Raw genomic sequence first — 56,744 nt, 5'->3', positions numbered from 1 at the left:
ATGCTTTGAAGGTGTGGAAAAAGTGCTGCACACGTTTGCAGCGCGTAAACATAAAGAGAGCCCGGAGGCGCGCCAGCAGCGTCTGGAAGCGCTGGCAGCGCAAGATCCGCAGCAGTTCGAGAAAGATAAAATTAAAGGCGCGGTGCGCACTGATTTTATTCTCTCTGCCGAGATTGTCGCCATCACGCTCGGTATCGTTGCCGATGCGCCTTTGCTGAACCAGGTGCTGATCCTGTCGGGCATCGCGGTGCTGGTGACTATTGGTGTTTACGGGTTGGTGGGAATCATCGTGAAGCTCGATGATATGGGTTACTGGCTGGTAGGGAAACCGGGCGTTCTGGCGCAGGGGCTGGGGAAAGGGTTGTTATTCACCGCGCCCTGGCTGATGAAGCTCCTGTCTGTGGTCGGTACGCTGGCCATGTTCCTGGTCGGCGGCGGGATTGTGGTACATGGCATTGCGCCGTTACATCATGCTATCGAGCATTTTGCCGCGAGCCAGCCTGCACTGCTGCAGGCGCTGGTTCCCATGCTGGCCAACCTGGTGCTGGGCTTTGTGATTGGTGCCGTGGTGGTCGCGGTAATGAAAGGAGTGGAACGTTTACGTGGCGGTGAAAAATAAAATCTCGCGACAGGGATTACGCAAATTTAAGCAACTTCGTCTAAGGTGAAAAAGTTTCGCCCTGATACCGGAGGCAAGAATGGTCTTTTTGGTCAGCGATGAAGTGCAGAGTAAAAAGGGTGGTCCGCTCATGATTGTTACCGGTTATGCCAGCGGCATGGTTGAGTGCCGCTGGTATGATGGCTACGGCGTCAAACGGGAAGCCTTTCGTGAAGATGAGCTGATGCCTGGCGACAGGCGGCGCATCCACGAAGAAGCGTAACCACTAAAACGCCCGGCATTGCTGGGCGTTTTTATTGCCGGATTAAACACGAGCGGGGCGAAAGCGCACTCACAGATATCTCAGGGAGCCCGTGTGCGGCAGAATCGTGTCGTGAAACAGCCCAGGCCGTTCAAACATCTACAGCGCTATTTCGTCCCGGCTCGGGTGGTTAACCTTTGCTTTGTGATCGTCATGGTCTGTTCGACGATTTTGACCTGGCGCGAAGTGATTGTGCTACAAGGCGCGTATGTCGCCAGCCAGCGTAGCGCGCTGGAAAACGTCAGCAATGCGCTGGATATGCAGATTCAGGTCGGCGTAGACCGGTTGCTCTTTTTCCGAAATGGTATGCAGGCGGCACTGCAAAAGCCGTTGGGATTTGAAGTATTAAATTCCGTGCAGGGCGAGTTTGATCGTAAACGCGCCTTACCCTACTGGCAGATCGGGCTGGATAACAGCCGGACGCTGCCCATTTACGGCGTTTCTGACGCTTTAGTTGAGCAGAGCGGGCTGCTGCGTCGCGACGAGGAGCGGTTGCACAACGAACTCACGGCGGCAATGGAGCTTGGCTACCTGTTTCGCCTCTCCTCGGAGGCTGCCATGTTGCCGCGTCAGGCCTATTATTTCTCGCGCGCCGGTTTTTTCCTCTCCACGCGCCCCATCGAGCGTGAGCAGGACATTATTTCCACCTATTACCGCTTATTAACGCGCCCCTGGTTTAGCGGCCAGCAGCTACGGGAAAATCGTGGGCGTGGCGTTCGCTGGTTCACGCTTTTTAACAGCACGGAAAGCGACAATATCGTCGCCGCCAGTGTGCCGCTTGATTACCAGCATTACTGGTACGGCGTGCTGGTCATGAGCTTTCCGCTGAGTGCGATTAAGCCGCTACTGGTAGGTGAACAGCTCCAGCAGGATGGCGGGGAATATCAGCTTTACGATAACCATTTCCGGCTGCTGACCAGCACCCAATCGCCACAGGATGCCAGCGCCGAGTTTGACGAGGCTGACGTGGCGAAGCTGCAAGCGGAACTGACTCGCGATACCGTTGGCGGCCTGAACCTGGGCACCCGCTATGTGAGCTGGCAAAAGCTTAAACATTTTGGTGGCGTCCTGCTGCGTATTCACTCTTTGCGTGAAGGCATCTCCGGGGATTTCGGGCGTATCAGCATCGCGCTCTCGCTGCTGTGGGTGTTGTTTACCGGCATGCTGCTCTTTTCCTGGGTGGTGATCCGCAGAATGGTGACCAACTTGTATAGTATGCAACGCACGCTGCAATGGCAGGCGTGGTTCGACCCGCTGACGCGCCTTTATAATCGCGGATCGTTCTTTGAGCAGGCGAAACTGTTATCTGAAGAGGCGCGGGCGCAGGGGCGACCCTTCTCGGTCATTCAGCTGGATATTGACCATTTTAAGGGCGTCAACGATCAGTTCGGTCATCAGGCCGGCGATTTGGTGTTATCCCACGCCGCCGGGCTTATCAGCAGCTCCATCAGAGAACAGGATGTTGCCGGGCGCGTCGGCGGCGAAGAGTTCTGTATTTTATTACCAGGCAGCACGCTTGAGCAGGCGGTGCAGGTTGCCGAACACATCCGTTCGCGCATTGAAAGTAAAGAGATCCTGATCCATAAGCGCACGACATTGCGCATCACGGTTTCCCTCGGGGTCAGCGATGCGCAGGAAAGCGGCAATTACGATTTTGAATACCTGCAATCCATTGCCGATAGCCGCTTATACCTGGCAAAAAACAATGGTCGCAATCAAGTCTGTTCAGTGGATGAGATTCCAAACAGATGATCCAGGCCTTCGCGCCAGCCCGCCGCCCCCTCATGTTGCGTGTGATAAACCCTGGGCGGGCTATCCTGGCGCAGCGTTACCCCCTGGCGATTAAGGCCTTTCACCACCACGGCGTAGTCGACATTATCGAGTAACGGTGCATCGTTTGGTCCATCGCCCAGCCCAACCGTAACCGCGCGTTTGCCCTGGTAATGGCGATATTGCCGGGTCAGCCAGCTTACGGCCTGATCTTTTCCGCCGCGCTCATCGAGCACATGCCAGAATCGTGCTCCCTGCACAACACGTAACCCCAGCTGCGCCAGCGCATCATCAAAAGCAGCCATGCGTTCGTCGCTATCGCGCCAAATCAGCGTTTCAGAGGCTTCCTGCAGCTTTGCGAGGTTAGACTGCGCAGGCGTAAGGCCAGTTAACTCGGCCAGCACATGTTCATCCAGCTCTGTAAACGTCGTGAATTTCCAGCCATTGCTCTGGCGTAATTGGGTCAGCACGCGGGCGATTTCCGCATGGGGGGAACCGGTAATAATACGTGGATAGTCGTCGTGATCCTGCCAGTGTTCATCTAACTGAATCACCGCGCCGTTTTCGGCAATAAAAGGCAGGCCTTGCAGTTGCAAAAGGTTTTGTATGGCGATCATCTCTGCCGCCGTTTTGCTACTACAGAGGATCACCGGTATCTTCCGCTGGCGCAGACGCGCAAGCCACTCCGCAGCGGGTTGCCATTCGCCGGTATGGCTATCCAGCAGTGTCCCTTCTATGTCAGTAAAGATCAGTAATGGGTCGTCCAGGCTCGGCATAGTGAGCTCCTTTGGCAGTGTGAGTCGGGAGACTTTTGTCGCGCATTGTATGCAGTAGAATACAGATGTATGTGCTAATTCATTGATTTATAGATATTTCTTGTCTTGATGGTGTTTTGTCTATAAAGTTGTCCCCACATCAGATTCCCTGGTGTACGAATTTTAAGTGCTTCTTGCGAGAGCAAGTTTGTCCCGGCCGTTTCGGCGGCCGGGATGTTTTCTTCAGCGATTCGCCTCCGTAATACTGAAGTCATGCACGTCCAGTTCAAATGCTTCCGCCAGTTCCCGCCAGGTATGATATTCCCGACCATCCACGCTCACGCGCTGGCCATCTTCGTCGTCGACACGATGCACTTCGCTTTCGCTGATTTCGTTAATCGCAGCCAGCAGGGCATCGACATCGATATGCACATCCCGCTTTGCGGTCTCGCTATACTCTTTGACTGTTTTCACGCCGTCACCTCCTTCATAAATGCAGTGTTAAGTATAGTCGGTAGAAAAAATCGCCAGCTAAACGCAGGCACGCTGTCAGGGCAGCGGTTTTGTTCTACACTGGCGTAAATGCGAGAGGAGGGTACTTATGAAGGTTAACGATCGGGTTACGGTCAAAACGGACGGGGGTCCACGCCGTCCGGGAGTGGTATTGGCTGTCGAAGCGTTTAATGAAGGTACGATGTACCTGGTCTCACTGGAAGATTACCCGCTCGGGATTTGGTTCTTTAATGAAAAAGACCACCCGGACGGCGTATTTGTAGAACTTGCAGATTAATATTTCGCCCTCCAGCTGGAGGGTGAATTGATAAAAATTGCCTCAACGCATATTAACAAATATACCCGTGGTAACATTATCTGTTAGCCGCACTACATGATATATAACCTGTTTATTATGCGTTTTAATTTTCCTTTTAATATTACCCTTATGTGATGATACTGTTTTCGCTTTAATATTCATCTGATCGGAGATTTGAATCGTATCCTGCCCGGACATCCACATTTTCAACATGCTGGACTCGGTACGACTTAGTGAAAGTGTTGGTAAGTTAATGGTCCCAACGCTTTTTTTCTCTTTGTTGAGACAATCTCCCAGAATATTATCCAGCGACTCAGGCTTGATTGATTTAGAACTAATCAATAAGTTTTTGCGAACCAAAAGATATTCGTCAAAGTGGATATTGGCGATAGCCATAAACACGATAAAAAGTGTACGGGGATGCTGATTAATGACTTGCTTTATATGTTGACTGCTGCTTGGGTCATGAATAAAGCAGTCCTCATTAATAAACACCACGGTTGGCTGAAGTGTGGCGCAAGCTGATTCGAGTTCATCAACTGTCTGGATGTCGTTGATATCTCGTTTTTTAACCCCCCGGCTTGTCAGATACCCTGTTAATCCCAACCGGGTATAACTGCATAAATCCATAATAATCGTTGACATGGCATACCCTCACTCAATGCGTAACGATAATTCACCACCCGCCAGAAGCTTCAGAAGCCATACAGGAAAAACTTATATTACTGAAGTACGACGCGAAACTTCAGGCGAACCCACTATCCCGTAAAGTTAGGTATAATTTGCCAGGAATCATCTTAAAGTAAAGTAAATGTTGCGTTCTGTGAGAAGGCTAAAAACAAATAAGCCGCGCCAGATATATGGTGGGGGATGTTTTTTAAATTTAACTTTAGGAATATCCTCAGAAAGGCATTACTAAAGGTCAGGGATTACTATTCTGTGGAAGTTCGCTAACAATATCAGCTAACAGATTGAAAATCTCACTGAATAATCGCTCACAATAAGGAGCGATTAACGGCATCATTGCCGCCATCAGTAAAATCCCAACGCTTAACGTAACGGGAAAACCAATCACGAACACCGACAATTGCGGTGCCATGCGGTTCAGTAAACCAAGGGAAAGGTTAATGGTCAGCAGCAATGTGATAACCGGTAATGCCAGCATCAACCCATTGAGGAAGATCATGCCTGCTGCCCGCGTCAGCGCCAGGTAGGCATTGCTGTTTACCGGGTTACCGCCAATCGGCAACGTGTGGAAGGTATCGACCAGCATCGAAATTAACCACAAATGCCCATTGAAGGTGAGGAACAAAAGCAGCGCCAGCATATCGAGGATGCGCGCCAGCACCGGCATGTTTAAGTGGCTGGTGGGGTCGACAAAGGTGGCGAAAGAGAGGCCCATTTGCAGGCCAATCAGCTCACCGGCGGTACGAATCGTCGCAAAGGCGAACTGCATCGTAAAACCGAGCGCAACGCCAATCAGGATCTGCTGTAGCGCCAGCCACAGTGCCGCCGGGGCGAATACCGGAACATCCGGCGTTGGCGGCAGGGTGGGGGCGATGACGATGGTAATCACAATCCCCAGCCCCACTTTTATCCGCCGCGGAATACGCGATTCGCTAAGGATCGGCGCGGTCATAATTAACGCCATCACGCGCAGCAGCGGCCAGAAATACATACTGATCCAATGCAGCCACTGATCGCTGGTGACGTTCAACATAAGTCGGCTTACCCGATGATATAAGGAATGTTGTTGAACAGGGTGCGCATGTAATCAAGCAGTAAATTCAGCATCCACGGCCCGGCAACCACAATCGTGACAAACACGGCGATGATTTTCGGGATAAAGGAGAGCGTCATTTCGTTGATCTGCGTCGCCGCCTGCAAAATACTGATAACCAGGCCTGTAACCAGCGCAACCAGCAGCAGTGGGGCAGCGAGCGCGAGTGCGACTTTCATCGCCTCGGTGCCCATCATCATGACCGATTCTGGTGTCATCGCTTACTCCTAACTGTAAAAGCTCTGGGCGAGCGAGCTGACCAGTAACTGCCAGCCATCCACCAGCACAAACAGCATCAGTTTGAACGGCAGGGCAATGGTTGCGGGCGGTACCATCATCATCCCGAGCGCCATCAGGACGCTGGCGATCACCAGATCGATAATCAGGAACGGAATAAATATCGTAAAGCCAATCTGAAAGGCGGTTTTCAGCTCGCTGGTCACATAAGCGGGCAACAGAATACGCATTGATACGGCTTCCGGACCCTGAATCGGCGGGCTATTAGAGAGACGGGCAAACAGCGCCAAATCGGCTTCGCGCGTCTGGCGCAGCATAAATTCGCGCAGCGGCTGCGCGCCGCGTTCCAGCGCCACATCGACGGAGATTTTATTCTCGCTAAACGGCTGATAGGCGTCGGTATAAATCTTGTCGATCACCGGCGACATAATAAAAAAGGTCAAAAACAGCGCCAGCCCAAGCAGCACCTGGTTCGGCGGCGCAGACGGTGTTCCCAGCGCGTTTCGCAGCAGGCCGAACACAATGATGATGCGGGTGAAGCTGGTCATCATCAGCAAAATGGCGGGCAGGAAGGTAAGCGAGGTAATAAATACCAGCGTCTGCACCGGCAGCGACCAGCTCTGGCCACCACCGGCTATCGGCTGGCTAATCAAACCCGGAAGTTGTGCAAATGCCGCAGGGGCAACTAGCCATAATCCGGCCAGCGCAAAAGAGAACAAACGGCGCATCAGGATCTCCCGGAACGCTTAAGCAAATTCTTCATCACGGTCTGGAAATCCACATTTTTCACGTTCACGTCTTCACTTTCTGCGGGTGCGGGAGGAAGTTTGTGCAACAGATTGATGTTGGTGGGCGTAACGCCCAGCACCAGGCGTGCATCCTCAACATCCACAATCACCACGCGTTCACGCGGGCCAACCGTGGTGCTGGCGGTCACTTTTAAACCCCGGCCGCTGGCGGTTTTGCCGCCGAGGCCAAGGCGTTTGGCAAGCCACGCGATAATCAAAATTAACGCGATCATGCCAAACAGCGCGCCACTGACCTGCAACAGTGGCGAACCGGAAAGGGCAGACGGTTGGGAAACCGTGGCCTGTGTTTTCATGCTCGACTCAGCGGCTCAAGCGACGCATACGCTCGGAAGGGGTGATGATATCGGTGATACGTACACCGTATTTATCCGCAACGACCACCACTTCACCCTGAGCAATCAGATAACCGTTGATCAGGATATCCAGCGGTTCGCCCGCCAGCCCGTCAAGTGCCACCACGGAACCCTGCGTCAAACGCAGCAGCTCTTTAATTGTCATACGCGTACGACCCAGTTCCACGGTCAGTTTGACCGGGATATCCATAATCAGGTCGATATCCTGGAGAGTGCCGCCAACATCACCACCGCCGAGCTGCTGGAACACGGCATCGGCCGCGCTTTTCGTAGCGGGAGTGGTTTTTTGTTCGTTCAACGCGTCAGCCCACAGATCGTCCAGTGCTCCGCTGTTCTCATCGGACGGATTGTTCATATCACTCATTTGGGCTGTTCCTCATTCAGCGAATTCAAAATCGGGTTTATCAAGTGCTCTACACGTAACGCATATTGTCCGTTGACCGTACCATACTGGCTCGTTAACACCGGTACGCCGTCCACATGAGCGATAATGCGATCGGGTTTATCAATCGGCAGCACATCGCCGGGTTGGAGCTTAAGTATCTGCGACAGGCGCAGGGGAATATCCGCGAAATTGGCAATCAAATTCAGTTCAGAGTGCTGAACCTGACGCACCAGGTTGTCACGCCAGTTCTGGTCTTCACTGCGTGAGTTTTCCAGCGGCGGGTTGACCAGCATTTCGCGCAGCGGTTCTATCATGCTGAACGGCAGACAGATATTGAACTCACCCGTCAGGTTACCGATCTCAACATGGAACGGGGTATTGACGACGATATCGTTCGGCGATGTCGTAATGTTGGTAAATTTGACCTGCATTTCCGAACGCACATACTCCACGTCCAGCGGGTTAATCGCCTTCCACGCGTCGCTATAGGCTTCGAGCGCCAGCTTCAGCATGCGGTTGATGACGCGCTGTTCAGTGTGCGTAAATTCACGGCCTTCCACTTTCGTTGGAAAACGCCCGTCGCCACCGAACAAGTTATCCACGGCGATAAACACCAGGCTTGGTGAGAAAACAAACAAGCCGGTGCCACGCAGGGGTTTCAGGTGAATCAAGTTCAGGTTGGTCGGAACGGGTAAGTTACGCGCAAACTCGTGATAGGGCTGGATGCGGATCGCGCCGACGGTGATATCCGGGCTACGACGCAGCAGGTTAAACAACCCCATACGGAACTGACGCGCAAAACGCTCGTTGATGATCTCCAGCGCTTGCAGACGCTCACGCACCACGCGGCGCTGGGTATTGGGATCATAGGGGCGAATATCACTATCGCCACCCATACCCGGTTGCGGATCATCACTCTTATCGCTGTCTCCGTTGAGCAGCGCATCGATTTCGGCCTGAGAAAGAATGCTATCGCCCATGTCTTTACCGCAAAATGAAAGCTGTATAAAGAACGTCAGTGACTTCCTGCTTCGGCTGTCCTGGCACTAATGGCGTTGCGATCGTCTCTTTAATCGCGGTAGCAAGGTTCTGCTTGCCTTCGTTGGTTGCAAGCTGTGCTGCGTCCTGACGTGAGAACAACATCAACAAGCGGCTACGCACTTCTGGCAGGTATTCGCTCAGTCTGGCGCGCGTCGCGTCATCTTTCAGACGCAGTGTGATACCGACATACAACACGCGGTCAGCATCGCCCAGATTCACGGTAAAGGTGTCAAGAGCGAAGAAAACCGGCGCTGGCGGAGGAGGCGCTTCAACTTTTGCGTTAGCCGCAGGTTTCTGTTGCATACGCCAGTAACTATAGCCAGCGGTGGCGCAAGCTGCGAGTGTGATTAACACCAGCAGCGGGATCCAGATAGAGCGCTTACGTTTTTTGTTAATAGCGGAGTCAGTCATCTGTTACGGGCTTCCTGTTAGTACTGCTTATGAGCTGATTATCCCGTGTCCTGCTCCCGTCAAAGGGTGGAAAAGACGGGGATAATCATGCTACCTCTGGCGTTTAGGCAAAGATGTCGACTGCGCCGTTACCACGAGCCGCAGATTGCAGGCTCGCCGGGGCGACTAACGCGTCGCCATCATCCGTGCCAAACAGATCGCCTGAGCCCGAACGTGAAGCCTGTTGCTGCTGTTGCGAGGCCTGCTGTTGCTGCTGCTGACCGGCAAAAGACTCACTGCTGATATTGCTCTGACCCAACTGAATACCGCTTTCTGCAAGCGACGTACGCAGCATCGGCAGCGCCGCTTCCAGTGCCTGGCGAACATGGCTGTGCGCCGACACCATCTGCAACTGCGCCTGGTTATCTTCGAGCTTAATGGAGATCTGCACCTGGCCCAGATCTTCCGGATGCAGACGCAGCTCCGCGCTCTGCTGACCCTGACGGGTAAAGAGCGTGACATGCTGGCTGATATTCTGCTGCCACTCATGGCTACCCAGCGGAGCGCTGACAACCGGTGCGGCGACAGGCGTGCTGGCCTGCGCGGCGCTGGCGGTGGTGGTCACCGGCGCGATGCTGGCGGTGGTATTGGTGGTTTGCAGCGCATTGTCATTATCTTTCTTCACCGCCGCAGACGAGGAGGCGAGCACCGCCGTCTGCTGGGCATCATCCGCTACATGGAACGGTGTGGTGCCGGCAGCGCTGTCGTTTTTCGTACTGCCGCGCGGTAAATCGGTATCTGCCGTCAGTGAACTGGTGTTCAGTGCGCGGTTCGCTGCTTTGGCGACATCAACGCCGCTGCTGGCGCTTACCGGTTGTGCGCTGGCGGTGTTCAACTGCGCGGCTTGTTGATGCGGCAGCATCGCCATCAGCGCGCTTAACCCAGCCAGCTCTTCATCACTTAAATCGGTTTTGTTTTCGCTGTCACCAGCTTTGGCCGTTTTGCTTAACGCGGCCAGCACATCGGTTTTCGCCGCAGGTGTGAGGCCAGAAAACAGTTTTTGCACGTCAGCGTCGCTTGCTGCCGATGTCATCACATCGCTTTTCGCGCTCTGGCGCGCCAGCAGTTCCGCCAGTTTTTGCGCCGGCGTTTGTGCCTGCGTCTCTTCGCCGGTTGCTGCGGTTGCCACCAGGTTGCCTTTTGCCAGCTTGCCGCTCAGGGCTGCGGCTTGCAGATCGGCAAGCGTGATGGGCGCATCGCTCTCCTGTCCCTGGCCGCCGGTCATTGCACCCGTCAGCAGAGCGAGGAAATCTTGTGCAGAATCGCCGCCGCTTTTGCCGGCTTGCACACCGGTGGTGGCATCGGATTCTGTCATTAACAGTTTTGACAAGTTGATCATTCTATTTTCCTCAGGGACGCGCGCTGTGCAAATTCATCCATTTTTTTCTGATCGAGACGGTTTTCCGCCAGTAACGCCGCGGCGCTTTGTCGGTCCTGCAAAGTTTGCCAGGCTTGTAAACGTTGTTTCTTTTCACGCCAGCTACCCAGGGCACTATCGACTTTTTCATTCCACTGCGCTAACTGCTGACGGTGCTGCTCAATCGCTTTTTCCAGCGTCTGAATAAACTGCTGATAATTCTGCCAGCGTTGGTTATCAATCCCCTGGCTCATATTGTTATTCAGACTGCTGCGATACTCATGCTGATATTCAATCAGCATTTTTAATTGCTCTTCCGCTTGCTGGCAGCCGCGACGCATTTCGCCCAGTTTCAGGGCGGCGTCGTCAACTTCTTTCTCTGCCAAATCCTTTAGCGTCGTTAATGCGCTGTTTTGCGTCATAAGTCAGCTCTCCACTACCTTAGACTGTCGGGAAGATCAGCTCTAATGCCTGCATTGAATCTTCCCACCCGGCACGTTCAAAAATGCCCTGCTGCAGGAAGGCTTCCAGGTGTGGCCACAATGCGATGGCTTTATCCAGCATTGGGTCGCTACCGCGCGCATATGCGCCAACGCTCACCAGATCGCGGTTACGTTGGAAGCTCGACAGCAACTGTTTAAAGTTCCGGACTCTGGCGTAATGTTGTTCCGTAATTAACGCTGTCATCGCACGGCTGATAGAGGCTTCAATGTCAATCGCCGGGTAGTGACCAGCTTCCGCCAGGCGGCGAGACAAGACAATGTGCCCATCAAGAATGGCTCGTGCGGAGTCAGCGATCGGATCTTGCTGGTCATCCCCTTCGGTCAGAACGGTATAAAACGCGGTGATCGAGCCGCCGCCGTGAATACCGTTCCCCGCGCGTTCCACCAGCGCCGGTAATTTGGCGAAGACAGAAGGGGGATAACCTTTCGTCGCTGGCGGTTCGCCAATTGCCAGCGCGATTTCACGCTGCGCCATGGCATAACGCGTCAGGGAGTCCATGATCAGAAGCACATGCTGACCGCGGTCGCGGAAATCTTCAGCAATGCGCGTCGCGTACGCAGCGCCCTGCATACGCAATAAAGGAGAAACGTCTGCCGGGGCGGCAATCACCACCGAGCGTGCGCGGCCTTCAGCGCCAAGGATGTTCTCGATAAAATCTTTTACTTCGCGGCCACGTTCACCAATCAGCCCCACGACGATAACGTCGGCCTGGGTATAACGGGCCATCATGCCTAACAACACGCTTTTACCGACGCCGGAACCGGCGAACAGGCCCATACGCTGACCACGTCCGACGGTCAGCAGCGCGTTAATGGCGCGAACGCCGGTATCGAGCACATGCTCAATCGGCGTACGTTGTAAAGGGTTAAACGGCTGGGTGACCAGCGCGCCGGTCTCACCGGTTTCCGGTGCCGGCAGGCCGTCGAGCGGCTTGCCGCCGCCATCCAGCACGCGGCCAAGCAGGGCAGGGCCGAGCGGCAGTTGTTTACCGCTTTGCAAACCATCACCTAACACGCTGCGGGCATAGACGCGCGCGCCAGGCAAAATACCTTCGACTTCTTCCAGCGGCATTAAAAACAGGCGCTGGCCGTTGAAGCCAACCACTTCACATTCGACTTCGCGCGTTTCGACACCGTCCTGACGCTCAATAATGCAGGTCGCGCCCAGCGGCAGTTGCAGGCCGGTTGCTTCCAGCACCAGACCTGTCGCGCGGGTCAGCCGACCATAACGGCGTACAGCGGGCAGCTGCGCCATTTTGACTTCAAAGTTATCCAGCGTCGTGAGCCAGCGGGTCAAACGTGCGGTCATTAAACTACTCCCGGCGCCGCCAGACGGCACAGTTCCTGCCAGCGTGTTGCTACGCTGGCGTCAAGATCGCCTTCATCGGCGGAAACCTTGCACCCGCCCGGATGCAGGGTCGGGTCACCACGCAAACGCCAGCCGTGCAGGCTGAGGGTTGCGCCAAGCATCTCTTCCACGCGTTGCAAGTCGTCCGGATGCACGCGTAACTGCGGTTTCCCGCTGAACAGCGGCTCCTGCTGAATTAAATGCTGGATCTGCTTAATCAGCGCGCTGTTATCAACAACCGGCACCTGGCCTAACACCTGGCGCGCGGCTTCCAGCGCCATCTGCATCAGACGCGAGGCGATAACGCTGTCCAGCGCATCCAGCGTGTACTGGAATTCGCTGACCAGCTGCTGCATACGCGCATGGATCGGCGCCTGTTGCTGGCGTGCCTGATTGAGACCATCTTCGCGCCCCTGCGCCAGCCCTTCCTGATAGCCGACGTCGTGACCGGCTTTGCGGCCTTCCGCCAGACCGGCGTTATACCCGGCGTCGTGCGCCTGCATCTGGATCTGCGCCAGCTGCTGTTGCAGCTTCTGCTCCTGGGATATCTCGTCTTCTTCGCCGTCCGCTTCATCGGCTGACGAAGACTCTTTCGTCAGCAGGGGAGCGAACTCGGCAGCCAGCGGCAGTGCCAAATCGTCCGGCTTCCAGACTTTCCACGGCAATTCATTAGACATAGGTATCCTCGCCGCTGCCAATTACCATCTCGCCGGTCTCCGCCAGACGGCGAACGATGAGCAGGATGGCTTTCTGTTCGTTTTCCACCTGAGACAGACGCACCGGCCCACGGTTGGCCAGGTCGTCGCGCAGGATATCTGCCGCACGCTGCGACATGTTGCGCAGGAATTTCTCGCGCAGTGGCTGCTCGGCGCCTTTGAGGGCAACCAGCAGGGATTCGGAATCCACTTCCTGCAGCAGGCGCTGGATGCTGCGGTCGTCCACATCCACCAGGTTTTCGAACAGGAACATCTCGTCGATAATTTTCTGCGCCAGTTCGCCGTCGAACTCGCGAACGGCGGTAATAACGGCTTCTTCCTGCTGCGTTTTCATCAGGTTGATGATTTCCGCCGCGGTTCTCACGCCGCCCATTTTGCTGCGTTTGAGGTTCTGGCCGTCGAGCAGGTTGTTCAGCACTTCGGTCAGTTCCGCCAGCGCGGCAGGCTGTACGCCGCCGAATGTGGCAATACGCAGCATCACATCGTGGCGCATACGCTCGTCAAACAGCGCAAGGATATCCGCCGCCTGAGAACGTTTGAGGTGCACAAGGATAGTGGCGATGATCTGCGGGTGTTCGTCGCGGATAAGGTCGGCGGCGCTCTGCGGCTCCATAAAGTTGAGCGTTTCGATGCCGCTGGTGGTATCGCGCGTTTCGAGAATATCTTCCAGCAGGCTGGAAGCACGCTCTTCGCCGAGGGCTTTCACCAGCACCGAACGCAGGTAATCGTTGGCGTTGATGTTCAGCGCCGCGAATTGTTCCGCTTCGTTCTCGAACTCCTGCAACACGTCCATCAGTTGTTTGTTGGAGATCTGACGTACGCTGGCCATCGCGGTACTCAAGTGCTGGACTTCGCGGGCGGAGAGGTGTTTGAACACCTCAGCCGCGCGATCTTCGCCAATGGTCATCAGCAGGATGACGCTTTTGTCCGTTCCGGAAAGATTATTGCTCATGTTCGTTACTCATCCACTGGCGAATGACCAGCGCCACGACGCGCGGATCGTTATCTGACATTTCGCGAATACGCTGGCTCATTACCTCGGCGCTCAGGCGCTGGTTAGAGCGACGTTGCTGGTTCTGCTCGTCTTTGCTGAGGCGCACTTCCACCGATTCTTCGATTTCTGCTTTGGCCTGTTGCGCTTCCTGCAGGGCTTTCGCCTCTTCCTGGCGGCGTACCAGCTGCGGACGAACCGCTTTACGCCACAGCAGCCACGCCACGATGAGAACCAGCAACCAGCGACCTGCGGACATCAGCTGTTCGATAAACGACTGCTGCTGCCAGAACGGGAGCTGACCACCGAGATCGTCCGTTGCGTTGAACGGCGAGTTGACGACGTTCAGGGTGTCACCGCGTTTCTCGGTGTAACCCATCGCTTCGCGAGTCAAATCTTCAATCTGTTTAATCTGGTCGGCTGTCAGCGCGGCGGTTTTGCCACCCGGCAGCGAACGATAGTTGACCACCACCGCCACAGAGAGGCGCTCGATATCGCCAACATTCATTTTGGTGTGGCGGATCGTACGGTCGACTTCGTAGTTATTGGTTTCGTTATGCGTGGTGTTACGCGGCCCGGTGGTGGTGCTTGCCGTGCTCGTGCCTTGCTGACCCTGCGCATTTTGATTCTGCTGGCCGTTCTGCTGATTGGCAGGCGGCGTGGTGATCGGCGCGCTATTCGCCGGGGCAGGCTGGTTCGACAACGCACCCGGAACGCCGCCAGGATACTGGCCGCCAATCTGCTCGCTGCTGTTTACCTGACGTGAACGCAGCACAGCCTGTGACGGATCGCCGCCGTTTGGCGTGTATTGCTCTTCCGTCTGCTCTTTATTCGAAAAGTCGAGTTTCGCCGTTACCTGCGCGTGAACGTTGCCGTTACCCACGATAGGCCCAAGGATCGCTTCGATACGACGCTGGATACGGCCTTCAACGTCGGCGGTGTATTTCAGTTGTGCATCATTCAGGTCACGACCGGCAACGCCGGATTGGGTCAGCAGACGACCGCTCTGATCAACAACGGTAACGTTGCCCGGCGGCAAACCTGCCACCGCGCTGGAAACGAGGTGTACGACGGCGCTGATCTGGCCGTCATCCAGCGCGCGTCCCGGCTGTAAATTCACCGTGACGGACGCGGAAGGAGCTTTCTGCTCGCGCACGAACAGCGACGGTTTTGGCATCGCGAGGTGAACGCGCGCGCCTTTTACCGGACCGAGTGCTTCGATGGTGCGCGCCAGTTCGCCTTCCAGCGCACGCTGGTAGTTCACTTGTTCGCTGAACTGGCTGATACCAAATTTTTCCTGATCCAGCAGTTCAAAACCGACAGCGCCGCCTTTCGGCAGACCCTGTTGAGCCAGTTTCAGGCGCAGTTCCTGGACTTTATCGGCGGGAACTTCAATAGCACCGCTACCGTCAGCAAAGCGGTAGGGGACGTTCATCTGCGTCAATTGGGTGACGATAGCGCCGCCGTCCTGATCGGACAGGTTGCTATAAAGCGTGCGGTAGTCCGGGCTTTTCGCCCACAGTACCATAGCAACAACAATGGCAACCGCTGCTGCAGCGGCCACCATTAAAGGAATTTTGGGGTTCGCGCGTAAGCGGTTAAGCCACTCAAGAGATTTATTCTGCGGTGCAGTTGTTGCAGTCGCACTCATTGCGCACCTCGTAACTCTGGGTGGATGTTGTTATTTGAGTTGAGAAACAAAACAGACTCCCGGGTCGGCAAACTCGACAAATGTCCATTAACTGGCAGTGTCATTATTTGATGAATCCGAATTTTCTATGCCTCAAATAACCTGGTTTTTTATCGCTATTTACCGCCATTATCCCATTGACAAGCTGTTAACCTTGTCAGGTATCAAACCATCCGGGGATTTACCATGGCTATACAGGGCATTGAAAGCGTCGTCAGTCAGCTGCAGGCAACTGCCGGGATTGCGCGTAATCAGAGCGTGGAGAGTGAACCGTCTATCAGCTTCGCCGGGCAACTGCATGCTGCGCTGGATCGCATTAGCGACACGCAAAACGCAGCGCGTACCCAGGCGGAAAAATTTACACTCGGTGAGCCGGGCGTAGCGCTGAACGACGTGATGACCGATTTGCAGAAATCATCGATCTCGTTGCAAATGGGTATTCAGGTACGTAACAAACTGGTTTCTGCATACCAGGACATTATGAATATGCAGGTGTAGTGAGCCTGACTCACGCATAACCACGAATAACGGGAAGATAACCACCTCGCTGGCGGTTATTTTCCCCTTCTTTTGTGTGTCGCGCGCTTTTTCAACCACTCCTTTTCCACTTCGTTACCACCTTGCATGGGCACAGACGATCACATCGACCATTGCCGTTGCGGGTAAAGTCATTTTTACCGTTTTCCACTGACGATACCCGAAGGACAGATTGCGAATGTTTGCTCATATGAGAATCGCCCGGCCCGTAACCGACCTTGAACTGAGCTGCCGCATGTATTGCGATGCGCTTGAACTGCGCAAAATTGCCGATTTCACCGATCACGAGGGATTCAGCGGCGTGATGCTGGGGCATCGCGCTGTGCCCTGGCATCTTGAATTTACCCTTTGTCACCACCATCCGGTTACACCTGCCGCGACGGCTGAGGATTTGCTGGTGCTCTATTACCCGGATGCTGATGAATGGGCTGTGCGCTGTGAAGCCATGCGCAAAGCCGGTTTTACAGAAGTCGTTTCGTTTAACCCTTACTGGGATATTTCAGGCAAGAGCTGGCAGGATCATGACGGCTACCGCGTGGTGCTGCAAAACAGTGCATGGGTAACAGACTGAATGCGATGAGTTTTATGCTGGGGCATTTTCCGCGCTTAAAATTAGTGCGCGCGCGGGCCCCGCTTCGTAAATATTCCTTGTGACGAAATATCTGATTATTGCGTGCTCTTTATTATATTGACATAAATATACACTTTTTTTTTACACTGTAGCGCCTGTAACGCAGCGGTGAGGAATATCATGTATCGGAGTACGGAACAAATTGATAATATTCTTTTTGATCTTAATAAGGCAGTTGACGCGCATTATGATTGGTTAATCAATATGTTTGCCTGTGTGGTCAATAATAATATTGAGCAGTCGGAAAGTATTAATGTGAACTCGCACCACCTGTGCCATTTCGGTCGCTGGCTGGACGGGCATCAATCCATGGATCAGGAGGAGTCCAACTGCCTGCAGGCAATTGAGGCAACACATACAAAAATGCATCACTGCGGTCGTGAATTGATGTGGGTGATTAGGGATAAAAAAACAAATACGGATAAGTTTTCAGAATTTAAGCATCGTCTTACGTTATTTTCTGCAGCGGTAACTGCTTATAAAATATATTTATTAAAGATGCGCAGTAGCGTTGATATATTAACAGGCTTGCCAGGCCGCAGAATGCTGGATGAAAGATTTGAACAGCAATTGAAAGACGTATCCGATCAGAATATGTATATGCTGCTGCTTGATATCGATCGTTTTAAAAATGTGAATGATACCTACGGGCATCTTGTCGGCGATGCTGTTTTACGTGAACTGGCGCAGCAACTGCGCGATCGGATCCGTGAGGGGGACACCGCCTACCGCTACGGCGGTGAAGAGTTCATTATTATTTTATACGCGCCTTCGGATAGAGAGGCGTGCCAGGCCGCGCTGCGCCTGTGTAAATCGGTTGCAGCGACAACCATTCACTGTGACGATAAAGCGCTTAACATTACGGTGACCATCGGTGTGACGCAGGCGTGGGCGGGCGAGTCTATTGGCGTCGTCGTGAAAAGAGCCGATGCGGCGATGTACCGGGGAAAACAGACCGGGCGCAATCGCTGTATGTTGATGGATGAAGGCGGTGAGATTCACCTTATTACCAGCTAATACTCCGTTATCGCAGGTTGATTTGTTTTATGTCGCGCTCATTGTTATCAAGGGTTCTGTTATCAACAGACGGGTGACGTTATTTTTAGGCATAATAAAAAAGCCCTTCAAAGGGCTTTTTTAACGCAGGAAAACAGCGGATGAATTACAAATTCTGGTAGCGGTCTTCAAGGCTAATATAGTAAGAGGAGTTGACCAGCGCTTGTTTAAGGGCATGCCGGTTTTGACTGTCAAAGAAGGCATAATTAATTTTACCGGCCAGAGTCAGGCCTGTCGGGCGCATCATATGATACGCGTTGTCACCTGAGCCAATTTTCGGTGCAACATAATTTTTAAGCAGGTCATTACCCTGCAGATCAAAACTCTCGTTAATACCCAGTGATTTGTGATAAATCACCTGTAATAACAAACTCAGATTATAGTTATCCGGGTGGCTTACCGTTGAGTAGCAATCCGGATTCGCGGAAAGCGTACGGAAATACTCTTCAGAATAATCGAAGTAAAGCTTACCTTGTTGAAATAAGGTGCGGTATTTCAGCGCATCTTCTTTAAGCATAGTGGTCTGTTTTTCACTGGAAAAACGCACAGAATGGTACGCTTCCACCACGTTTTGAATACCCACATTAGTGAGATAAAGATGCAGCATGCGGTAATCGACGTAGACCATAAAATCAGGGATTTTATCTTTATAGTACCCGAGCTGCGGGGTTGAAATGCGGGATTCCATGGTCGGCAGCATGGTGATATCGAAGAATTGACTTAAGGCCGCTGTTGAAAACGGTCCCCATTTTTCCGCATGATGCTGCATAAAAATGAAATCACACTGTTCTAATTCGTGATAGAAGTTAATGAAGTCATTATTTTCGTTAAGTTTATAAATAGGCATATTGAAAATGCCGTCGAACTTACCTTCATGCAGCCCGCTGACGTTCATTATCAAATTTCCCAGAACTTCAAGTTGGCAATTACCAATTAATGCTAATTTCATTTTATAAACGCCCCCAGGCTTATGCATTCCGTTGTAATTACAGCGCCTAATTTTATCGTTAGCCTGGGGGAGGAGTACAGGTAAAACCTTATTTTTGTATCAAATACCGGATCGTCGGCCCATCCTGCTGAATATCCAGTACGGTATAGCCGTGATTACGCGCATCCAGAGGGATATTGTTAATGGATTGCGGGCAGTCGCTTACCACTTCCAGAATCTCGCCTTTTTTTAACTGCGGCAGCGCTTCCAGTGTCGCAACGGCCGGGTACGGGCAGGGCTCACCGCTCATATCAAGACGGTAATCAGGCACAATGTTCATGCTGTCTCCTTAACGGAAGTGATTGTGCTGGCGCGGCGGAAGAAGCGTTTTTCCCAGCCGACGACAAACAAGAAAGCGGCCAGCAACAAAAGATAAGTGACCAGCAGGCCACCCAGCGGACCGAAGGTATTCAACAGGTTGATTTTGTCCCAGCTGGTAGCCAGCGCAGGGGATAAATCATCCCAGTAGTAGGCAAGGATCGTTGAACCAATCACGTTACCAAGCCCAACCCACCAGTAGTGTACCTGGCCTTCTACCGCGCGGTACATCCAGCCCGTTTCACAACCGCCGGCCAGGACAATACCAAAGCCGAACAGCAACCCGCCGATTACCGCATTCGGACCCGCCCACATAATTTTGGCTTCCATGCCCAACTGGACATAGCTGAAGATGCCAATAGCGCTGGCGGCCATACCGAAAATAATCGCTTTCGCCATCATCGTGCGTCCGGTGATCCACATATCGCGGAAGGCCGAGGTAAAACAGATTTGCGCACGTTCAATAAGCAGACCGAAACCGACACCAAACAGCATCGCCAGGCCTAATTTTGGCTGGTTCATCGCCGTCAGCAGCGCCCAGGCCACCATGCCGGCGAACACCAGCATGCCGATGCGAAAACGACGTTTTGCCTGCGCAGGTTTTTGCGTCAGCGGCGAGGCGGCGGAGACTTTTTGCATTTTGACCGGGATACGAAACAGCGGCAGCAACGTAAAGCGTGCGCCAAACCACGAGCCAATGGCGGTGGCAATAGCAAAAAACCACGCGTGTAGCGAGAACTGCGGAATACCGGTAAAGAAGGCGGCGAGGTTACAGCCCATCGCCAGACGCGCGCCAAAACCGGCAATCATCCCGCCGACAATCGCCTGCATGATGCGGATACGGCTGTGTGGTAAACGTAGCTTGACGTTGTTCGCCCATAGCGCGGCGGCGAAACAGCCGCCGAACATGCCGATGATCATCATGCCATCAATACGGGTGAGCGGCGTGCCGTCCAGGTGGATCAATTTGAAGTAGCCCCACTCTTCGGTATGCACGCCGGCCAGTTGCAATAACTGGCCTCCCCAGCGGGTAAATTCGCCAGTGACCGCCCAGAACGTGCCGGTGATACCAAAATAGTAGGTGGAGAGGATGCCCGCAGCGATAACCGCCGGGACAGGTGACCAGAACTTTATCAAAAAGCGGTCTTTGAACTGTTGCCATGACATAGAAATGAGCCTCTGAACTCAGAAGGAACGGGTAATGCAAAAGAACCCGGATAATACACGGGTGAGATGACAAGCTAACGTAAAAAAGGCGAAAAACCTGGTACAGATCAAACTTGCAGGCGGTGGGGGAAAGGGTGGCGATGATAATGCTTTAATGCCACAATATTTTTTTCTTCGCGAGCAGGATAACTAATGAAAAAGCGAGTGATTATTGGCGCGGCGATGCTGCTGAGCGGTTGCGTTCAGGTGGATAATTACGATGCGGTGGTGAAACAGCCCGCACCGGCAGGGCTGGCGGGTTACTGGCAGTCTTCCGGGCCGCAAAGCAGCCTGGTGAGCCCGGAAGCCATCGCCAGCCTTATCGTGACAAAAGAGGGAGATACGCTTGATTGCCGCCAGTGGCAGCGCGTGATCGCCGTTCCGGGCAAGCTGATGCGTAATGGCGACAAGCTGTATAACGTGACGCAAAAACGCGACATTTACCGCCTTGAGCGCGAAGGCAATACGCTGGAGTTTGACGGTCTGACATTGCAACGGGTGGAAAAACCCACGGTTGAATGCCAGGACGCGTTAACAAAAGCCGGGCTGAAGATCCCGCACTAAATAGTACGCCGGGTCGGCATGTTACCCGGCGCATTTTTATCCCGCATCCTCAATGACCCACACGCTGACGCTACCGCCATGGCAGGTGAATGTTCCCTCACCGTGTTCGTCGGTGGTGATGGTTTCCTCGCGGTTACCGAGAAAATCCCGCCACACTTTACTGGCGTAATTCTCCCCCAGCATTAGCTGCTTTTCTCCCTCATCGCCATTGGACATCACCACCACGCAGCCCGGCTCACATTCGGTGCCGCTGCGGCTAAAGGCAATACAGTTAGGGTGATCAAACCACAGCGTTTGCACGCCGTGGGCGAAACGCTGACGGGCGAGAATTAACCGATCGAGATGTGCAATGACAGGCATATCGACATGGTAGGTTTCGCCATCGCCGCCGGTGTCGTCGTAGCTTGCGCCAAACAGATCCGGGTAAAACACCGACGGCACGCCATTTTCGCGCAGCAGGATCAGCGCATAGGCCAGCGGTTTAAACCAGGCTTCGACCGGGGCTTCCAGAGCTTGCAGGGGTTGCGTGTCGTGGTTGGCAACCAGCGTGACGGCGTGAAACGGATCGGCTTCCACCAGGGTTCCGTCGAAGATCTGGCGCATATCGTAATCGCGTCCCTGTTGCGAGGCTTCATGAAATTTCATGTGCAGCGGCGCGTCAAAGAGCATCGTCTTGCCCTCAACCTGGCCGATATACTGCTGCAGCTTTTCCACTTCATGGGACCAGTATTCAGCAACGATAAACAGCGGTCCGGGCGCGACTTCCTGCACATGCTCGATCCACTCTTTATAGAACCAGGCCGGAATGTGTTTCACTGCGTCCAGACGAAAACCGTCGCAGTGGGTCTGTTCCATTACCCAGCGCGCCCAGTATTTAATCTCTTCCGTCACCGCATGGTTACGAAAATCGATATTGGCGCCCATCAGGTAGTCGAAGTTGCCCAGCTCATCGTCAACCTGGTCGTTCCAGCCGTCGCCGCTATAGTCATTAACGATTTTAAAGACGCCGTATTCGCCCGGATTTTCGATATGATCGACGCCGCTAAAACATTTGTAATCCCAGATAAATCGCGAATATTTCCCGGCGCGGGCAGGGAAGGTGAAGCGCGTCCAGGCTTCGCATTCAACAATCTCGTCGTCAATTTGCGTACGATCCTGTTGATTGACCCGGTTTACTCGTACCGCTTCTTTTTCATCGGCGCCCATTTTGTGGTTTACCACCACATCCAGCAGCACGGCGATATCGTTCGCCTGCAGGGCGTCAATGGCGGCGAGCAGTTGCGCTTTATCGCCATATTTAGTGGCGACGCTGCCTTTCTGATCAAACTCACCTAAATCGAATAAATCGTAGCTGTCATAACCCACCGATTGGCCGCCTGCGGCACCTTTGTACGCCGGGGGAAGCCAGACCATATTGATCCCCATGTCATTGAGCGCACCTGCGCGCGCGCGAAGTTCCGGCCAGAGTGCGCCGCCATCAGGGGAGTACCAGTGAAACGTTTGCAACAGGGTGGGGTTTTTCATCTTCCATGCTCCAGAATGAGACGTTGGAAGTATGGCTGAGATTTGAGAAACAACGAGCCGCTACGCACATATTGGCGGTGGAGTCTGTATTGGGAGAGAAAAACGGAATGCGTGGTGAAGGCGAAAACCGTAGCGGGTGATGGACTGTTCCTGTATCACCCGCCGGGCATGAGATTAGATCTCGTTGGGGAATAAAATGTTTCCAGAGAGACGTCCATATGTCGAATGCAGGTTATGTTGTCGGGATGTCTGTCCAACCAATGTCCGCAGCTCGTCCATTCGCTGGCTTAACAGTTCTTTGAGGGAAACTTCATTGTCCAGAATTTGCTGTAGCAGCGGGCGAATTTGCGCCTGCATTTGAGGCGCGACTTCACTAATGTCCTGGAACTGTGTCAGTTTCTCCACAGCGGTAATGTAATTCAACTCGTGCTCAATGAGTTCGTCCCAACGCCCTTCCTTCGCGAGGTTAAGCATGGTGCGGCTGGTGACCAACAGCTGCTGATAGTGGTGGAGCAACCCGAAATTTGCTTCCATTAGTAAGTGTCCCGCGCGTTTTGATTATTGGGGCCAATCTCTTTCCAGGCATCAGCAATGTTGTTGAGCAACGTTGAAACTTCATCAATGGCGGAGAGGTCATTGTGGAGATTAGCCTGTAAAAGACGTCGTGTCATATAGTCATAAAGACTGTCCAGGTTTGCGGCGATCTCGCCACCGACTTCGTGGTCGAGACCGGCACGCAAACCATTGGTAATGATATTAATAGCCTTTGAAAGCGCCTGTCCTTTACCAGGAATATCTCCCTGCTCAATCAGGATCGCAGCCCTTTTCATGGCGCTTAATGCGCCATCAAAAAGCAGTACCACAAGTTGATGCGGGCTGGCGCTCAGGACGGCGCTTTCCACGCCGACCTGAGCATAAGCCTGAGTTCCCGATTTCGTATACATTTCAAACCTCAACGAATACTTTATTAATTGGTCTTGTTAAATTGCTGGGTTAAATAGTTACCGGTTGACTCCAGTGACGATACCAGCGTACTTAAACTTGTAAATTGCGCTTTATAACGAGCCATGGTTGCGGTGATCTGGTCGTTAACCCGGTCATACTGCTCAGACAGCTTTTTCAGCGTCTTGTTAATCCCATCGGTTGCATTCTGCACGGTGCCGTCGGTACCGAGGAAATCATCCAGCAGATTGCTGGCCTGCGTCGCAAAACCTGTGGTTTTGCCATCACCGGTCAGGAAAGAGATGACGTCAGTCGATTTTTCCGTCAGCGCTTTGTCGAGCTTGGTGCTGTCGACGGTCAGTTTGCCGGAGACATCCTGGGTAATACCCAGCTGCGACAGGATGTTATAGCTGCCGGTGTTGCTCTGCGACGAGGAGAGCAGGGAGCGCAGACGCGTTTGAATGTTACGCAGCGTACCGTCACCCAGCAGATCGCCGTTAGAGTTGTCCTGAGACGAACTGCCCTGATCCACTTTCGTGTATTTTGTCTGGTTGGCAATGGTCGTCTGCAGTGAGTTATAGGCATCTACAAACGCCTGCACCGCCGCGGTCATTGGCGCGTTATCTTTGGTTACCGCCAGCGTTTCCGGGCTACCGGTATTGGTCTTGTTCAGCGTCAGCGTTACACCTTCCGGCGCATCGGTGATGGTGTTACTGCTACGCGTGATGGCAACGCCGTTGATCTTCAGGTTGGCGTCGGCAGCGGCAACCTGCTGCGTCATGGTATTGCTGGCGCTGCCGGCGTTGCTGGAGTCATAACTAACGTACTTGGCTAATTCGGTATCATTAGTGGTGATCGTCATCTGGTTGGTGGTACCGCTATCGCGCGAGGTCAGCGCCAGGTAGTAGCTGCTGTCATCGGCTTTAATGATACTGGCGGTCACACTGCCTGCTTTCGCGTTGATCGCATCACGGATATCCGCCAGGCTGGTCTTATCGCTTGCCAGCGTAACGGTCAGCGGATCTTTTTGACCCGGTTGGGTGATCGTAATGGTGCGCGAGCTCAGGCTGCTATCACCTAAATCCGTATCTTTACTTGCCGCTTTCGGGCTGAGCAGCGACTGCGCTGCTGCCAGCGACGTCACTTCAATAGAATATGATCCTGCCGTTGCACTGGTCGCCAGGGAGGCGGTAAACGCCGTGTTGGTGCTGGACACTTTGGCCGATGCAATTTTGGAGGTGTCTTTCAGCGCGTTGGCCGCTGTTTGCAGCTTGGTCAGAGACGTCTGAACGATACCCCACGCAGTAAGTTTTGCTTTATACGATGTCTGCTGAGTGGTAATTGGCGTCAGCCTTGTCTCTTCGGCCGTCTGCAGCTGGCTATACAGCGTACTGAGTGACGAACTTAAGCTGGTGCCTGCTCCGATAGAACTAATAGTTGCCATTTCTTTATCCTTCAGTTTTAGACAATCACTGTGTGGATTATCGGCAGCGACTGCGAAAAGATTAGAGGGTTTTTTTTAAAACAATGGCGAAATAAAGATAAAGAATAGCGGGCAGTTTGCGGCTTTAAAAAAATGATCTTTTTTTCTAAAGGTTGCTCAGAGGCGGTCGATAATCAGGGAGACGGTGAGAAAACCGTAGGCAGATGCCTGAATCTGATAACTTTTTTTAAGGAATTACATCATGGCTGTTATTAATACTAACACCCTGTCTCTGATGACTCAGAACAACCTGACTAAATCTCAGTCTTCTCTGGGTACGTCTATTGAGCGCCTGTCTTCTGGTCTGCGTATCAACAGCGCGAAAGACGATGCCGCTGGCCAGGCAATTGCTAACCGTTTTACTTCTAACATCAACGGCCTGACCGTTGCTGCACGTAACGCGAACGACGGTATCTCTCTGGCGCAGACCGCTGAAGGCGCGCTGAGCGAAATCAACAACAACCTGCAGCGTATCCGTGACCTGACCGTTCAGGCGCAGAACAGCTCCAACTCCGCGTCTGACATCGACTCCATCCAGGCTGAAGTTAACCAGCGTATGGAAGAAGTGAACCGTGTTACCACCCAGACCGACTTCAACGGCATCAAAGTGCTGAACACCGGTTCCGGCACCAGCAGCTACAACTTCCAGGTTGGCGCGAAAGACGGCGAGCAGATCTCCATCAGCCTGACCTCTTCCAACGCTTACAACCTGTACAACGCTACCGGCGCGACTTCCCAGACTTCCGGCCAGACCATCAACGGTACTGCACGTTCTACCGCTGCTGAAGGCTTCGACGTTCTGAGCGGTACAGTGGACAGCGGCGGCGCTACCAACGGTAACCCGCTGGCAGATATCGATGCGGCCATCAAAGCGGTTGATACTCAGCGCAGCCTGCTGGGTGCGTCCCAGAACCGTTTCGAATCCACCATCACCAACCTGAACAACACCGTGAACAACCTGTCTTCCGCACGCAGCCGTATTCAGGATTCTGACTACGCAACTGAAGTGTCGAACATGTCCCGCGCGCAGATCCTGCAGCAGGCTGGTTCTTCCGTGCTGGCTCAGGCCAACCAGGTTCCGCAGACCATGCTGTCCCTGCTGCGTTAATCGCAAATTACCTGGTACCAGAAAGCGCCGCTTGTCGGCGCTTTTTTATTTCTTTGAAAAATAAGCCGGATAAAAATAAAAAAACTACTAAAGAGTTCGTTAACCCCGTCGATAACAATTAGGACGGTGATGAAGCCGCTGGCGCATACCGGAATATAAATTACTCAATGAAGGATAATAATCATGGCTGTTATTAATACTAACACCCTGTCGCTGATGACCCAGAACAACCTGACTAAATCTCAGTCTTCTCTGGGCACCTCGATCGAGCGCCTCTCTTCCGGTCTGCGTATTAACAGCGCTAAAGACGACGCTGCAGGCCAGGCAATTGCTAACCGTTTTACTTCTAACATCAACGGCCTGACCGTTGCTGCACGTAACGCGAACGACGGTATCTCTCTGGCACAGACCGCTGAAGGCGCGCTGGGCGAAATCAACAACAACCTGCAGCGTATCCGTGACCTGACCGTTCAGGCGCAGAACAGCTCTAACTCCGCGTCTGACATCGACTCCATCCAGGCTGAAGTTAACCAGCGTATGGAAGAAGTGAACCGTGTGACCACCCAGACCGACTTCAACGGCATCAAAGTGCTGAACACCGGTTCCGGCTCCAGCAGCTACAACTTCCAGGTTGGCGCGAAAGATGGCGAAACGATCTCCATCAGCCTGAGCTCTTCCAACGCTTACAACCTGTACAACGCTACCGGCGCGACTTCCCAGACTTCCGGCCAGACCATCAACGGTACTGCACGTACTACCGCTGCTGAAGGCTTCGACGTTCTGAGCGGTACAGTGGACAGCGGCGGCGCCACCAACGGTAACCCGCTGGCAGATATCGATGCGGCCATCAAAGCGGTTGACTCTCAGCGCAGCCTGCTGGGTGCCTCCCAGAACCGTTTCGAATCCACCATCACCAACCTGAACAACACCGTGAACAACCTGTCTTCCGCACGCAGCCGTATTCAGGATTCTGACTACGCAACTGAAGTGTCGAACATGTCCCGCGCGCAGATCCTGCAGCAGGCTGGTTCTTCCGTACTGGCTCAGGCCAACCAGGTTCCGCAGACCATGCTGTCCCTGCTGCGTTAATCGCACATTACGTAGTATCAGGAAAGCGCCGCTTGTCGGCGCTTTTTTATTTTGTGATTTGTGTATATTTTCGACGAAAATTGTTCAAAAAATAGAAAAAATGCTAAAGAGTTCTGCAAGGTCGTCGATAACAGTTATGACGGTGATGAAGCCGCTGGCCCATACCGGAATATAAATTTCTCACTGAAGGATAATTATCATGGCTGTTATTAATACTAACACCCTGTCGCTGATGACCCAGAACAACCTGACTAAATCTCAGTCTTCTCTGGGCACCTCGATCGAGCGTCTCTCTTCCGGTCTGCGTATCAACAGTGCAAAAGATGATGCGGCTGGCCAGGCAATTGCTAACCGTTTTACTTCTAACATCAACGGCCTGACCGTTGCTGCACGTAACGCGAACGACGGTATCTCTCTGGCGCAGACCGCTGAAGGCGCGCTGAGCGAAATCAACAACAACCTGCAGCGTATCCGTGACCTGACCGTTCAGGCACAGAACAGCTCCAACTCCGCGTCTGACATCGACTCCATCCAGGCTGAAGTTAACCAGCGTATGGAAGAAGTGAACCGTGTTACCACCCAGACCGACTTCAACGGCATCAAAGTGCTGAACACCGGTTCCGGCACCAGCAGCTACAACTTCCAGGTTGGCGCGAAAGACGGCGAGCAGATCTCCATCAGCCTGACCTCTTCCAACGCTTACAACCTGTACAACGCTACCGGCGCGACTTCCCAGACCACCGGCCAGACCATCAACGGTACTGCACGTACTACCGCTGCTGAAGGCTTCGACGTTCTGAGCGGTACAGTGAACAGCGGCGGCACCACCGACGGTAGCCCGCTGGCAGATATCGATGCGGCCATCAAAGCGGTTGACTCTCAGCGCAGCCTGCTGGGTGCGTCCCAGAACCGTTTCGAATCCACCATCACCAACCTGAACAACACCGTGAACAACCTGTCTTCCGCACGCAGCCGTATTCAGGATTCTGACTACGCGACTGAAGTGTCGAACATGTCCCGCGCGCAGATCCTGCAGCAGGCTGGTTCTTCCGTACTGGCTCAGGCCAACCAGGTTCCGCAGACCATGCTGTCCCTGCTGCGTTAATTCGCAACCGCTCAAAAAGGCATCTTCGGATGCCTTTTTTTATGTGCAATCGCCAGATATAACGCCTTTTCTGTTAGCTGTTTTGCCTCTCGATCTTTCTTTCGTCCTCCAGAATATTGCATAACGACAGGAACGCCTTTTGCTATCACCCGATGGCTTGCGCGGTGATATGAGGATGAAAGATGCAAAGCATACTAATCAGCGTTGATCAATTTGACGCTTTTACCCCCCATACCTCTGAACTTATCGACATCGCAGATGCCTTGCTGGCTAAAGGCTGGCGCGTGGATGTCATTAGCTCAACCGCCGGGCAGAAATTAACGAATGAAATAGCACGCCTGAGCGCGACAGGGCGTTTTACTGTCATCACCGAAAAGCAGGGGGCGCTGGAAACCTACTACAATGCCATCTGGATCTATCGCGGTTTCTTTAGCGAAAAATTACTTGATGCCATCGAAGCCGGGAAACTCGACGGCGCGATGATTTTCCGTCATTTCAGCGATTACAACGATCTCTACTTGCCGTGGGGCGTGGCGCTGGAAAACCAGTTTGCCGCGCTGACGCTGGATCTCTCTGCGCGCACGTCAGCCATCTTGCTACAGACCGGTGTGGAGAGCGCGCAGCTCAAACATTTACCGTGGTCAGTACCGGCAAGCTTTGGCGCATTTACCCGCACGCGCGATGCGCAAACCTTGTCTCGCGTTCTTTATATCGCGGGCAAAATGTCGGCGGAAATGTATGAAGTTCAGCAGCAGGCAAGAGAGGCGGGCATTCAGATTGAGTGGTTCGATCTTAGCCAGCAGGTACAACGCCTGGAACCGGCGTGGCTCGAACAGTATGACGTGATCATCGGTAATGATGAAAGTGTGGCGAAAGCGCTAACGCTTGGGATCCCGCTGTTCCTGGTTAACGAAGGTTACGTTGAAGGTTATCTGAATGCCGATAATCTGGCGCGCCATGAAGCCGATCATTTCTGCGCGGTAACGCTGCACAACTGCCCGGATGCTAACGAATGGGTTGAACTGCTACAAAGCGGTTATGCCAGCGCGCGCGAATGGGCGCTGGCGCAACGTGCGACGTTTGTCAGTAAATGGACGCTGGATACCGCGCTGGAGGCGATTTTTACCCTGCCGTTGGTGGAAAAATCCCGCCAGCTGGATGACAAAGCACGCTACATGCTGAACTTCCACAGTAAAGCGGTGCTGGCGCAGCAGCAGACCAGCGAGTACTCCTTCAGCCGCTGGCTGGAGGATCGCCAGATTAGCGATGCGCGACGCGAAGCGCTGCTCTCTTTCGCTGGCGCAAACCCGGACAAAGCCAGCATCGGCGTGATTATCCTTGGCGATAACGACCACAGCGCGCAGACCAGAAGCTCCGTGGAAAGCCAGTCGCTGACTGCCGCCAGCATTGATGTCATTACCGATGATAACGCCTGGCCTGAGGCCGTAAATGCGCTGCTGAGTACGCGAGAGGCCGATGCGCTGTTACTGATCCCCGCCGGTTTTACATTGCGGGATGATGCATTGTTGCGCTTTGCCGAACAACGGATGCAGCAACAAAATGCCTGGCTGTTTTATTGCGATGAAATGACGCGCGCGGAAAACGGCGAACCGATCCTGACGCTGCGTCCTGATGTCAATATTGACCTGCTGCGCGGCGTGCCGTATGTCGGCCGCGTTCTGCTTTTTTCGCGCGATATTGCCCGTCAGCTCGGTGGCCTGAACAGCCACTATCCGCAGGCGGCAATGATCGACTTGCTGTGGCGCTTTGTTGAAGGGCAGGGAACACCGGCGCTGGGGCGCGTTGCCGAAGTGCTGGTTGAAAGCCCGGAAGCGGCGTCGTGCTGGAGCGAAAACCCGCAGGTTGTCAGTGAGTGCGAACAGATCGTGTTAGCGCACCTGCAACGGCTTGGCATTCAGGCCTCGCTGGAAGAGGGATTAGCGGCGAACATTAAACGCCTGCGCTACCACTGGGACGCAAAGCCGCTGGTGTCGATCATTATTCCCACCCGCGATCGCGTTGCCCTGCTTAAACGCTGTATTGAAAGTTTGATGGAGAAAACGCGTTATCAGCACTACGAGCTGTTAATTGTTGATAACCAGTCGGTGGAAGAGGATGCCTGCCGTTTTCTCAATGATCTGGCGGCGCTTGGCATCGACCAGGTGCGTATTTTGCGCTATGACGCGCCGTTTAATTTTGCCGAAATCAACAATGCTGCGGCGCAGCAGGCGCGTGGTGAGGTGCTGGTCTTTCTCAATAACGATTGTGAAATTATTGATGGCGGCTGGCTGGATGCCTTGCTGGAGCAGGCGTTACGCCCGGAAGTCGGGTTGGTTGGCGCGCGTCTGGAGTATCAGGATGGCCGTATTCAGCATGGCGGCTTCTTGCTCGGCGTACAGCATGGTGTGGAGGTGGCGTTTGACGGTGCCGATGGCGCAAGCAACGGCTTCCAGCACTATCTGAAAACACCGCGCAACCTGGCGGCGGTAAGCGCTTCCTGCATGATGGTGCGCAAGGAGGTCTTTTTCGCCCTCAACGGTTTTAATCAGGAAACCTATCCGGTCTATTTCGCCGATGTCGATCTTGGGTTACGCGCGCAGCAGCAGGGGTATCTCAATGTCTGGACACCGTATGCCCGTGTGAAACATATGGGCGGTGCCACCCGTTTACTGGGCGATAAGTTCCATGTACAGGAGCGCCCGTTACTAACGGATTTTGCCACGCTGCGTAATGAGTGGCGGCAAGGCCTGCTCGCCGAACCGTCATACCACCCGTTAATGCAAAAAGCGGGGCAGGCGTTCACGCTCAGCGCGAGCCTGGCGCGCTTGCATCAGCCGTTGCCGGGACGCCCGCTGCCTGTGGTGCTGGCGCACCATATTAACTGGGTCGGCGGTGGGCACCACCGGGTGATGCAACCCTTCAAAGCGCTGGAGCGCCATTTAATGATTGAAGGCGGCCTGACCAACTCCATTCCTGGGGTGATGGAAGCCGCGCAGCAGCAGCCGGATGTCATTTTGCTGGAGCTGATTACCGGCAGCCGTTTCCCGCAGATTATTCAGCAGTTACGCAGCACCTGTAATGCCAAAATCGTGCTCGAATATGATGACTACCTGCTCAATGTACCGATCAAAAATGGCTCCCGTCAGCACTTCCCGCAGCAAATGGTGAAGAACTTTCGCAAAGTCGTCGACAGCGCCGACTGGCTGGTGGTCTCCACCGCGCCGCTGGCGGACGCCTACAGCCGTTTCCATAGCGACATCCGCATTGCGCAAAACCGCCTTGCGCCCAACCAGTGGGAACATCTGTGTAGCGAACGTGGCACGGGCAAAAAAGTGCGTGTTGGCTGGGCTGGCGGCAGTTCTCATACCGGCGATCTGGAGATCTTATTGCCGCTGATTAAAGAACTCGAAGGGAAGGTTGAATGGGTCTTCATGGGCATGAAGCCGCGCAATGTCCGCTGTGAATTCCACCCCGGTGTGCCGTTTGAAATGTACCCGGAAAAACTGGCCAGCCTCAATCTCGACCTCGCGCTGGTGCCGCTGGAAATTAATCAGTTCAACGAATGTAAGAGCAACCTGCGTCTGCTGGAGATCGGCACCTGCGGCGTGCCGATCATCGCTACCAACATCGTACCTTATCGTTGCGATCTGCCGGTTACGCTTGTGGAAAACCGCTTCAAAGACTGGATGAACGCGATTCAGGCCTATATCAATGATGCCGATTTACGTCATCGTCAGGGCGATGCGCTGCGTGAAGCGGTGCTGAATAACTGGTATTTGCGCGGCGCAGGCCTGGATGACTGGCAGCAGGGCTGGTTACCGAAAGCATAATTTTCTCTGCCAGGCCGGCAGGCCTGGCAAACGTTCAAGGAATACCGATGAATAACCTCGCTCAGTACCCCTATCTGATTGTGGCACCCGATTACTCGGAGGCGTCTGCCGGGATACAAGTGCTGCATTTTTTTTGCCAGACCATAAACAACTCGGGCGGCAAAGCGTGGATTGTGGGCGGGACGGTTAACCCAAAATGGAATACGCCGCGTCTTACGGAAGACGATTACGCCCAATTACAGAACTCAGGTGAGCCGTGGATTGCGGTGTATCCGGAAGTGACGAGCGGCAACCCGCTGCGTGCGCCGGTAGTGGCTCGCTATATGCTCAACAGAGAAGGGGTGATGAATGGTAATCGCCTCGATTTTTCGCCTGACGATCTGTTTTTCTGGTATCGCGTCGAATTTGCCGAAAAAGAGTATCAACCGGCGTTGTTAAATATTGAGAATTACGATCTCGAGCTGTTCCAGGATGATAATCCGCATAAGGATCTGGACTTACTCTATATTAACCGCCTGCCCGCCAGCGTTATTGAATATGACAAACTGCCGAAAAATCTGACCGTTCTGAGTATGCAAAACCCGCTGCCGCTCGAAGAACTGGCAAAAGTTCTCAAGCGCGGGCGCGTGTTATATACCTATGAATCTTCCGGCACCTGTCTGCTGGCGAATTTATGTGGTTGCCCGGTCGTTGGATTAATCGCGCCGGGTTACGAAAGCTATGCATTAAGTGAAAAAACGATACGCGAAAACGGTAATGCAGGTTATACGCTGGTGAATACCCCGGACGCTATCGAACACGCCCGCGAAAACCTTTATAAGTCGCGCGAGCAATTATTGTTAAGACGCGAAAGATCCCTTGTTCAATTCAGGGATTTCATAGAAAAAACGCAACGTAAAGCGCAAGTAAAAGCACAAGAACATTACCGCAACACATTTCAGGGTTGGCTTGAGAATAGCGCGGCGGGAAAACGAATGGATACACGCCCTTCACAGGCGCTGCTGTTCGTTATTCTCAATCCGCACGGTGATAGCGCCGCTGTCAATATCACCGTGGATTCTTTACGGGGCCAAATAGGCGATTTGCCACATGCCAGAATCCTTATCGTGCAGGATGACAATTATCACGGCGAAACGGATGACACCCTCTCGGTTGTCGATTTTCAGCATTACCGGCACAATTTTGCGAACCTGGTCCAGACCGCTGCTGCCGACTGGTTACAGGTGGTTCCTGCCGGTGTGACTTACACGCAAGACAGCGTGTATCGGTTAGCACTGACACTGCAAGAGCGCTCCGGTGCGCAGGCTATTTATGCTGATGAAGCCGTTAAGCATGCGGATTCAGTAACGCATTTTTTCAAGCCAGAATTTAATCTCGATCTCTTTTTCAGCGCGCCTTCCCGTTATTTGCAACGGGTATTCTTTCGCGCGTCGGCGTGGCTGGAATGCGGTGGCTGGGACAATAACGCCGGGCCGGCTTTTGAACTCGATCTCATCACAAAATTGATTGCCCGGTATGACATCGCTGCAATTGGTCATTATGCGGGGATCGTCAATATTGTTGACGAGAATATGCTCACTCCTGCAAGCATTGAGACTGAGGGCGGCATTATCGGTACTTTCGCCGCGCAGCGTAATTTGCCCGTAGATCATGTGGAATATTGCGACGGTGTCGCGTGGCGTGTCCATTATCCCCTCAATAATACGGGGCGGGTGAGTATTATCTTAACCCATAATCATGATGCTAATTTGATGACGCGCTGTATCGCGTCGCTGGTGGATAACACCGACTGGCATGATTACGACATTATTATTCCCGTGATAAACACCACCGAGCCGATTGTTTTGCAGACCGCGCGGGAAGTGGAAAAACTGTTACCTGGCAAGGTTCAGGTACTTGCACTGAATAACTGCAGTGAGGTGCAGGCGGTAAATATTGCTGCGTCACATGCTGCGGGTGCATCTTTGTTGTTATTAGACGTCAGATCGGTTTTCGTCTTAAAAAGCTGGTTAAACACTTTACTCAATCCGCTGGTGCGCACGGAAGTGGCGTGTAGCGGGCCGAAGATCATTAGCTTTGATAAAAAGCTAATCAGTGCAGGGATGATTGTTGGCGCGGATAACGGGATCGCGAATGTCGGCACAGGTGAAGACTGGCAATCTTTCGGCTATCAGGCACGCTATCACTGTGAACAACAATACTCCGTGCTCAATAGCCTGTGTCTGCTTATCAAAAGAGAATGTTTCGCGCAGGCAGGCGGACTGGATGAAAAATACACGTCACTTGAAGTGAGCTCAGCGGCGTTTTGCCTTGCTGTGCAAAAAATGGGCTACGTTTCTGTCTGGTCGCCGTATAGCATCATTGCCACGGATAATTATCGCTTTATGGAGAGCGAGTATCAGCAATCCCTGTTATCACAAATGACAGCGCTGATGGCGGATTTTAGCGAGATATTTGCAAATGATCCTGCTTATAGCCGCTATTTGTCGTTGCGTTCGCCACTCTTTACGTTCGACGCCAGCGTTACACAAAACCGCTTTAGTGTAAGCCCGGCACAAACGCCGGTGGTATTGCTGGTATTACGTTCGCAGACGGTTTATACGAAGCGCTTAACGGACTATTTCCGCCTGATGCAGGAAGCCGGCAAGATCGCGCTCGTTATCCATGATGCTTTGCCTGCGCTACCGGCGCTACTCAGAACGCATCCCGCCATTACTATTTTGGATGCCCATGTTAGCGAAAGTGATATCAACACCGTGACGCAGTTTCGCGTGCTGACGGGGCTGGTGGTGCATTGTCTTTTCGATGAAACTGCAGAGCCGCTGGTTTCACGGCAGAATAACCAACCGCTGCCGTTTGATCGCTGGCTGGTATTAAATTCCGCGCTGGAAAAATGGGGACGGAGTAAGGGGCTGGACGTTCTGCGAATCCCTGATTATCTCCCGCAGGCATGGTTTTCACAGGATAAAGCCGTTGCGGTGAATTCCCCGCGCCGCGTGTTATGCCCTGTTTTTTCTCTCACCGGTAAAGAGCGGGATTTTATCCATCAGTTGATAGAAAAAACGCATCACATTGTGGACTGGTATATTTTTGGCGAGTGTCCAGCCAACTGGTATCCGCTGGTGAAGGGCACCTTCAGATACCATGCTAACCCTGTCTCGGTCGGAACGCTGGATGCGTTGAACCCGGATGCGGTGATTTTATTCCGCGACAATAATCATGAGCACCGGTTTGCGGAAAGTTATGCCGTGTTGCAGTATGGCGCACGAAATATCACCGTTATTTGCAGCGATTTCCCTTGCTTCAGCGAGTACGATTTCGTGACGAAACTGAAACCAAAAATGGCACTGTGGACGCAGGCCATCGAGGATTTCGCCACCAAAGGCAACCCGCTCAGCGAGAATCAAGACCAAATCAATAATCTGCTAACAGATCGCTATCTCTTTGATGAACCGCGTCAACAAGCGCTGCTCGCCATGCTGAAATAATGCGCTATTTTACGGCGAGGAAACCCGGTCGTGCGCCATGACCGGGTTTTTCGTTGAACAGGTGATGACGTAAGCCCTGCCATTTTTTTCATCACCTGCTCAGACCTCGCCAGTTTACCTTTAGCACCGGGGGGAAAAGCATAACAAAATGCCCCCTGTTTCACCGATAGCTCGCCAGGCGCGTCGTTATGATGAACAGATAATTCCTACGCGCGCAGGTTTGTCTATGGACAATAATATCTTTGTTACCAGCCCTCTTTTGCCACCGCTGGAAGAGTTTATTCCTTATCTTGAGAAAATCTGGAACAACCGGATCCTCACCAATGGTGGTGTTTTTCATCAGGAACTTGAAGAGGCGCTGGCAAGTTACCTGGGCGTGAAACATGTCTGCTTATTCGCCAACGGCACGCTGGCGCTGCTCACCGCACTGCAGGCGCTCCGCGTCACCGGCGAGGTCATCACCACGCCTTACTCCTTTGTTGCCACCTCTCATACTCTGTTATGGAATGGCCTGACGCCGGTTTTCGCCGATATCGATCCGCAAACTTACAATATCAATCCTGAGCGTGTCGAAGAGCTGATCACCCCGCAGACCACGGCGATCATGCCGGTTCACTGCTACGGCATTCCCTGTGATGTGGACAAAATCCAGCAGGTCGCGGACATCTACGGTCTTAAAGTGATCTATGACGCGGCGCACGCGTTTGGCGTGAAGAAAAACGGCGTCAGTATTTTGAATCACGGGGATTTGTCGGTGCTGAGCTTCCACGCAACGAAGGTGTTTAACACCTTCGAAGGCGGCGCGATTATTTGCCACGATGCGCGTACCAAGCAGCGCATCGATTATTTGAAAAATTTTGGTTTTGCCGGTGAAACGCGCGTCGTCGCTCCTGGTATCAATGCCAAGATGAACGAAGTTGAAGCGGCATTCGGCCTGTTGCAGCTTAAACATATCGATCAGGCGCTGGCCGATCGCCAGGCGCTTTATCAGCATTATGTGGAATTACTGCAGGGAATCGACGGCGTTCGTCTGCTGGATGTGCCTGCGGATGTCACCTGGAACCATGCGTACTTCCCGGTTTTGATTGAGCCAGAGTTCGGCATCGATCGCGATTCGCTGTATGACGTGCTGAAAAATGCCGGTATTTTAACGCGTCGCTATTTCTACCCGCTGATTAGCTCTTTCAGTATGTATCGCGGTCTTGCTTCCTCGCAGAAAGAGAATTTGCCGTGCGCAAATGTTATCGCTGACAAAGTGCTGTGCTTACCGATTTATCCGGGGCTGGCGCACGAAGATCAACAGCGTATCACCGACATCATTCGTGGTGTCGCCGCAAGCACGACACCCGATGCGGCGGTTATTTCGCTGGAGGGCGCATGACGGCTACGCGCACTGCGATGATCCTCGATGCCGGATTTGCCTCGTTGCCTTTACAACGGGCGATCAAAACGGCCGGTTTTACCACGCTGGTGTGCAGCGGTAAGCCGCACGATGCGGGAATGAAATCTGCGGATATTGCCAAAGTCCATAATTACGCCGATTGCGATGCGGTATTAGCGATTGCACGCGAACACCATATTGCGGCCATTACGCCAGGTGTTACCGATGTCTCGTACCTGACGGGTAGCCGCGTTGCCGCTGAACTGGGGTTACCCGGTTTTGACACGCCGGATGTCAGCGACACGCTTTTTCTTAAAGATCGCTTCCGCGCCTGGGCTGAGCAACAGGGCTACCCAATTCCGCGTGCGGTAAGAAGCGCTGAAGAGGCACGCCATCTGCCGTTTCCGTTGCTGGTAAAACCGATTGATGCTTATAGCGGCATCGGCATTACCCTGGTGCAGCACGGCGCAGAACTCAGCGATGCCGTGGCAAAAGCCCGTAGCGCGTCGCAAAACGGCGAGTGCGTGATTGAAACCTTTTGCCAGGGGGCGCTGTACAGCCACTCGGCGTTTATCCGCGGCGGGGAGATTGTCTGCGAATTTTTCGTCGATGAGTTTTGTACCGTTTATCCCTGGCAGGTCAACAGCAGCAGCTTGAGTGTTTCCCTGACTGAAAGCATGCGCGACCGCGTCAGCGAATGTATGCAAACCCTGGTGCGCCAGCTTCAGCTGGTCGACGGTTTGCTGCATACCCAGTTTATTGCCAATGACAACGATTTTTGGCTTATCGAACTGACCCGGCGCTGCCCGGGCGATCTCTACTCCCGTTTGATTGAGCTTTCAACGGGCGTTGATTATTCCCGCGAGTTTATCGCCCCGTTCCTGGGAGCCCAGCACGCCACGGCGTTTTCGGCGCGGCGACCTGCGCACTTGCGCGCCATTGCGCGCCACACGATTTCCAGCGATGTGGATACCCATTTTACCGGCTACCTTTTTGCGCCGCTGGCGGCACGCATTATCGAAACTATTCCGTTGAAATTGCCTGGCGAGCGGCTGGAGCCCGCGCCGCGTGACAGGGCAGGGTTGGTGTTCGCTGAATTTGATGATGTTGCCGAACTGGCGCGTCTGACGCCGCAGCTTAAAAACTATTTTTCTTTTAAAACGACGTAAGGACCGGATTATGGCTAAGCCCTTATCCCTGGCATTTATCGGCGGCGGCCTTAATTCCGCCATCGGTATGACCCATAAAATCGCCAGCCAGATGGATGGACATTTCCAGTTATCTGCCGGCTGTTTCAGCCGGGATGACGCCCTTAATCGGCAAACCGGCATGGCCTGGGGGCTTGATGAGAGCAAGATTTACCAGGATGCGTTGACGTTGCTTGAGAAAGAGCACGCGCATCTGGATGCGGTGGTGGTGCTAACGCCTACGCCCGCGCACCGCGAAATTCTGATGGCGTGTCTGGAATATCCGCTGCCGATCATTTGCGAAAAGGCCCTGGTGGCGAGCGTCAAAGATGCTGAAGATATTCAGCAGCGTGTCGACGAGGTGAATAGCCAGCTCTACGTGACGTTCAACTATACCGGTTACCCGATGGTGCGCGAATTACGCCAGCGCTTGCAAAGCGGTGCGCTGGGTCGGATTCAGCACGTGATGGTTGAAATGCCGCAAGAAGGTTTCAGCCGCTGTCGCAGCGACGGCAGTATCGCATTACCGCAGACCTGGCGGCGTACGGATAACGCGATCCCGACGGTATCGCTGGATCTTGGCGTACATGTGCATCAACTGGTGGAGTTCCTCACTGAGAAACATGCGCTGGATGTCTATGCCGTTAACAGCACCTTTGCCCGCGTGCCCGGCGTGGTGGATACGGTGAATATCGTTTCACGTTATAGCGATGATGTAGTGTGCAACTACTGGTATGGCAAGGCGGCGCTGGGTTATCGCAACGGTTTGCGGATCAGGGTTTACGGCACTGAAGGCAGCGCAGAATGGCTGCAAATGGAGCCCGAGTATTTACGTATTGCCGATATCCACGGCAACGTCAGCATTATTGACCGCACGGCGAGTGACAACACGGTGGCGAACCAGGAGCGGTACTGCCGCTTTAAAGCAGGCCATCCCGCCGGGTTTATAGAAGCCTTTGCGAACTATTACTGCGATATCGCAGCAGCATTACGCGGTGACGCGAATAGTTATGCTATTGGCTCGCAGGTGGCTTTAAAAGGATTAGCTTTCCTTGAAAGCGCCAACAAAAGCGCATTAGCGCAACAAAAAATCATACTGTGATTGCCACTTATTGTGTACTGAATGAGTCTCTGAGGTAGATATGTCTATTCTTGAAAAAATTTGCGAGTCCAGAAACCATTTTCTCGATACGATCGATGAAATGCAGAAGAATGGTCGTCCGTTGGTATTATGCGGTGCCGGTTATTTAGGGCAAAAAACGTGGGAATTTTTGACCAGCCAGAATGTGAAAGTTGATTATGTCGCGGTCAATGAGAAATATTTTACCGAAGGTTCAACCTTTTACGGTTACGATATCATCAATTTAGACCAGCTAACCCGACAAGACGGCACCTATAATTACATTCTGGCTATCCAGTATGTGAGCGCTGAATTAGAAGCGATGCTCGCAAACAACGCCGAAAGCATATTGATCTTCGATCATTCTTTTATTGGCGTGAATACCGATACGCTTTATACCGCCGAATTTTGTCAGGAAAATGAGGCTGTTTTGACGGAGTTTTATAACTCTTTAGGTGATGAGCGCTCAAAAGAAACGCTGGTTGCGTTTATTAACCAACGTATTTGCGCGCGTAGCTTGTACTACGGTAAATATTTCGATCCTAACCACTATCTGGCAGAAGACCTGGTGCGTCTGCAGGATAACGAAGTGTATGTCGATTGCGGTGCTTACGACGGTGACAGCGTGGTTGCGTTCCTGAAAGCGGCGCAGAAGCAGGGCGTGAAGAAACCGGCAAAAATCCTTGCTTTTGAACCGGAAGAGAAAAACTTCGCTTTATTACAGCATGCCGATATTGGCGATGTTGAACTGAAAGCCATCAATAAAGGTGTCTGGTCGGAAAATACCACATTACGCTTTGATTCCGGAATGGATACCTCGTCTCGTTTAAGCGAAGGGGAAGGTAACACCTCCATTGATGTGGTCAGCATCGATAATGCCCTCGAAGGCACGAATTACGCTACATTTATTAAAATGGATATTGAGGGGGCGGAACTGGAAGCGCTAAAAGGTGCGCAACATACCATTCGTGCATCGTTGCCTGTTCTGACTATTAGCTTGTATCACAAGCCGGAAGATTTGCTGACGATCCCGCAATACATTCGTGAACTGTCGGATAATTATCGTTTTTATTTGCGCGGGCATCATCCGGCGCTGGCTTTTGAGCTGGTGTTATATGCATTACCGGCCGGGAGAACGGTTCAATAAAGTCAAATAACCCCCATTTCACCCACTATTCATCCGATTAAAACCACTCCAGAATCGGATAATCGTGCCGATAACTCAATTAACGCAGGGCTGTTTATCGTGAATTCACTCTATACCGCTGAAGGTGTAATGGATAAACACTCGCTGTGGCAGCGTTATGTACCTCTTGTGCGTCACGAAGCATTGCGCCTGCAGGTGCGTTTGCCGGCGAGTGTGGAACTGGACGACCTGCTACAGGCGGGCGGTATCGGTTTACTGAATGCAGTAGACCGATATGACGCTCTGCAAGGAACGGCATTTACCACTTACGCAGTACAGCGTATTCGTGGGGCGATGTTGGACGAATTGCGCAGCCGCGATTGGGTGCCGCGCAGCGTTCGGCGTAATGCCCGCGAAGTGGCGCAGGCAATGGGGCAACTTGAGCAAGAACTGGGACGTAACGCGACGGAAACAGAAGTGTCGCAGCGTCTTGGAATTCCTGTAGAGGAATACCGTCAGATGCTGCTCGATACCAATAACAGCCAGCTTTTCTCCTATGATGAATGGCGGGAAGAGCATGGCGACAGTATCGAGCTGGTCACCGACGATCATCAACAGGAAAACCCGTTATTCCAGTTAATGGAAAGTAATTTACGTCACCGGGTCATGGAAGCGATTGAGTCGCTGCCGGAACGTGAACAACTTGTCCTGACACTGTACTACCAGGAAGAACTCAATCTGAAAGAGATTGGCGCCGTTCTGGAAGTCGGGGAATCACGAGTCAGCCAGCTCCATAGCCAGGCCATTAAACGCTTACGTACCAAGCTGGGTAAGTTATAGGTCGGTGATTCTGCATCACTCCTGGTAAATGCTGTACAACGCATTGACAACCAGGAGTTATCATGACGGTGCAGCAACCTAAAAGACGGCCTCTAAGCCGCTACCTTAAAGACTTTAAACACAGCCAGACGCATTGCGCACACTGCCACAAGCTGCTTGATCGCATCACACTGGTACGCCGGGGCGAAATTGTGAATAAAATCGCGATTTCGCGTCTGGATATGCTGTTGGATGAAGCGGCCTGGCAACAAGAGCAAAAAGAGTGGGTCGCACTCTGTCGTTTTTGCGGCGATCTGCACTGCAAAGAGCAGAGCGATTTCTTCGACATCATCGGTTTTAAACAATATCTTTTCGAACAAACCGAAATGAGCCACGGTACGGTGCGCGAGTATGTCGTGCGTTTGCGCCGCCTCGGCAACCATCTCACTGAACTCAATATTTCCCGACAACTGCTTGAAGAAGGGTTCCTCGACGAAAATCTGGAACCATGGTTACCAGCGACCAGCACCAATAATTATCGGATTGCTTTGCGCAAATATGCGCAGTTTAAAACCCAGATGCGTTTTGCTTCCGTGCAAAAAATCGCTGTAGGTGCAACATCTGATTTATATTAAAAAGGAATAAGATGTAGCCGAGTTGTGCTTGTACTTAGCGTCAGGCACCTTACACTACAGCCAATTTCTTTATCGGGGTAACTATGAAACTAGCACTTTTGGGACGTCAGGCGCTGATGGGTGTGATGGCCGTCGCGCTGGTAGCAGGTATGAGCGTGAAAACATTCGCGGCGGAAAACCTGCTCAATAAAGTCAAAGAGCGTGGCACGCTGTTGGTGGGTCTGGAAGGTACATATCCGCCGTTTAGTTTCCAGGGCGACGATGGCAAGCTTACTGGTTTTGAAGTGGAGTTCGCCGAAGCGTTGGCGCAGCATCTTGGCGTAAAAGCATCCCTGAAACCCACCAAATGGGACGGCATGCTGGCATCGCTGGATTCTAAACGCATCGACGTGGTGATTAACCAGGTCACCATCTCCGATGAGCGCAAGAAAAAGTATGATTTCTCCACGCCCTATACCGTTTCCGGTATCCAGGCGCTGGTGAAAAAAGGCAACGAAGCGGGGATTAAATCCGCGGCGGATCTGAAAGGCAAGAAAGTGGGTGTGGGTCTTGGCACCAACTATGAAGAGTGGCTGCGTAAGAACGTGCAGGGCGTTGATATTCGCACCTACGATGATGACCCGACTAAATATCAGGATCTGCGCGTTGGCCGTATTGACGCCATCCTGGTCGATCGTCTGGCCGCGCTGGATCTGGTGAAGAAAACCAAAGATACGCTGGCGGTGGCGGGGGATGCTTTCTCGCGTCAGGAATCCGGCGTTGCGTTGCGTAAAGGCAATGACGATTTGCTGAAAGCTATCGACGCAGCCATTGCCGAGATGCAGAAAGACGGCACCATGAAAACGCTGTCGGAAAAATGGTTTGGCGCGGATGTGACGAAGTAATCGTTGCCCGCTAAAAAAAGGCGCTTAATCAAGCGCCTTTTTTATTTCATCGACTTTAGTGTGCATAATAAAAACCATTGCTAACGTTACCTGGTATTCGGAGGTTTTATGCCCTTGCACAATGTGACCCGCTTTCCGCGCCTGGAGTTGATTGGCGCGCCCACGCCGCTGGAATATTTGCCGCGGCTTTCCGATTACCTGGGCCGCGAAATTTTTATCAAACGCGATGATGTCACGCCGGTGGCGATGGGCGGCAATAAGCTGCGCAAACTTGAGTTTCTGGCGGCGGATGCGCTGCGTGAGGGCGCGGATACGCTGATTACCGCAGGGGCAATTCAGTCCAACCATGTCCGCCAGACGGCGGCGGTGGCGGCGAAATTAGGCCTGCACTGTGTTGCGCTATTAGAAAACCCGATTGGCACCACGGCAGAAAACTACCTGACCAACGGCAACCGCTTGCTGCTGGATCTGTTTAATGCGCAGATTGAAATGTGCGATGCGTTGACCGATCCCACCGCGCAACTGGCGGAACTGGCGACGCGCATAGAAGCGCAGGGGTTTCGTCCTTATGTGATCCCGGTGGGTGGTTCAAACGCGCTGGGCGCAATGGGGTATGTGGAAAGCGCGCTGGAGATAGCCCGGCAATGCGAAGGCGCAGTTGGCCTTTCGTCGGTTGTGGTCGCTTCCGGCAGTGCCGGTACGCACGCCGGTCTGGCGGTCGGGCTTGAGCAACTGATGCCCGATGTGGAACTGATTGGCGTGACGGTCTCACGAAGCGTTGCGGATCAAAAACCGAAAGTGGTGACGCTGCAACAGGCTATCGCGCGGGAACTCGAATTGCAGGCCAACGCCGATATTCTGTTGTGGGATGATTACTTCGCGCCAGGCTACGGCACACCGAATGATGAAGGAATGGAAGCGGTGAAATTGCTTGCCCGCCTGGAAGGTATTTTGCTCGATCCGGTTTATACCGGCAAAGCGATGGCCGGCTTACTGGATGGCATTGAGCAGAATCGCTTTAAAGATAACGGGCCAATCCTGTTTATCCATACGGGCGGCGCTCCGGCGCTGTTTGCCTATCACCCCCATATTTAATTCCCAGGCAGAGCAAAAATAATGCAAGAGAGTCTACAACTGGTTATCGACTCCGCGCCTTACCTGTTAAAGGGCGCGGTATTTACACTGCAACTCAGTATTGGCGGGATGTTTTTTGGCTTACTGTTGGGCTTTCTGCTGGCGCTAATGCGCATGTCGTCGCTGTTACCTGTGCGCTGGCTGGCACGGTTTTACATTTCGATTTTTCGCGGTACACCGCTTATCGCCCAGTTGTTTATGATCTATTACGGTCTGCCGCAGTTTGGTATTGAGCTGGATCCTATTCCGTCGGCGATGATCGGTCTGTCACTTAATACGGCGGCCTACGCGGCGGAGACGCTGCGCGCGGCGATTTCGTCTATTGATAAAGGGCAGTGGGAAGCGGCGGCCAGTATTGGCATGACGCCGTGGCAGACGCTGCGTCGGGCTATTCTCCCGCAGGCCGCGCGTGTCGCGCTGCCACCGTTGAGCAACAGTTTTATTAGCCTGGTGAAAGATACGTCACTGGCAGCCACTATCCAGGTGCCGGAGCTGTTTCGTCAGGCGCAGTTAATCACTTCCCGTACGCTGGAAGTGTTCACTATGTACCTTGCGGCGTCGCTGATTTACTGGGTAATGGCGACGGTGCTTTCTTCGCTGCAAAACTATTTCGAAAACCAGCTTAATCGTCAGGAGCGTGATCCGAAATGAGTGCTATCGACGTGAAAAATCTGGTGAAAAAATTCCACGGCCAGACGGTGTTGCACGGTATCGATCTTGAGGTGCAACAGGGCGAAGTGGTGGCGATTATTGGCCCGAGCGGCTCCGGTAAAACCACCTTGTTGCGCAGTATTAACCTGCTTGAACAGCCGGAGCACGGCACAATCCGCGTGGGTGATATCACCATTGATACCGCGCGATCGCTGAGCCAGCAGAAAAGCGCTATCCGCCAGTTACGCCAGCATGTCGGGTTTGTTTTTCAGAGCTTCAATTTGTTCCCGCACCGGACAGTACTGGAAAACATTATTGAAGGGCCGGTGATCGTCAAAGGCGAACCAAAAGACGAGGCGGCCGCGCGGGCGCGTGAATTGCTGGTAAAAGTGGGGTTGAGTGGCAAAGAGAATAGCTATCCACGGCGTTTGTCGGGTGGGCAGCAACAGCGTGTGGCGATAGCCCGTGCGCTGGCGATGCGTCCGGATGTGATCCTGTTTGACGAGCCGACATCCGCGCTCGATCCTGAACTGGTGGGGGAAGTGCTTAATGCCATTCGCCAACTGGCACAAGAAAAACGCACGATGGTGATTGTCACGCATGAGATGAGCTTTGCGCGTGACGTGGCAGACAGGGCAATATTTATGGATCAGGGGCGGATTGTGGAACAAGGCCCCGCGAAAGCGTTGTTTGCCGACCCGCAACAACCGCGTACGCGCCAGTTTCTGGAAAAATTCCTCATGCAGTAATGCTTACGCGGTTCAGCGCACAAATTGGCTGAATCGCGTTAATTTTACTTAAGTTAAAATTCACTGCTTTTATTACATACAGATTTTGCAGGGATATTTCCCGACTTTCTGCCGCGCGGCTGAAACGCCAGCCAGTTATTCCTTCCTGAAGATGCCGTTAACGCTGGCGTTAAACGCAACTTATTTCCGGCTGCATCGATATTTTATATTTATAATTAAGTTTTATGTGTTAGCTTATTGTATACAAAATAATGATTATTAAAGTCAGGGGTATTACCGGTCGGTATGCAGGATACAGAATTCTTTACCTGGCGTCGTGACATGATGTCGCGGTTCCAGGAGATGACAACGTCCCAGGATGTTTATTCAGAATTACAGCGGCAGACACAGCTGCTGGAATTTGATTATTTCTCGCTTTGCGTTCGCCACCCGGTGCCTTTTACCCGGCCGAAGTTGAGCGTTGAAACCTCTTATCCGCAAGCGTGGATGCAGCATTATCAGGCAGAGAACTACTTTGCTATTGACCCGGTGCTGAAGGCTGAAAACTTCATTCAGGGTCATCTTCCCTGGAATGACAAACTCTTTCGTGATGCCATGGTATTGTGGGATGCGGCACGGGATCACGGATTGCGCAAAGGTATTTCGCAGTGCCTGATGTTGCCCAATCATGCAATGGGTTTTTTATCCGTGTCGCGCACCAGCCTGTTTGGCAAAATGATGTCGGATGATGAAATTGAATTGCGCCTGCAGACACTGGTGCAGTTAAGCCTGTTGGCATTAACGCGTCTGGAAGATCAGATGGTGCTGGCGCCTGAAATGAAATTCAGTAAGCGTGAACGTGAAATTCTCAAGTGGACGGCGGAAGGGAAAACATCTGCAGAGATCGCGATGATTTTATCCATATCCGAAAACACAGTTAATTTTCATCAAAAAAATATGCAGAAGAAATTTAACGCGCCGAACAAAACACAGATCGCATGCTACGCAGCGGCGACAGGGATGATTTAAATATCCCTTATGTTTTGCCCGGCAAAGATAGCCAGCTGACAAAGTTATTTGGCAGCCGGTTATTATTTACTGGCGATAGGCTTGTTTAATTTGCTTAACAGTACCGGAAAATACCGTCGCCTGAGCTTCGTCTTCCATTTGTTCGATTTGCTTTTCCATTTTAAGGATAACGCGTCCGGCGTCTGCCTGGCCCATAGCCTGCAGCATCAGCGTAATCATTGATTTCAGGCAGGAGACTTCCAGCGCCAGTTCCTTTGCGTTATCAGCAGTGGAAAAATCAGGTGTGCTCAATTTATTTTCCTCGTTACGGTGTCGCGCAGGTGCGCGACGGACACTGTCAAAGCGGCGGAGTATACCATAATGATGGCAAAAGAAAGCAGCGGTTGTTTTTTGATCATTGTTTTTAGTTTATTAAATTAAACCTGACGGTAATTAACCGTGCTGCTTTTAATTGTCGAAGAATATATGTTTAAGTAAGGTTTAGAGGCAGTTAACGGTTGTTACATGCAAAGCGTGCTAATAGTCAGACCTGCAAACACCATTTTTGGGTAACGGCTTGAAAAGCAGGCCTAAAACTTTTTTAGCGCTGCGCTTAAAAAGATCGCGAAACTTTCCAGACGCTGTATAACTTAATTTCCAAAAACGCGAACAAAATCGAAAGTTACGGGTTTTTTAACCTTTCACTGTTAGATGAAAAAAAGTTAATATACGTTGAATAAGGTTTTTGTCGCGTTATCCCTATTTCGGAGATACTCCATTGATCAACGTACTACTTGTTGATGACCATGAACTGGTGCGCGCAGGGATACGACGCATTCTTGAAGACATTAAGGGCATAAAAGTTATCGGCGAGGTCAACTGCGGGGAAGATGCCATTAAATGGTGTCGCGCCAATACGGTTGACGTCGTTCTGATGGATATGAACATGCCCGGTATCGGCGGCCTCGAAGCGACGCGGAAAATCGCGCGTGGTAGCGCTGATACCAAAGTGATTATGCTTACTGTCCACACTGAAAACCCACTGCCCGCGAAAGTGATGCAGGCAGGTGCAGCAGGATACCTCAGCAAAGGCGCCGCGCCGCAGGAAATGGTGAACGCTATCCGCTCCGTGCAGTCTGGCCAGCGCTATATCGCTTCTGACATTGCTCAGCAAATGGCGCTCAGCCAAATCGAACCCGAAAAAACGGACTCGCCGTTCGACAGTTTGTCTGAACGTGAATTGCAGATTATGCTGATGATCACCAAAGGCCAGAAGGTCAATGAGATCTCAGAACAGCTACATCTGAGCCCAAAAACGGTGAATAGCTACCGCTATCGTATGTTCAGCAAATTGAACATTCACGGCGACGTCGAACTGACGCACCTCGCTATTCGCCACGGGTTGTGCAATGCGGAGACGTTAATAAGTCAGTGACTGAAGTTTTTGATTCGAAAGCATTTCTCAAAACGGTTACCAGTAAACCCGGCGTCTATCGTATGTATGATGCCGGTGGAACTGTTATCTATGTCGGTAAAGCGAAAGACCTGAAAAAACGGCTTTCCAGCTATTTTCGCAGCAACCTTGCCTCACGTAAAACGGAAGCGCTGGTTGCACAGATCCAGCAGATTGATGTCACCGTTACCCATACGGAAACCGAAGCGCTGTTGCTTGAGCATAACTACATTAAGCTCTACCAGCCCCGGTATAACGTGTTGTTACGTGACGATAAATCCTACCCGTTTATTTTTCTCAGCGGCGATACGCATCCTCGTCTTTCCATGCACCGCGGCGCGAAGCATGCGAAAGGGGAGTACTTCGGGCCTTTTCCGAATGGCTATGCCGTGCGCGAGACGCTGGCGCTGCTGCAGAAAATTTTCCCTGTTCGCCAGTGTGAGAACAGCGTCTATCGCAACCGTTCACGCCCTTGCCTGCAATACCAGATTGGTCGTTGCCTTGGGCCCTGTGTCGCCGGGTTGGTCAGCGAGGAGGAGTATGCGCAGCAGGTTGACTACGTGCGCCTCTTTCTTGCCGGCAAAGATGACCAGGTACTGACTCAGCTTATCGCGCGCATGGAAAAAGCCAGCCAGGCGCTGGAGTTTGAAGAAGCGGCGCGTGTCCGCGACCAGATTCAGGCCGTACGCCGCGTGACGGAAAAACAGTTTGTTTCTAATACTGGCGACGATTTGGACGTTATTGGCGTGGCTTTTGATGCCGGAATGGCCTGCGTACATGTGCTTTTTATCCGTCAGGGTAAAGTGCTTGGCAGTCGCAGCTATTTCCCGAAAGTGCCGGGCGGCACCGAGCTTGGCGAAGTCGTGGAGACCTTTGTTGGCCAGTTCTATTTGCAGGGTAGCCAGATGCGTACCTTGCCGGGTGAAATTTTGCTCGATTTCAACTTGAGCGATAAAACGCTCCTGAGCGACTCGCTTTCCGAACTCGCAGGCCGACGGGTGAATGTGCAAACCAAACCGCGCGGCGATCGTGCGCGTTACCTTAAGCTGGCGCGTACCAACGCCGCCACGGCGCTGGCAACCAAACTTTCTCAGCAGTCTACGGTTCACCAGCGGCTTGCTGCGCTGGCCAGCGTGCTGGAGTTGCCGGAAGTGAAGCGTATGGAGTGTTTCGATATCAGCCACACGATGGGGGAGCAAACGGTGGCCTCATGCGTGGTATTTGATGCCAATGGCCCGTTGCGGGCGGAGTATCGACGTTACAACATTAGCGGAATCACGCCGGGTGATGATTACGCGGCGATGAATCAGGTGCTGCGTCGCCGCTACGGTAAAGCGATCGAAGAGAGCAAAATCCCTGATGTGATCCTTATTGATGGTGGTAAAGGGCAGTTAGGGCAGGCGAAAGCCGTTTTTGCCGAACTGGATGTGGCGTGGGATAAAAATAAACCTTTGCTGCTGGGTGTAGCGAAAGGCGCCGATCGCAAAGCCGGTCTGGAAACGTTGTTCTTTGAGCCGGAAGGTGAGGGGTTTAGCCTGCCGCCGGATTCACCTGCGCTGCATGTTATCCAGCATATTCGCGATGAGTCACACGATCATGCCATCAGCGGACACCGCAAAAAACGCGCGAAGGTGAAAAACACCAGTTCCCTGGAAACCATTGAAGGCGTCGGGCCAAAGCGACGTCAGATGTTGTTAAAGTACATGGGCGGTTTACAAGGTTTACTCAATGCAAGTATTGATGAAATCTCAAAAGTGCCGGGCATCTCGCAAGGACTGGCAGAAAAGATCTACTACTCGTTGAAACATTAAGGGCTCTGTAGCACCATAGAGCGAATATTTACGGACAACAGACAGTTAACGCCACTATGCGATTTAATATCCCTACGTTGCTCACCCTATTTCGCGTCATCCTGATCCCGTTTTTTGTGCTGGCGTTTTATCTTCCCTTTCCGTGGGCGCCGTTTGTTTGTGCGCTGATTTTCTGTTGTGCTGCGGTGACCGACTGGTTTGACGGTTTTCTGGCGCGTCGCTGGAATCAAAGTACCCGTTTTGGTGCCTTTCTTGATCCTGTTGCTGATAAAGTGCTGGTCGCGATTGCGATGGTGCTGGTTGCAGAACACTACCACAGCTGGTGGGTGACGCTGCCTGCGGCAACGATGATCGCGCGCGAGATCATTATTTCTGCGCTGCGTGAATGGATGGCGGAAATGGGTAAGCGCAGCCGCGTGGCCGTTTCGTGGATTGGTAAAGTCAAAACCACGTCGCAGATGGTTGCGCTGGTATGGCTCCTCTGGCGTCCGAATATCTGGGTTGAATATGCCGGAATCGCGCTGTTTTTCGTTGCCGCAGTGTTAACGCTGTGGTCAATGCTGCAATATCTCAACGCTGCGCGTGGCGATCTGCTTGAACCGTGATCGTTTCGTCGCAATTTTCAGCAAACGATCCGGGTTTTGAAAAATATCGTTGACTCAGTGCGTCAGGTAAGTAGAATGCAACGCATCGGAAGGCGGCGTAGCTCGCCAGATGATTGTAAAATCAAGACATTACAACAAATCTTGATTATGCGGGAATAGCTCAGTTGGTAGAGCACGACCTTGCCAAGGTCGGGGTCGCGAGTTCGAGTCTCGTTTCCCGCTCCAGTTTAATGCATCGGCTATATTAGCGGGTGCGGGTTGAAAAACCTGTAGTATTCAGGCGCGTTAGCAAAGCGGTTATGTAGCGGATTGCAAATCCGTCTAGTCCGGTTCGACTCCGGAACGCGCCTCCAATTTCCTTCCCGAGCCCGGATGGTGGAATCGGTAGACACAAGGGATTTAAAATCCCTCGGCGTTCGCGCTGTGCGGGTTCAAGTCCCGCTCCGGGTACCATGGGAAAACAAGAATAAAATCAATGATAAGCAGTGTCGTGAAACCGCCCTCCAAGGCGGTTTTTTTATGCCTGTTTTTCGCCCTCGCCGTATTTCACCATTCGGTTTCGTCCTGTACGCCCTGTAAAAGAGGCATTAGTACACTCCAGTCATCGAAAAGACTGAAACCTTGCGCTTGTATCTCACCGTTGGCGATACGTTTTCATGCCCTGAAATTTCCCACTTTCATTTCGCGTTACTTTCGAAGCGGTAACCTGGTTCGTGAATTTGCTGGTGCGAGGAAGCTGCACCGTATTTGTACGACAGCAATTTTCTGCAAAAACGGCGTGGAGAACGAACCAGTGGCAGACCCATCAACGAGGGGGAAGAGCGGTGCGAGCACGTACATTGAACAGACTCACACCTGATGGCGGTGATTAACCGACTTCCGGCAATAGCCCGGCGACGATAGAGAACTGAATAACAATAATCGCGATACCGCAGGCAAAAATCAGACACAGCACCGGTTTGCCGCCGGGTACACGATAACCGCTTTGCGGATGATGCTTACGGCTTTGCCATGCCAGCATTGAAGGCAACAACAGCGCCAGCACGGAAAGCGCAACGCCGGCATAGCCCAACGCCATTACGAAGCCACGCGGATAAAATAGCGCGAACGCCAGCGGTGGCAGAAACGTGATAGCGCCTGTCTGTAAGCGCCCGACGACATTGTTGCGCCGCTGGAACAAATCGGCCAGGTAATCAAACAGACCGAGCGATACGCCGAGGAAAGAGGTTGCAAGCGCCAGGTCGGCAAACAGATGTACCGCTAACTCAACATGTGGCGACGCCACCACTTCACGTAATGCCTGCAACAGACCGTTAAGCCCGGCCTGGCTGGCCAGCAGCCCGATAAAAGTCGGGGAATCAATACTGCCAAGCGTCGCCAGTTGCCAGAAAATATAGGCCACCAGCGGGATGGCGCTGCCGGTAATAAACACGCCGCGCAGTTTACGAATATTTCCACCCATATAACTGACGATGCTTGGAACGCTGCCGTGAAAACCAAACGAGGTAAAAATGACCGGAATGGCAGACAGCGCCAGACCTTTTTCCAGCGGCATGGTCAGCAAATTAGCCTTATGGATATGTGGCATCAGCAGCGCCAGCATCACGACCAGGAACAAGAGCTTGGCGCTGAACAGAAAACGGTTAAACAGATCGACCAGGGAAGTCCCTGCACATACAACGCCACCGGCAACAAGGGTGAATAGCAACACACCCGTCGTGGGCGAAAGCGAAATGTTAAGCCACGCGCTGATGCTTGCGGCCAGCAATTCACCTGCGCCGCTGATATATGCTGCCGTCAGCGCATACATCAAAAACATCATGCTAAAGCCTGTCACCCACTGACCATACTTCCCCAGATAACGCCGGGCGAGCGATCCAAGCCCGGTATCTGCCGGAACATGCTGATAAACCTCCAGCAGCAGAAGGGCGGTGTAACACATCACTGCCCATAAAGTGAAAAGCAAAACAAAAGTGGTTGCAAAACCTACGCCTGCCGCAGCCAGCGGCATTGCCAGCATTCCTGCACCGATGGTTGTTCCGGCGACGATAAAAACACTACCAAGTGTTCGATTCTTCACGCTTTCCTCTGTAATAAAACGCACTGCCAGCTCAAGATGCGGCGCAGAGTAAGACAATTCAGTGATTTCGTCAAACAACCGTTACATGCACTGTATTTATTTCTTTACGATGTTTTTTTAGGGCGCCTGCACAGAGAAATTGTCGGTTTTGCCTACTTCATCAGGAGGATGTTTTTAGGCCACAATCCCATGTAACTTAAAAAATATTATAAAGTTTCAAAAATATTGAGGGTTGGCAATGCCGGGTACTAATCCCTTTACAGCACGATGGTCACGCAGCGGCAACCTTCTTTGTCACGGTCACTGGGAAATTAGCTGGCAAGGGGCAGAGATAACATTGCCAGAGTCTCGCCAGGAAAAAGATATGGGGACGTGGGCAATCTATTCGATCATTGACCCGGATGATGAAACCTTCGCTCAGGGCTTGCCGGAAGATGAGTGGATTATTCACAACGTCGACTGGCTGACCGATCTGTTTTACGCAAACGGCATCCCGCTGGAAACGGTAAATTATCGCTACTTCTACCATGCCGTGAATAAGCAGGACTGGCGTTGTACCAGCTGTGCCGGATGCATGTAAACCTGTTTTAGCGCAACGTCCGCTGCAAATGTTGAGTTTATGATGCATCTTTTTCGGGGAGGAACTATGACATCCATTCACGGCCATGAAGTGTTGAATATGATGATTGAAACAGGCGAGCGTTATTCAAACGAGAGTCTGACGGCGGCAATTATTCATCGGTTTGGCGAAGCAGCGCGTTTTCATACCTGCTCAGCGGAAGGAATGACGGCGGCTGAGCTGGTCGCGTTTCTGGCGTCTCGCGGAAAGTTTATTCCGGCGGAAGAGGGGTTTTCTACTCACGAAAGTAAAATCTGCAGGCATTAATAAAAAGGCGGTAAAGAATCTTCTTTACCGCCCGTAATATTAGTTTTGTGTGTCCAGTGTCGCCAGTTCTTTATCGATGAAATAGAGACCTTCACCGCTTTTACCGGCCAGTGTTAATTTATCAATCACTGATTTAAACAGTTTTTCTTCTTCATGCTGTTCCGCCACATACCATTGCAGGAAATTAAACGTTGGATAATCCTGCGTGGTCATCGCCACATGCGCCAGTTCGTTAATTTTCTGGGTAATCAGTTGCTCATGTTCGTACGTTGCACGGAACAGAACATCGAGCGAAGCATAATCCGCCACCGGCGATTCAATGGTATTGATACGTGGCAGGCTGCCGGTGTCAGTCAGGTAATCAAACAGACGCTGCATATGCGTCATCTCTTCCTGCGCGTGGCGGCGCAGAAACGCGGCAGCACCTTCAAAACTATGGTAGCTGCACCAGGCGCTCATCTGCTGATAAAGCAGAGAAGAAAACAGTTCCAGATTCATTTGTTCATTTAATTTTTCGATCATCTCTGCTTTTAACATGGCGCGGCTCCATCAATATAATTATCAGGCGAAAGGAGCGCTCACTATAATTTGTTATTTAATTATTTGCAAAAGGTAAAATAAAAAATAAATGTATTAAGAAGAGAATGAGAATAACACGCATTGCCGGAGATTAATTAAATAAATGAGAATTGTTTTTATTTTTAATAAAAAGATAAGCCAGTAAAATTATACTGGCTTAAGAATTTACCAGGTCGGTTTGGTTTGCGTAAAAGCCACGCCACGGCACTGGTACTGAATAGTTACTTTGGTATTCATACAGACCGAGCCGCTAATCAGGCTACAGGTTTGCACCGGCTGACCGTAAGGCACTGCGGTAGCGTAACCCATCTGCTGACACTGTTTATTAGCTGTTCCCTGCGCGGTGTAGGTGTCGTATTTTGCAGTTTGCATCATCGACTGGTTATAGCTCAGGCGTACCAGACCGCTGATGGTATCCACACTACTGACTTCCGCTTGTTTCGTCATCGTGCATCCCGCGAGCAGGAGCAGCGAGGCGGCTACAACTATTCTCTTCATGAAATCACTCTGTTTCATTTTGGCATGATCTCATCTTATCGCGTTGATTTGCAGGCAATCGACAGAATAACCCGCCGAACAGCCTCTACTAATCGCGACGGCACTGCGCGAAGAGTAAAAACTGTGAGCCCGCTTCTGATTTTTAAAACCATTTTTCATTAAATTTGAAAGTATGTTTGTCAGGTAGTAAGGTTTACCCAACCTTTGCTATCCGAAGCATGTCACAGGAGATCTGAAATGAAAATTGCACTGATGATGGAAAACAGCCAGGCGGCGAAAAACGCCATCATCCTCAAAGAGCTGAAGACGGTTGCCGATGAGAAAGATTTCCCGGTATTTAACGTCGGGATGAGCGATGAGAACGACCACCATCTGACCTATATCCACCTTGGTATTATGGCCAGTATTTTGCTGAATGCCAAAGCTGTGGATTTCGTGGTAACCGGCTGTGGCACTGGCCAGGGCGCGCTGATGTCACTGAATATCCACCCGGGTGTGGTGTGCGGTTACTGTATCGATCCGGCGGATGCTTTCCTGTTCGCGCAGATCAACAACGGTAACGCACTGGCGCTCCCGTTCGCGAAAGGTTTTGGCTGGGGTGCAGAACTGAACGTGCGCTTTATCTTTGAAAAAGCCTTTACTGGTCGCAAAGGGGAAGGGTATCCGCCGGAGCGCAAAGAACCGCAGGTGCGCAATGCCGGGATTCTGAACCAGGTCAAAGCGGCAGTGGTAAAAGAGAACTATCTCGATACGCTGCGTGCTATCGACCGTGAGCTGGTGAAAACCGCCGTTTCTGGTGAACGTTTCCAGAAGTGCTTCTTTGAAAACTGCCAGAATAAAGAGATTGAAGCCTTCGTTCGCGAAGTCCTTGCCTGATAATAAAAAGCCGCAACGTCTGTTGCGGCTTTTTTCTTTTTCCGTTCCTGCATCAGGCTTTCTGTTTACGTGATACGGCGCTACCCGCATCCTTTGTTAGCCGCAGCGTATCAATCATGCCCACCAGGCAAATCAGGGCAATAAAAACGAACGCCAGTCGAAAGTTGATCCCCTCAATGGCGGTGAGATGTAACCACCTGCTGACATGCTCACCAATGCGAATACCAATTGCGCCCAGCGTAATACCTAAGCCCACCGCTAATTGTGTTGCCGTGCTGAATAACGTGTTGGCATAACTCATTTGCGGCGACGGTACATCGGCAAACGCCAGCGTGCTGATGCCGGTGAACTGCACCGAACGGAATACGCCGCCGAGATAAAGGATCACAAATGTCAGCCACACCGGTGTGTGTGACGTCAATAATGCGCAGGCCAACAGCGCCAGCACATTGAGCGCGCCATTGATTAACAGTAGCTTTTTGAAACCCAGCCAGCGGATAAGCGGTGTGGTTGCCGGCTTGATGGAAAGATTCCCGGCAAACACCGCCAGCACTAACAACCCTGCATGGAACGGATCCATGCCGAATCCGACCTGAAACAGCAGCGGCAACAGAAACGGAACTGCACTGATGGAGGAGCGAAACAGTGAACCGCCGTACATGGTTACGCGAAATGTCGGCACTTTCATGGCGTCGAGGCGGATCATTGGCCATGTTGCGCGCTGGAAATGGCGCAGGGTAAAAGCAAGTGTTATCGCGCCGAGCGTCAGCAAACCTAACGTTAGTGCGCCTTGCGGATGTTCAGAACCCAGTGCCTCCATGGCGTACACCAGGCTTATCATCGCCACAGACGTGGCAATAAAACCCGGCAAGTCGAATGGACGGCGTTCCTCCTCACGGATATTGGGGATAATGCGTAATGCCAGCGCAATCGCCAGCAGGCCCAGCGGCACATTAATAAAGAAGATCCAGCGCCAGTCGGCATAGTGGGTAATAAAACCGCCGAGCGGCGGACCGATAATGGGGGCGACCAGCGCGGGCCAGGTCAGCGTGGCAATAGCGGTAATGAGCTGATGTTTCGGTGTGGTGCGCAACACCGCAAGGCGGCCGACCGGCACCATTAACGCACCGCCGATGCCCTGTAAAATGCGCATCGAGACAAACATATCAACGCTGGTTGAAAGCCCGCAAAGCACCGAGGCGAGGGTAAAAATAGCCAGCGCCAGCGAGAAGACATTGCGCGCGCCAAAGCGATCGGCAATCCAGCCGCTGGCGGGGATCAGCACGGCCAGCGTTATCAAATAGGCACTAATACCAATATTGAGCGCGACGGCTTCCACGCCAAAGGTTTTCGCCATATCCGGCAACGCCGTGGCGATTACCGTGCCGTCGATAAACTCCATAAAGAAAGCGCCGGCTACCAGTAGCGCAGCGGGAGAAAGACCTCCAGTCTTTCGCGAAAGGGTGCTTTCACGCATTGTGGGGCTGCCATTTGCAAA

The 56,744-nt window shown here is 52.5% G+C and carries 59 protein-coding genes and 3 tRNA genes (1 of these 62 only partly in view); 33 read left to right on the top strand and 29 right to left on the bottom strand.

What is annotated here, in order from left to right; genetic code table 11:
- From IP581_RS14130 to dgcQ, 3 genes are all read left to right on the top strand, one after another.
- Window positions 1-619: the 3' portion of a DUF808 domain-containing protein gene (locus IP581_RS14130; protein ID WP_193820654.1), read on the top strand. 293 nt of this gene lie to the left of the window's left edge; the window shows 619 of its 912 coding nt (coding positions 294-912); the start codon falls outside the window, past its left edge; it ends in the stop codon at window positions 617-619.
- A 79-nt stretch (window positions 620-698) separates the two neighbouring features.
- Window positions 699-881, top strand: a complete 183-nt coding sequence (locus IP581_RS14125) for a YodC family protein (RefSeq protein ID WP_020454206.1) — start codon at window positions 699-701, stop codon at window positions 879-881.
- Window positions 882-974: 93 nt separating this feature from the next.
- A complete protein-coding gene (gene dgcQ, locus IP581_RS14120; protein ID WP_193820653.1) occupies window positions 975-2,672 on the top strand; it encodes a cellulose biosynthesis regulator diguanylate cyclase DgcQ in 1,698 nt (565 codons plus the stop codon).
- On the opposite strand, the gene IP581_RS14115 is transcribed toward dgcQ, so the two are convergent.
- Together IP581_RS14115 and yodD are read right to left on the bottom strand one after the other, a co-directional pair.
- Entirely contained in the window at window positions 2,636-3,466 is an 831-nt protein-coding gene (locus IP581_RS14115; protein WP_193820652.1) for a mannosyl-3-phosphoglycerate phosphatase-related protein, read from the bottom strand. The two genes, dgcQ and IP581_RS14115, sit on opposite strands and share 37 nt — an antisense overlap.
- 222 nt (window positions 3,467-3,688) lie before the next feature.
- Complete coding sequence (gene yodD / locus IP581_RS14110; RefSeq protein ID WP_017458383.1) at window positions 3,689-3,919, bottom strand: YodD family peroxide/acid resistance protein; 231 nt, start codon at window positions 3,917-3,919, stop codon at window positions 3,689-3,691.
- 127 nt (window positions 3,920-4,046) lie between these two features.
- On the opposite strand from yodD, the gene dsrB reads away from it, so the two are divergent.
- Complete coding sequence (dsrB, locus tag IP581_RS14105; RefSeq protein ID WP_086873042.1) at window positions 4,047-4,235, top strand: protein DsrB; 189 nt, start codon at window positions 4,047-4,049, stop codon at window positions 4,233-4,235.
- A gap of 42 nt (window positions 4,236-4,277) precedes the next feature.
- Here the strand turns inward: dsrB and rcsA are convergent, their stop codons facing one another.
- From rcsA to fliF, 14 genes are all read right to left on the bottom strand, one after another.
- A complete protein-coding gene (gene rcsA / locus IP581_RS14100) occupies window positions 4,278-4,901 on the bottom strand; it encodes a transcriptional regulator RcsA (RefSeq protein ID WP_017458381.1) in 624 nt (207 codons plus the stop codon).
- Between the two features lie 277 nt (window positions 4,902-5,178).
- Window positions 5,179-5,976 (bottom strand): flagellar biosynthetic protein FliR, encoded by a 798-nt coding sequence (gene fliR, locus IP581_RS14095; RefSeq protein ID WP_017458380.1) that lies wholly within the window; start codon window positions 5,974-5,976, stop codon window positions 5,179-5,181.
- A gap of 8 nt (window positions 5,977-5,984) precedes the next feature.
- A complete protein-coding gene (gene fliQ, locus IP581_RS14090) occupies window positions 5,985-6,254 on the bottom strand; it encodes a flagellar biosynthesis protein FliQ (protein ID WP_017458379.1) in 270 nt (89 codons plus the stop codon).
- A gap of 9 nt (window positions 6,255-6,263) precedes the next feature.
- Window positions 6,264-7,001 (bottom strand): flagellar type III secretion system pore protein FliP, encoded by a 738-nt coding sequence (fliP, locus tag IP581_RS14085; protein WP_017458378.1) that lies wholly within the window; start codon window positions 6,999-7,001, stop codon window positions 6,264-6,266.
- A complete protein-coding gene (fliO, locus tag IP581_RS14080) occupies window positions 7,001-7,375 on the bottom strand; it encodes a flagellar biosynthetic protein FliO (RefSeq protein WP_017458377.1) in 375 nt (124 codons plus the stop codon). Before fliO ends, fliP begins: the two co-directional genes overlap by 1 nt.
- 7 nt (window positions 7,376-7,382) lie before the next feature.
- Window positions 7,383-7,799, bottom strand: coding sequence for a flagellar motor switch protein FliN (fliN, locus tag IP581_RS14075; RefSeq protein ID WP_020454200.1), 417 nt, complete (start codon window positions 7,797-7,799; stop codon window positions 7,383-7,385).
- Window positions 7,796-8,800: a flagellar motor switch protein FliM gene (gene fliM, locus IP581_RS14070; protein ID WP_020454199.1), complete on the bottom strand. Its 1,005-nt coding sequence runs from the start codon at window positions 8,798-8,800 to the stop codon at window positions 7,796-7,798. Before fliM ends, fliN begins: the two co-directional genes overlap by 4 nt.
- A 4-nt stretch (window positions 8,801-8,804) precedes the next feature.
- Window positions 8,805-9,272 carry a flagellar basal body-associated protein FliL gene (fliL, locus tag IP581_RS14065; RefSeq protein WP_017458374.1) on the bottom strand — a complete coding sequence of 156 codons (468 nt, stop codon included), beginning with the start codon at window positions 9,270-9,272 and terminating at the stop codon, window positions 8,805-8,807.
- Window positions 9,273-9,375: 103 nt separating this feature from the next.
- Window positions 9,376-10,650, bottom strand: coding sequence for a flagellar hook length control protein FliK (fliK, locus tag IP581_RS14060; protein ID WP_193820651.1), 1,275 nt, complete (start codon window positions 10,648-10,650; stop codon window positions 9,376-9,378).
- Window positions 10,647-11,090: a flagellar export protein FliJ gene (fliJ, locus tag IP581_RS14055; protein ID WP_017458372.1), complete on the bottom strand. Its 444-nt coding sequence runs from the start codon at window positions 11,088-11,090 to the stop codon at window positions 10,647-10,649. Before fliJ ends, fliK begins: the two co-directional genes overlap by 4 nt.
- Before the next feature lie 19 nt (window positions 11,091-11,109).
- Entirely contained in the window at window positions 11,110-12,480 is a 1,371-nt protein-coding gene (gene fliI, locus IP581_RS14050; RefSeq protein WP_020454196.1) for a flagellar protein export ATPase FliI, read from the bottom strand.
- The gene (gene fliH, locus IP581_RS14045; protein WP_086873040.1) at window positions 12,480-13,196 is read right to left on the bottom strand and encodes a flagellar assembly protein FliH; all 717 of its coding nucleotides are present in this window, start codon (window positions 13,194-13,196) and stop codon (window positions 12,480-12,482) included. The genes fliI and fliH overlap by 1 nt, the downstream gene beginning before the upstream one ends.
- Entirely contained in the window at window positions 13,189-14,187 is a 999-nt protein-coding gene (fliG, locus tag IP581_RS14040) for a flagellar motor switch protein FliG (RefSeq protein WP_020454194.1), read from the bottom strand. Before fliG ends, fliH begins: the two co-directional genes overlap by 8 nt.
- Window positions 14,177-15,877 (bottom strand): flagellar basal-body MS-ring/collar protein FliF, encoded by a 1,701-nt coding sequence (fliF, locus tag IP581_RS14035; protein WP_086873039.1) that lies wholly within the window; start codon window positions 15,875-15,877, stop codon window positions 14,177-14,179. The genes fliG and fliF overlap by 11 nt, the downstream gene beginning before the upstream one ends.
- 225 nt (window positions 15,878-16,102) lie before the next feature.
- Between fliF and fliE the strand changes: the two genes are divergently transcribed.
- From fliE to IP581_RS14020, 3 genes are all read left to right on the top strand, one after another.
- Entirely contained in the window at window positions 16,103-16,414 is a 312-nt protein-coding gene (fliE, locus tag IP581_RS14030) for a flagellar hook-basal body complex protein FliE (RefSeq protein WP_017458367.1), read from the top strand.
- 217 nt (window positions 16,415-16,631) lie between these two features.
- Window positions 16,632-17,024 carry a VOC family protein gene (locus tag IP581_RS14025; protein WP_193820650.1) on the top strand — a complete coding sequence of 131 codons (393 nt, stop codon included), beginning with the start codon at window positions 16,632-16,634 and terminating at the stop codon, window positions 17,022-17,024.
- Window positions 17,025-17,204: 180 nt separating this feature from the next.
- Entirely contained in the window at window positions 17,205-18,101 is an 897-nt protein-coding gene (locus IP581_RS14020; RefSeq protein ID WP_193820649.1) for a diguanylate cyclase, read from the top strand.
- 145 nt (window positions 18,102-18,246) lie between these two features.
- Here the strand turns inward: IP581_RS14020 and IP581_RS14015 are convergent, their stop codons facing one another.
- From IP581_RS14015 to yedE, 3 genes are all read right to left on the bottom strand, one after another.
- The gene (locus tag IP581_RS14015; protein WP_193820648.1) at window positions 18,247-19,089 is read right to left on the bottom strand and encodes a WcbI family polysaccharide biosynthesis putative acetyltransferase; all 843 of its coding nucleotides are present in this window, start codon (window positions 19,087-19,089) and stop codon (window positions 18,247-18,249) included.
- An 88-nt stretch (window positions 19,090-19,177) separates the two neighbouring features.
- Window positions 19,178-19,408 carry a sulfurtransferase-like selenium metabolism protein YedF gene (gene yedF, locus IP581_RS14010; RefSeq protein ID WP_017458363.1) on the bottom strand — a complete coding sequence of 77 codons (231 nt, stop codon included), beginning with the start codon at window positions 19,406-19,408 and terminating at the stop codon, window positions 19,178-19,180.
- On the bottom strand, window positions 19,405-20,613 hold the full coding sequence (gene yedE / locus IP581_RS14005; RefSeq protein ID WP_193820647.1) for a selenium metabolism membrane protein YedE/FdhT: 1,209 nt from the start codon (window positions 20,611-20,613) through the stop codon (window positions 19,405-19,407). Before yedE ends, yedF begins: the two co-directional genes overlap by 4 nt.
- Window positions 20,614-20,805: 192 nt before the next feature.
- Here yedE and yedD point away from each other — a divergent pair, with 192 nt between their 5' ends.
- A complete protein-coding gene (gene yedD, locus IP581_RS14000) occupies window positions 20,806-21,216 on the top strand; it encodes a lipoprotein YedD (protein WP_193820646.1) in 411 nt (136 codons plus the stop codon).
- 36 nt (window positions 21,217-21,252) lie between these two features.
- Here yedD and amyA read toward each other — a convergent pair whose 3' ends face one another.
- The 4 genes from amyA to fliD all read right to left on the bottom strand — a co-directional run bounded on the left by amyA (window position 21,253) and on the right by fliD (window position 25,126).
- Window positions 21,253-22,740 (bottom strand): alpha-amylase, encoded by a 1,488-nt coding sequence (gene amyA, locus IP581_RS13995; RefSeq protein WP_086873033.1) that lies wholly within the window; start codon window positions 22,738-22,740, stop codon window positions 21,253-21,255.
- 174 nt (window positions 22,741-22,914) lie between these two features.
- Window positions 22,915-23,274, bottom strand: coding sequence for a flagella biosynthesis regulatory protein FliT (fliT, locus tag IP581_RS13990; protein WP_086873032.1), 360 nt, complete (start codon window positions 23,272-23,274; stop codon window positions 22,915-22,917).
- On the bottom strand, window positions 23,274-23,684 hold the full coding sequence (gene fliS, locus IP581_RS13985) for a flagellar export chaperone FliS (RefSeq protein WP_017458358.1): 411 nt from the start codon (window positions 23,682-23,684) through the stop codon (window positions 23,274-23,276). Before fliS ends, fliT begins: the two co-directional genes overlap by 1 nt.
- 23 nt (window positions 23,685-23,707) lie before the next feature.
- The gene (gene fliD / locus IP581_RS13980; RefSeq protein WP_193820645.1) at window positions 23,708-25,126 is read right to left on the bottom strand and encodes a flagellar filament capping protein FliD; all 1,419 of its coding nucleotides are present in this window, start codon (window positions 25,124-25,126) and stop codon (window positions 23,708-23,710) included.
- A 241-nt stretch (window positions 25,127-25,367) separates the two neighbouring features.
- On the opposite strand from fliD, the gene IP581_RS13975 reads away from it, so the two are divergent.
- The 16 genes from IP581_RS13975 (at window position 25,368) to sdiA (ending at window position 46,479) form a co-directional block, all read left to right on the top strand.
- A complete protein-coding gene (locus IP581_RS13975; protein ID WP_097399531.1) occupies window positions 25,368-26,273 on the top strand; it encodes a flagellin N-terminal helical domain-containing protein in 906 nt (301 codons plus the stop codon).
- Window positions 26,274-26,456: 183 nt separating this feature from the next.
- Complete coding sequence (locus IP581_RS13970) at window positions 26,457-27,362, top strand: flagellin N-terminal helical domain-containing protein (protein WP_322627855.1); 906 nt, start codon at window positions 26,457-26,459, stop codon at window positions 27,360-27,362.
- A 199-nt stretch (window positions 27,363-27,561) separates the two neighbouring features.
- Window positions 27,562-28,467 (top strand): flagellin N-terminal helical domain-containing protein, encoded by a 906-nt coding sequence (locus tag IP581_RS13965; RefSeq protein WP_193820644.1) that lies wholly within the window; start codon window positions 27,562-27,564, stop codon window positions 28,465-28,467.
- A gap of 182 nt (window positions 28,468-28,649) precedes the next feature.
- Window positions 28,650-32,297, top strand: a complete 3,648-nt coding sequence (locus IP581_RS13960; RefSeq protein ID WP_193820643.1) for a glycosyltransferase — start codon at window positions 28,650-28,652, stop codon at window positions 32,295-32,297.
- 47 nt (window positions 32,298-32,344) lie between these two features.
- Window positions 32,345-35,785 carry a glycosyltransferase family protein gene (locus tag IP581_RS13955; RefSeq protein ID WP_193820642.1) on the top strand — a complete coding sequence of 1,147 codons (3,441 nt, stop codon included), beginning with the start codon at window positions 32,345-32,347 and terminating at the stop codon, window positions 35,783-35,785.
- Between the two features lie 226 nt (window positions 35,786-36,011).
- A complete protein-coding gene (locus tag IP581_RS13950; protein WP_097399535.1) occupies window positions 36,012-37,166 on the top strand; it encodes a DegT/DnrJ/EryC1/StrS family aminotransferase in 1,155 nt (384 codons plus the stop codon).
- Window positions 37,163-38,335, top strand: coding sequence for an ATP-grasp domain-containing protein (locus IP581_RS13945; protein WP_193820641.1), 1,173 nt, complete (start codon window positions 37,163-37,165; stop codon window positions 38,333-38,335). Before IP581_RS13950 ends, IP581_RS13945 begins: the two co-directional genes overlap by 4 nt.
- Before the next feature lie 10 nt (window positions 38,336-38,345).
- On the top strand, window positions 38,346-39,455 hold the full coding sequence (locus IP581_RS13940; RefSeq protein ID WP_193820640.1) for a Gfo/Idh/MocA family protein: 1,110 nt from the start codon (window positions 38,346-38,348) through the stop codon (window positions 39,453-39,455).
- 40 nt (window positions 39,456-39,495) lie between these two features.
- On the top strand, window positions 39,496-40,620 hold the full coding sequence (locus IP581_RS13935) for an FkbM family methyltransferase (protein ID WP_193820639.1): 1,125 nt from the start codon (window positions 39,496-39,498) through the stop codon (window positions 40,618-40,620).
- A 99-nt stretch (window positions 40,621-40,719) separates the two neighbouring features.
- Window positions 40,720-41,439, top strand: a complete 720-nt coding sequence (locus tag IP581_RS13930) for an RNA polymerase sigma factor FliA (RefSeq protein WP_007371523.1) — start codon at window positions 40,720-40,722, stop codon at window positions 41,437-41,439.
- A 62-nt stretch (window positions 41,440-41,501) separates the two neighbouring features.
- Window positions 41,502-42,053 (top strand): flagella biosynthesis regulatory protein FliZ, encoded by a 552-nt coding sequence (fliZ, locus tag IP581_RS13925; RefSeq protein ID WP_017458347.1) that lies wholly within the window; start codon window positions 41,502-41,504, stop codon window positions 42,051-42,053.
- 83 nt (window positions 42,054-42,136) lie between these two features.
- Window positions 42,137-42,937 (top strand): cystine ABC transporter substrate-binding protein, encoded by an 801-nt coding sequence (tcyJ, locus tag IP581_RS13920; RefSeq protein ID WP_017458346.1) that lies wholly within the window; start codon window positions 42,137-42,139, stop codon window positions 42,935-42,937.
- A 108-nt stretch (window positions 42,938-43,045) separates the two neighbouring features.
- Window positions 43,046-44,032 (top strand): D-cysteine desulfhydrase, encoded by a 987-nt coding sequence (gene dcyD, locus IP581_RS13915; protein WP_086873988.1) that lies wholly within the window; start codon window positions 43,046-43,048, stop codon window positions 44,030-44,032.
- A 21-nt stretch (window positions 44,033-44,053) separates the two neighbouring features.
- Window positions 44,054-44,722: a cystine ABC transporter permease gene (gene tcyL / locus IP581_RS13910; RefSeq protein ID WP_086873989.1), complete on the top strand. Its 669-nt coding sequence runs from the start codon at window positions 44,054-44,056 to the stop codon at window positions 44,720-44,722.
- Window positions 44,719-45,471, top strand: a complete 753-nt coding sequence (gene tcyN / locus IP581_RS13905) for an L-cystine ABC transporter ATP-binding protein TcyN (RefSeq protein ID WP_086873990.1) — start codon at window positions 44,719-44,721, stop codon at window positions 45,469-45,471. Before tcyL ends, tcyN begins: the two co-directional genes overlap by 4 nt.
- 285 nt (window positions 45,472-45,756) lie before the next feature.
- Entirely contained in the window at window positions 45,757-46,479 is a 723-nt protein-coding gene (sdiA, locus tag IP581_RS13900; RefSeq protein ID WP_086873991.1) for a transcriptional regulator SdiA, read from the top strand.
- A gap of 66 nt (window positions 46,480-46,545) precedes the next feature.
- On the opposite strand, the gene IP581_RS13895 is transcribed toward sdiA, so the two are convergent.
- Both IP581_RS13895 and IP581_RS24185 read right to left on the bottom strand, forming a co-directional pair.
- The gene (locus IP581_RS13895; RefSeq protein ID WP_020454169.1) at window positions 46,546-46,770 is read right to left on the bottom strand and encodes a DUF2594 family protein; all 225 of its coding nucleotides are present in this window, start codon (window positions 46,768-46,770) and stop codon (window positions 46,546-46,548) included.
- Complete coding sequence (locus tag IP581_RS24185; RefSeq protein WP_436873842.1) at window positions 46,767-46,838, bottom strand: hypothetical protein; 72 nt, start codon at window positions 46,836-46,838, stop codon at window positions 46,767-46,769. The genes IP581_RS13895 and IP581_RS24185 overlap by 4 nt, the downstream gene beginning before the upstream one ends.
- Before the next feature lie 398 nt (window positions 46,839-47,236).
- Here IP581_RS24185 and uvrY point away from each other — a divergent pair, with 398 nt between their 5' ends.
- From uvrY to IP581_RS13865, 6 genes are all read left to right on the top strand, one after another.
- Window positions 47,237-47,893 carry a UvrY/SirA/GacA family response regulator transcription factor gene (gene uvrY / locus IP581_RS13890; protein ID WP_017458339.1) on the top strand — a complete coding sequence of 219 codons (657 nt, stop codon included), beginning with the start codon at window positions 47,237-47,239 and terminating at the stop codon, window positions 47,891-47,893.
- Entirely contained in the window at window positions 47,890-49,722 is a 1,833-nt protein-coding gene (uvrC, locus tag IP581_RS13885; protein WP_086873992.1) for an excinuclease ABC subunit UvrC, read from the top strand. Before uvrY ends, uvrC begins: the two co-directional genes overlap by 4 nt.
- Before the next feature lie 56 nt (window positions 49,723-49,778).
- A complete protein-coding gene (pgsA, locus tag IP581_RS13880; RefSeq protein ID WP_017458337.1) occupies window positions 49,779-50,327 on the top strand; it encodes a CDP-diacylglycerol--glycerol-3-phosphate 3-phosphatidyltransferase in 549 nt (182 codons plus the stop codon).
- 149 nt (window positions 50,328-50,476) lie between these two features.
- Window positions 50,477-50,552: transfer RNA gene (locus IP581_RS13875), tRNA-Gly, on the top strand.
- Window positions 50,553-50,606: 54 nt separating this feature from the next.
- Window positions 50,607-50,680: transfer RNA gene (locus IP581_RS13870), tRNA-Cys, on the top strand.
- Between the two features lie 13 nt (window positions 50,681-50,693).
- Window positions 50,694-50,780, top strand: a tRNA-Leu gene (locus tag IP581_RS13865).
- 415 nt (window positions 50,781-51,195) lie between these two features.
- On the opposite strand, the gene tyrP is transcribed toward IP581_RS13865, so the two are convergent.
- Window positions 51,196-52,407 carry a tyrosine transporter TyrP gene (gene tyrP, locus IP581_RS13860; RefSeq protein WP_193820638.1) on the bottom strand — a complete coding sequence of 404 codons (1,212 nt, stop codon included), beginning with the start codon at window positions 52,405-52,407 and terminating at the stop codon, window positions 51,196-51,198.
- A gap of 238 nt (window positions 52,408-52,645) precedes the next feature.
- Between tyrP and IP581_RS13855 the strand changes: the two genes are divergently transcribed.
- Both IP581_RS13855 and IP581_RS13850 read left to right on the top strand, forming a co-directional pair.
- On the top strand, window positions 52,646-52,987 hold the full coding sequence (locus IP581_RS13855) for a hypothetical protein (protein WP_193820637.1): 342 nt from the start codon (window positions 52,646-52,648) through the stop codon (window positions 52,985-52,987).
- Window positions 52,988-53,053: 66 nt separating this feature from the next.
- Entirely contained in the window at window positions 53,054-53,293 is a 240-nt protein-coding gene (locus IP581_RS13850) for a YecH family metal-binding protein (RefSeq protein ID WP_086874031.1), read from the top strand.
- 39 nt (window positions 53,294-53,332) lie between these two features.
- On the opposite strand, the gene ftnA is transcribed toward IP581_RS13850, so the two are convergent.
- Together ftnA and yecR are read right to left on the bottom strand one after the other, a co-directional pair.
- Window positions 53,333-53,830, bottom strand: a complete 498-nt coding sequence (gene ftnA / locus IP581_RS13845; protein ID WP_017458333.1) for a non-heme ferritin — start codon at window positions 53,828-53,830, stop codon at window positions 53,333-53,335.
- 207 nt (window positions 53,831-54,037) lie between these two features.
- Complete coding sequence (yecR, locus tag IP581_RS13840; RefSeq protein ID WP_025263568.1) at window positions 54,038-54,370, bottom strand: YecR family lipoprotein; 333 nt, start codon at window positions 54,368-54,370, stop codon at window positions 54,038-54,040.
- A 237-nt stretch (window positions 54,371-54,607) separates the two neighbouring features.
- On the opposite strand from yecR, the gene IP581_RS13835 reads away from it, so the two are divergent.
- The gene (locus IP581_RS13835) at window positions 54,608-55,246 is read left to right on the top strand and encodes an RpiB/LacA/LacB family sugar-phosphate isomerase (protein ID WP_017458331.1); all 639 of its coding nucleotides are present in this window, start codon (window positions 54,608-54,610) and stop codon (window positions 55,244-55,246) included.
- A gap of 52 nt (window positions 55,247-55,298) precedes the next feature.
- Here the strand turns inward: IP581_RS13835 and IP581_RS13830 are convergent, their stop codons facing one another.
- Entirely contained in the window at window positions 55,299-56,723 is a 1,425-nt protein-coding gene (locus IP581_RS13830) for an MFS transporter (protein ID WP_193820636.1), read from the bottom strand.
- Between the last annotated feature and the right edge of the window lie 21 nt (window positions 56,724-56,744).

Source organism: Kosakonia pseudosacchari, assembly GCF_015167415.1.
Taxonomy (GTDB): domain Bacteria; phylum Pseudomonadota; class Gammaproteobacteria; order Enterobacterales; family Enterobacteriaceae; genus Kosakonia; species Kosakonia pseudosacchari.
Note: the sequence above shows the minus strand (reverse complement) of the source record. Positions and strands in the feature narration are given on the sequence as shown.

Bases quoted from the DNA above. Each gene is read 5' to 3' on its own strand.
- fliR (WP_017458380.1), bottom strand. From the start codon at position 5,976: ATGTTGAACGTCACCAGCGATCAGTGGCTGCATTGGATCAGTATGTAT.
- pgsA (WP_017458337.1), top strand. From the start codon at position 49,779: ATGCGATTTAATATCCCTACGTTGCTCACCCTATTTCGCGTCATCCTG.
- IP581_RS13945 (WP_193820641.1), top strand. From the start codon at position 37,163: ATGACGGCTACGCGCACTGCGATGATCCTCGATGCCGGATTTGCCTCG.
- sdiA (WP_086873991.1), top strand. From the start codon at position 45,757: ATGCAGGATACAGAATTCTTTACCTGGCGTCGTGACATGATGTCGCGG.
- yedF (WP_017458363.1), bottom strand. From the start codon at position 19,408: ATGAACATTGTGCCTGATTACCGTCTTGATATGAGCGGTGAGCCCTGC.
- fliF (WP_086873039.1), bottom strand. From the start codon at position 15,877: ATGAGTGCGACTGCAACAACTGCACCGCAGAATAAATCTCTTGAGTGG.
- IP581_RS14125 (WP_020454206.1), top strand. From the start codon at position 699: ATGGTCTTTTTGGTCAGCGATGAAGTGCAGAGTAAAAAGGGTGGTCCG.
- fliT (WP_086873032.1), bottom strand. From the start codon at position 23,274: ATGGAAGCAAATTTCGGGTTGCTCCACCACTATCAGCAGCTGTTGGTC.
- IP581_RS14115 (WP_193820652.1), bottom strand. From the start codon at position 3,466: ATGCCGAGCCTGGACGACCCATTACTGATCTTTACTGACATAGAAGGG.
- fliL (WP_017458374.1), bottom strand. From the start codon at position 9,272: ATGACTGACTCCGCTATTAACAAAAAACGTAAGCGCTCTATCTGGATC.
- tcyL (WP_086873989.1), top strand. From the start codon at position 44,054: ATGCAAGAGAGTCTACAACTGGTTATCGACTCCGCGCCTTACCTGTTA.
- ftnA (WP_017458333.1), bottom strand. From the start codon at position 53,830: ATGTTAAAAGCAGAGATGATCGAAAAATTAAATGAACAAATGAATCTG.
- IP581_RS14015 (WP_193820648.1), bottom strand. From the start codon at position 19,089: ATGAAATTAGCATTAATTGGTAATTGCCAACTTGAAGTTCTGGGAAAT.
- dsrB (WP_086873042.1), top strand. From the start codon at position 4,047: ATGAAGGTTAACGATCGGGTTACGGTCAAAACGGACGGGGGTCCACGC.
- fliZ (WP_017458347.1), top strand. From the start codon at position 41,502: ATGACGGTGCAGCAACCTAAAAGACGGCCTCTAAGCCGCTACCTTAAA.
- fliO (WP_017458377.1), bottom strand. From the start codon at position 7,375: ATGAAAACACAGGCCACGGTTTCCCAACCGTCTGCCCTTTCCGGTTCG.
- fliE (WP_017458367.1), top strand. From the start codon at position 16,103: ATGGCTATACAGGGCATTGAAAGCGTCGTCAGTCAGCTGCAGGCAACT.
- IP581_RS13970 (WP_322627855.1), top strand. From the start codon at position 26,457: ATGGCTGTTATTAATACTAACACCCTGTCGCTGATGACCCAGAACAAC.
- fliS (WP_017458358.1), bottom strand. From the start codon at position 23,684: ATGTATACGAAATCGGGAACTCAGGCTTATGCTCAGGTCGGCGTGGAA.
- IP581_RS14025 (WP_193820650.1), top strand. From the start codon at position 16,632: ATGTTTGCTCATATGAGAATCGCCCGGCCCGTAACCGACCTTGAACTG.
- IP581_RS13950 (WP_097399535.1), top strand. From the start codon at position 36,012: ATGGACAATAATATCTTTGTTACCAGCCCTCTTTTGCCACCGCTGGAA.
- IP581_RS14020 (WP_193820649.1), top strand. From the start codon at position 17,205: ATGTATCGGAGTACGGAACAAATTGATAATATTCTTTTTGATCTTAAT.
- dcyD (WP_086873988.1), top strand. From the start codon at position 43,046: ATGCCCTTGCACAATGTGACCCGCTTTCCGCGCCTGGAGTTGATTGGC.
- IP581_RS13975 (WP_097399531.1), top strand. From the start codon at position 25,368: ATGGCTGTTATTAATACTAACACCCTGTCTCTGATGACTCAGAACAAC.
- fliK (WP_193820651.1), bottom strand. From the start codon at position 10,650: ATGATCAACTTGTCAAAACTGTTAATGACAGAATCCGATGCCACCACC.
- IP581_RS13830 (WP_193820636.1), bottom strand. From the start codon at position 56,723: ATGCGTGAAAGCACCCTTTCGCGAAAGACTGGAGGTCTTTCTCCCGCT.
- fliD (WP_193820645.1), bottom strand. From the start codon at position 25,126: ATGGCAACTATTAGTTCTATCGGAGCAGGCACCAGCTTAAGTTCGTCA.
- IP581_RS13835 (WP_017458331.1), top strand. From the start codon at position 54,608: ATGAAAATTGCACTGATGATGGAAAACAGCCAGGCGGCGAAAAACGCC.
- amyA (WP_086873033.1), bottom strand. From the start codon at position 22,740: ATGAAAAACCCCACCCTGTTGCAAACGTTTCACTGGTACTCCCCTGAT.
- fliH (WP_086873040.1), bottom strand. From the start codon at position 13,196: ATGTCTAATGAATTGCCGTGGAAAGTCTGGAAGCCGGACGATTTGGCA.
- fliP (WP_017458378.1), bottom strand. From the start codon at position 7,001: ATGCGCCGTTTGTTCTCTTTTGCGCTGGCCGGATTATGGCTAGTTGCC.
- yedD (WP_193820646.1), top strand. From the start codon at position 20,806: ATGAAAAAGCGAGTGATTATTGGCGCGGCGATGCTGCTGAGCGGTTGC.
- yedE (WP_193820647.1), bottom strand. From the start codon at position 20,613: ATGTCATGGCAACAGTTCAAAGACCGCTTTTTGATAAAGTTCTGGTCA.
- fliI (WP_020454196.1), bottom strand. From the start codon at position 12,480: ATGACCGCACGTTTGACCCGCTGGCTCACGACGCTGGATAACTTTGAA.
- rcsA (WP_017458381.1), bottom strand. From the start codon at position 4,901: ATGTCAACGATTATTATGGATTTATGCAGTTATACCCGGTTGGGATTA.
- fliN (WP_020454200.1), bottom strand. From the start codon at position 7,799: ATGAGTGATATGAACAATCCGTCCGATGAGAACAGCGGAGCACTGGAC.
- fliJ (WP_017458372.1), bottom strand. From the start codon at position 11,090: ATGACGCAAAACAGCGCATTAACGACGCTAAAGGATTTGGCAGAGAAA.
- tcyN (WP_086873990.1), top strand. From the start codon at position 44,719: ATGAGTGCTATCGACGTGAAAAATCTGGTGAAAAAATTCCACGGCCAG.
- IP581_RS13940 (WP_193820640.1), top strand. From the start codon at position 38,346: ATGGCTAAGCCCTTATCCCTGGCATTTATCGGCGGCGGCCTTAATTCC.
- tcyJ (WP_017458346.1), top strand. From the start codon at position 42,137: ATGAAACTAGCACTTTTGGGACGTCAGGCGCTGATGGGTGTGATGGCC.
- IP581_RS13850 (WP_086874031.1), top strand. From the start codon at position 53,054: ATGACATCCATTCACGGCCATGAAGTGTTGAATATGATGATTGAAACA.
- IP581_RS13935 (WP_193820639.1), top strand. From the start codon at position 39,496: ATGTCTATTCTTGAAAAAATTTGCGAGTCCAGAAACCATTTTCTCGAT.
- IP581_RS13965 (WP_193820644.1), top strand. From the start codon at position 27,562: ATGGCTGTTATTAATACTAACACCCTGTCGCTGATGACCCAGAACAAC.
- fliG (WP_020454194.1), bottom strand. From the start codon at position 14,187: ATGAGCAATAATCTTTCCGGAACGGACAAAAGCGTCATCCTGCTGATG.
- IP581_RS13855 (WP_193820637.1), top strand. From the start codon at position 52,646: ATGCCGGGTACTAATCCCTTTACAGCACGATGGTCACGCAGCGGCAAC.
- yecR (WP_025263568.1), bottom strand. From the start codon at position 54,370: ATGAAGAGAATAGTTGTAGCCGCCTCGCTGCTCCTGCTCGCGGGATGC.
- fliQ (WP_017458379.1), bottom strand. From the start codon at position 6,254: ATGACACCAGAATCGGTCATGATGATGGGCACCGAGGCGATGAAAGTC.
- fliM (WP_020454199.1), bottom strand. From the start codon at position 8,800: ATGGGCGATAGCATTCTTTCTCAGGCCGAAATCGATGCGCTGCTCAAC.
- IP581_RS13955 (WP_193820642.1), top strand. From the start codon at position 32,345: ATGAATAACCTCGCTCAGTACCCCTATCTGATTGTGGCACCCGATTAC.
- IP581_RS13960 (WP_193820643.1), top strand. From the start codon at position 28,650: ATGCAAAGCATACTAATCAGCGTTGATCAATTTGACGCTTTTACCCCC.